Genomic DNA, 57,671 nt, shown 5'->3' with positions numbered 1-57,671 from the left:
ATGAACCAGCTGGCCCGCCGCTTCGAGCAGCGCCCGGACGTCCGTTACGGCCTCACCACGATGTGCATCGGCTTCGGCATGGGCGGCACCATCATCTGGGAGAACCCGCACTTCGAGGGTGGTAAGTGACCATGAGCACCACGACTGAGCTGCTGCAGCAGGGCGCCGAGCTGTTCCCCGGCGAGGTCGTCACGACCGCGCACGTCCGCCACCTGGACCTGCCGCTGCAGGCCGGCCGGCTGGCCCTGATCACCCTGGACAACGGCTTCGACCACACCAAGCCGACCACCTTCGGCCCGGGCTCGCTGCTGAAGCTGTCCACCGCGCTGGACCAGGTCGAGGCCGAGGCCGCCGCGGGCACGATCGTCGGTGTCGCGATCACCGGCAAGCCGTTCATCTTCGCGGTCGGCGCCGACCTCAAGGGCGTCGAGATCCTCAAGGAGCACGCGGACGCGCTGGCCATCGGCAAGGGCGGCCACGAGGTCTTCAAGCGGATCGCCGCGCTGCCCGTCCCCTCCTTCGCCTTCTACAACGGCGCGGCGATGGGCGGCGGCGTCGAGGTCGGCCTGCACGCCACCTACCGCACCGTCAGCGCGGGCGTTCCGGCGTTCTCGCTGCCGGAGGTCTTCCTGGGCCTCGTCCCCGGCTGGGGCGGCTGCACCATCCTGCCGAACCTGATCGGCCCCTCGAAGGCGATCAAGGTCATCATCGAGAACTCGATGAGCCAGAACAAGCAGCTCAAGGGCAAGGACGTGTTCGAGCTGGGGATCGCCGACGCGATCTTCGAGCCGGCCGACTTCCTGGAGCAGTCGCTGCTCTGGGCCGCCAAGGTGCTCACGGGCGACGTCGTGGTCGAGCGCGAGGCGATCGACCGCGGCAAGGCCTGGGACGACGCCGTCGCCTGGGGCCGACTGGTCGCCGACTCCAAGGTGCACGGCGCGGCCCCGGCCGCCTACAAGGCGCTGGACATCATCCAGCAGGTCAAGGACGCCGACCTGCAGGCCGGCTTCGACGCCGAGGACGCGGCGCTGGCCGACCTCATCATGAGCGGCGAGCTGCGCAGCGGCATCTACGCCTTCAACCTGGTGCAGCGCCGGGCGAAGCGTCCGTTCGGTGCGCCGGACAAGTCGCTGGCCCGCCCGGTCACCAAGGTCGGCGTCGTGGGCGCCGGTCTGATGGCCTCGCAGCTGGCGCTGCTGTTCGCCCGCCGGATGGAGGTGCCGGTGGTCCTCACCGACATCGACCAGGAGCGCATCGACAAGGGCGTCGGCTACGTCCACGCCGAGATCGACAAGCTGCTCGGCAAGGGCCGGATCGGCCAGGACAAGGCCAACCGGCTCAAGGGCCTGGTCACCGGCTCGCTCGACAAGGCCGCCGGCTTCGCCGACGCGGACTTCGTGATCGAGGCCGTGTTCGAGGAGATGGGCGTCAAGCAGAACGTCTTCGCGGACCTGGAGAACGTGGTCTCGCCGACCTGCGTGCTGGCGACCAACACCTCCTCCCTCTCGGTCACCGAGATGGCCTCGAAGCTGAAGCACCCCGAGCGGGTCGTCGGCTTCCACTTCTTCAACCCCGTCGCGATCCTGCCGCTGCTGGAGATCGTCCGCGGCGAGCAGACCGACGACGCCGCGCTGGCCACCGCCTTCGGCGTCTCGAAGAAGCTGAAGAAGACCTCGGTGCTGGTCAAGGACGCCCCGGCGTTCGTGGTGAACCGGATCCTGACCCGCTTCATGGGCGAGATCCAGGACATCATCGACGAGGGCACCCCGATCGCCACGGTCGAGAAGGGCGTCGAGCCGCTCGGCCTGCCGATGTCCCCGATCGTGCTGCTGGAGCTGGTCGGCCCGGCCATCGCGCTGCACGTCTCGGAGACGCTGCGCGGCGCCTTCCCGGAGCGGTTCACCGTCTCCGAGAACCTCGGCCGGGTGGTCAAGGCCGGCAAGCGCGGCTTCTACACCTGGGTCGACGGCAAGCAGGTGCTCGACCCCGAGGTGCTGGAGCTGCTCACCTTCGGCGACACCGTGCTGACCGAGGAGCAGGTGCTGAACCGCGCTCTGGAGGCCGTCGCGCAGGAGATCGGCCTGATGCTGGAGGAGGGTGTCGTCGCCGAGGCGCAGGACATCGACCTCTGCATGATCACCGGCGCCGGCTGGCCCTTCCACCTGGGCGGGATCACCCCGTACCTGGACCGTGAGGGCGTCTCGGAGCGGGTAAACGGCAAGCGGTTCCTCGCCCCCGGCGTGGCCTCGGTGCCCGCCTAAGGCGTAGGCCCCGTACGACGCGGGAGCCCCGGTGACCTCAGGGTCACCGGGGCTCCCGCGCGTCGTGGCGGGGGCGGTGGGGCGCGGCGGGCACTCTCGGCGGGGCGGGGCCCGGGGAGCCCGGGGCGCGGACGCGAGGGCCCTGTCGCGCGCCGGGCGCGGTCAGCGCTTGAGGCGGTAGACCACGGTGTCGGCGAAGACGCCGACCATCTCGTAGTGGGTGTCCAGCAGGTTCTCGATCTTCGGGATCATGCCGGGCTGGTAGGGCGCCAGGCCGGAGTCGTCCACGACGATCTCGGGCAGGCCCTTGGCGATCTCCCGGTCGAAGGTCTGCCAGGCGTTGCTGACGCTGAACTGCTCGCCGACGTTGGCGTTGCCGTCCTTGCCGCCGCTGAAGTTGGTCAGGAAGCCCGCGGTCAGGTAGCGGGTGGCCGGCTTGCGGTCGGCCAGCCAGTACAGCTCCGGGTGCATGCCCCAGACCAGCACGGTGTCCTGCGGCTTGCTCTGCGCGGCGACCGCGGTGGCCACCTCGGTGGTCCGGGTGAGCCGCTCCCCCGGCCAGGCCAGCGCGAGGCCCCAGAACACCGTGGCGGCGGCCGTGGTGTACACCAGGACCGGTTTCCAGCGGATCGCCGAGGTGGCGACCGCGCCGGTGCCCAGCAGCACCAGCGGGGGCATCAGCTGCAGGTAGTAGTGGCCGAAGAAGTGGAACCCGACGCTGACCGCGACCACCGAGGAGAGCAGCCAGACCCAGAGGTCGGTGGTGGAGCCGTGCTCCTCCCCGGCGACCGGCAGCGGGCGGTGGCGGTGCTTCAGCCAGAGCCGGCGGCCGACCGGCAGCAGGAAGCCCAGGCCGGCGCCGACCAGGATCGCCGAGTTGCCCAGCGCGCGGCCGGCCATCTGCAGCCAGGCGCCGCCCACCGAGGCGTAGTCCCCGCTGCCGGTGACCACCCAGAACAGGAAGCCCTTGGGTTTGGTGAGGATCACCGCGACCAGCGCTATCGGCAGGGTGAAGCCGAATCCGATCTTGAACAGGGCGGGCGGCCAGCGGACCCCGCGCCGGCGGGCGTCCTGGAACAGCATCCAGAGCACCGGCAGCAGGACGGCGCCGCCGGTCTGCTTGGTCAGCGAGCAGAGTGCCACCGCGATGCCGGCGGCCAGCCAGCGGCGGCGCTCGGCGTACCGGAAGGCGGCCACCATGGCGGGCAGCATGAAGACCTCGAAGGTCGCCGCCTGGGTGTCCTCCGGGGAGAGCCCGATGGAGACCAGCAGGTAGAGCAGACCCGCCCCGGCGCCCGCCCGGTTGCCCCAGCGGCCGCGGGCGATCGAGGCCAGCAGGATCGCGGTGACCAGGTGGGCGACCACCGCCAGGGTGCGCAGCGGCCAGAGCGAGGCGGAGCCGAAGACGGCGAAGCAGGCCTGGTAGAGCCAGGGCAGCAGCGGCGGCTTGCGGTCGACCACGGTGTCGTAGAGGACGCCGCCGTCCGCCAGCATCCGGGCCTGGGTGGCCAGGAACCCCTCGTCGGGGCTCCAGACCGGCCGGACGAAGGAGGGGATGTGGGTGGCGAGCGCGACCAGGGCCAGCACCGGCACCAGCCTCGTCCAGTAACCCTGGCGGACGCGGTCGGGCAGGCGCTCGGCAAGCCCGACGAGGCGGGGGCGGGTGGGGGTCGGCACGGATGACAACCTACCGGGCGGGATCGGCGCGGGCAGCGCCGGTCCCGCCTTTCGGTGCGATTATCAGCCTGTCTTGCGACGAACTGTTGCCCAGTTGTGGCAAACGGCCGCGGACCGGGCGGCTCAGGCCCGGACGGCCGCCACGTCCAGCCGGGAGACCAGGGCCGTCACCTTGCGGGCGATGTCCGGGGCGGTGAGACCGATCTCGGCGAGGATCTCGGGCCGCGAGGCGTGGTCCAGGAACTCCTGCGGGATGCCGAAGTCGCGCACCGGGACGTCCACCTCGGCGTCGCGCAGCGCCTGCGCCACGGCGGCGCCCACACCGCCGACGCGGCCGTTGTCCTCGATCGTGACGACCGCGCGGTGCTCGGCGGCCAGGCCCGGCAAGGCGCGGTCCACCGGCTTGACCCAGCGCGGGTCCACCACGGTGGCGGTGACGCCCTCGGCCGCCAGCAGGTCGGCGACCTCCAGGCTCGTCGCGGCCATCGCGCCGACCGAGACGATCAGCACGTCGGCGCGGCGCTCCTCGGCCGGGGCCTCGGGGGCGCGCAGCACGTCCATGCCGCCGATCCGGCCGACCGCGGGGACGGCCGGGCCGACCGTGCCCTTGGAGTAGCGGACCACGGTCGGGGCGTCCTCCACCTCCACGGCCTCGCGCAGCTGGGCGCGCAGCTGGTCGGCGTCGCGCGGGGCGGCGAGCCGCAGACCGGGGACGACCTGGAGGATCGACATGTCCCACATGCCGTTGTGCGAGGCGCCGTCGGTGCCGGTGACACCGGCCCGGTCCAGCACGAAGGTGACGCCCAGCCGGTGCAGCGCCACATCCATCAGGACCTGGTCGAAGGCCCGGTTGAGGAAGGTCGCGTAGACCGCGAACACCGGGTGCAGGCCGTTGGTGGCCATGCCGGCCGCGCTGGTCACGGCGTGCTGCTCGGCGATGCCGACGTCGAAGATCCGGTCCGGGAAGGCCTTGGCGAACGGGGCCAGGCCGACCGGGTGGAGCATCGCGGCGGTGATGCCGACGATGTCCTCGCGCTCGCGGCCGAGCGCGACCATCTCCTCGCCGAAGACGGACGTCCAGTCCTTGCCGGCGCTCTTGATCGGCAGGCCGGTCTCCGGGTGGATCACGCCGACCGCGTGGAAGCGGTCCTCCTCGTTGTTCTCGGCGGCGTGGTAGCCGCGGCCCTTCTCGGTGAGGCAGTGCACGATCACCGGGCCGCCGAAGCCGCGCGCCTTGGTGAGCGCGGACTCCAGGGCGGTGAGGTCGTGGCCGTCGATCGGGCCGATGTACTTGAGGCCGAGGTCCTCGAACATGCCCTGCGGGGCGATGAAGTCCTTGAGGCCCTTCTTGGCGCCGTGCAGCGTCTCGAAGAGCTGCTGGCCGACCACCGGGGTGCGCTGCAGGGCGTCCTTGCCCCAGGAGAGGAAGCGCTCGTAGCCCTGGGTGGTGCGCAGCGTGGCCAGGTGGTTCGCCATCCCGCCGATGGTCGGGGAGTAGGACCGCTCGTTGTCGTTGACGACGATGACCAGCGGACGGTCCTTGGAGTCGGCGATGTTGTTGAGCGCCTCCCAGGCCATGCCGCCGGTGAGGGCGCCGTCGCCGATCACGGCGACGACCGGGTCCTTCTTCCCCTGGAGCTGGTTGGCCTTGGCCAGGCCGTCGGCGTAGGAGAGCACGGTCGAGGCGTGCGAGTTCTCGATGACGTCGTGCTCGGACTCGGCGCGGGACGGGTAGCCGGAGAGGCCGTCCTTCATCCGCAGCCGGGAGAAGTCCTGGCGGCCGGTGAGCAGCTTGTGGACGTAGCTCTGGTGGCCGGTGTCGAAGAGGATGCGGTCGCGCGGCGAGTCGAAGACCCGGTGCAGCGCGACGGTCAGCTCCACGACGCCGAGGTTGGGCCCGAGGTGGCCGCCCGTCTTGGAGACCTCCGTCACCAGGAAGGTCCGGATCTCCTGGGCCAGCGCGGCCAGCTGTCCGGGCGTGAGCCGGTCGAGATCGCGCGGTCCCCGAATGCGGGTCAGCAGGGCCACCCGTTCCTCCTCGTTCAAAGTCGCGGACCGCGGGCGGTCCGACGGGCCTCGCTGCCCGTGTGCCGTCGCGCCGATCGGTCTCGGCGGTGCGCCGACCGGTCGAGTCTAATGTCCGCCTACCGGACACCGAGCGGGGTGCCCGGTGCCGGCGGCCCGTACTCGCCGTTCACGGCGCGCCGCGGCCACGGAGGGTCCGGGGGCGGGCACGGACGGTCGAAGGGCGGCAGACCCGGTCGGCGCCGGACACGGACGGTCGGACCGCCGCGGACCGGCCGGCACTCACGGCCGGGCGACGGACGCCTGTACGGACCGCCCGATCGGGCTGGAGTCGTCCATCTCGCTCATCACCAGGGCGAGCGCGCCGAGCACCTCGGCCCGGCCGCCCAGGGTGCCCGGGACGACCGAGAGCTGGCGGGCCGCGCTGGGGATGGCGTAGCGGGCCACCGAGTCGCGGATCGGGCCGAGCACCAGCTCACCGGCGTCGGCGAGGTCCCCGCCGAGGATCACCCGGCGCGGGTTGAGCAGGTTGCAGAGGGTGGCGACACCGGTGCCGATCTGCCGGCCGGCGTCGGCGATCACCCGGCGGCAGCCGAGGTCGCCCTGGTGGGCCAGCTCGACCACCCGGGGCACGCTCAGGTCCTGGCCGAGCGTGGAGGAGAGCAGGCCGAGCAGGTAGCGGGAGCCGACGAAGGTCTCCAGGCAGCCGCGGTTGCCGCAGCGGCAGACCGGACCGGCCTCGTCCAGCGTGATGTGCCCTATCTCACCGGCGGTGCCGCCCGGGCCGCGGTAGATCTGCCCGTTGACCACCAGTCCCGCGCCGACGCCGCTGGCCACCTTGATGTAGGCGAGGTCGCTCAGACCGCGGCCGGCGCCCCAGACGAGTTCGCCGAGCGCGCCCAGGTTGGCGTCGTTGTCCACGTGCACCGGCATGCCGAGCCGCTCGGCCAGCTCCCGGCCGGGGGCGATGCCCGTCCAGCCGGGCAGGATCGCGGTGGAGCCCAGCGCGCCGGTCTCCACGTCGATCGGGCCGGGGACGCCGAGGCCGACGCCGATCACCTTGTCCGGGCGGAAGCCGGCCTCCTGGAGCAGCCGGTCCACCAGCGCCTCGGCGCGGTCGAAGCCCTGGGCCGCGGAGACGTCGACGTCGATCGGCTCGCTCTCCTCGGCGAGCACCCGGTGCGCGAGGTTGCCGACGGCGACCCGGAGGTGGGTGTGGCCGAAATCGATCCCCACCACGATGCCGGCGTCGCCGCTGAGCGAGACGCTGCGGGCGCGGCGGCCGCCGGAGGAGGTGTCGGCGACCACGACGGTGCCGCTCTCCTTGAGCTCCCGGACGATGTTGGACACGGTCGCCGCCGAGAGGCCGGTGGCGCGGGCGATCTCGGCCTGGGTCAGCGAGCCGGCCATCCGTACCGCGCGCAGCACCCGCTCCAGGTTGGCCCGGTGCAGTGAGGACTGCGAACCCGGTGTGTCCGTCGCCATGATCCACCCTTCCAAGGGCGAGGGAACCCCTCCGCCGGGCGATCCCTTCAACTCCTGAAGCCTAGGGCCTGACGGCGTCGGGTGGCGCGGCTACCGCGGTGGCGGAGTGGGGAAGGGGTGGGGAAGGTGGTCCCGGTGGACTGCTTCGGGGGCCTCGCACGGCGCCGGGCGGTGTGCCACCGGGCGCCGTGCGGGGTACCGCCGGGGGGCCGGGCGCCGGGGACGGGGCCCCAGCTCAGAGCCGCGACGCGCGGCCTGCCGGGCTCCTGCGACCGGCCGAAAACCGCCCACCCGTACCATGGTGCCCATTCTCACCCGTCCCACCGGCCACGGACGTGACCGGCCGGGGGGCGCTTCCAGACATGACGGGGCATCAGATGGCAGGGGATCACCCTACGCCGGGGGCAGGCGACACACCCGGTACCGGACCGCAGGACAATCGGGGCGTCTCGCTCGGCCGCACGCCGGGAGGCGTGGACCCGGCCGCCGTGGCGAACCAGATGACACAGCTCGACGGGGCTCCGGTCCCCGGGCAGGGCGGACCGGCCGCGCCGGGCGCCGCACCCGGGCAGCCGCCGGCCCCGGGCAGCGAGTACGCCTACGCGCCCACCGCCGCCGCCTTCCCCGCCCAGGGCGCCCCGCCGCCGCCCGGCGCCGCGCCGGCCGGCCCGTACAACCCGGCCCAGCCCCCGTTCCCGGCCCCCAACGCCGGCCAGCAGTACGGCTACACCGCCCCGCCGCCGGCCGACGGCGGAGCCGGGTACGGCTACCCGCAGCAGCAGCCCGGGTACGCCTTCCCCGGCGCGCCGGTGCCGGCGCCGCCCAAGCGGCGCAACCCGGTGATGGTCTGGGGCGGCATCATCGGCGGTGTGCTGGCGATCGCCATCGTCGCCGGTCTGGTCGTGCTGTTCACCGAGAACAAGAAGGACCCGGACACCCCGTCCGCGGACGGCGGCACCAGCAGCACGGGCGGCACCACCGACAGCTCGACCACCGACCCCTCCGCGGGCACCGGCGGCGGCAGCGGCGGCAAGGCGGGCTCCTACAGCCTCGCCTGGACCGCCGCCAAGCCGGCCAACGCGGCCAGCGGCTCGCAGCTGCTCGGCATCTGGGGCGCCGACAAGGCCGTGGTGCGCGCCGACAGCTACGGCATCCGCGCGCTCAACTCGGCCGACGGCAAGGAGCTGTGGACGCTCGCGCCGCCGGCCGGCAGCAAGGAGTTCTGCGCCGTCTCGTACGGGGTGAACTCGAAGCACATCGCCGCCGTCGCGCTCAACACCGGTGACAGCGACTGCTCCACCGTCGGCGCGGTCGACATCAGCACCGGCAAGCTGCTCTGGTCGGCCAAGGTCAGCACCGAGCGGATGTCCTCGCCCACCCTGACCGTCACCGAGAAGGTCATCGGCATCGGCGGCAACGTGGCCGGCGCGGTGAACATCGCCGACGGCTCGCCGGTCTGGCAGTTCCAGCCCCGTGACAAGGACTGCAACGTCTACGGCAAGGTCGCCGGCACCCAGATCGCGGTGAGCGACCGCTGCTACGGCTCCAATGCCAACCCCAAGTCGCAGCTGGTGCTGGTCGACACCGACACCGGCAAGACCACCAGCCCCGCGCCGGTCCCGTTCACCGGCAGCATCGAGCGCATCGACAAGGTCGTCTCGGACCAGCCGCTGGTGCTGCTGGTGACCAGCGGTCCGAACGGCGACTACATCCTGCCGTTCGACAAGAGCAACAAGCCGATGACCCCGATGTCGGTCAAGGAGCCCGGGGCGGACAGCCTGCGGCTCTCCGGCCAGGCGGACGCGTTCACCCAGAACGTCGTCAGCGGCACCACGCTGTACGTCCAGACCAACCCGAGCAAGCCCGCCGTCAACGCCTACGACCTGACGACCGGCAAGCGGCTCTGGTCGTCCACCGGCGGCACCAACGACGGCATCCGGCTGGTCTCCGGTACCGACAAGGACGGCAAGGTCCGGGCCGTGCTGGACATGGGCTACGGCAAGGGTGCCAAGATCGTCACGCTCGCGCCGACCGACGGCGCGGTGACCGAACTCGGCACCATCACCAGCCAGAAGAACTCCGACTTCATCGGCTCCAGCACCACCGAGTACGTGCTGCAGTCGGACGGTTCGCTGTACGGCTTCGCCCGCAGCGCGGGCTCGGACGCGCCCGTGGTCAAGTACGCGAAGAAGTGACGCCGGGGGCGTAGCGCCCCGGTGCCCGACCCGGTCGAGGGCGGGGCGGAACAGGCCAACCCGCCTGTTCCGCCCCGCCCTCGAACATTTCCCCGGGCGCCGCGCGCCGGGCATGGGAGGATGCGAAGCATCAGCCTGACGAAGGAGTCCTGCGAGTGCCCGGCACCAACCTCACCCGTGAGGAGGCCCGTACCCGGGCCGACCTCCTGCACGTGGACGCGTACGACATCGAGCTCGACCTGAGCTCGGCCCGGGAGGGAGGCACCTTCCGGTCCACCACCGTGGTCCGGTTCAGCGCCAACACCCCCGGCGCGTCCTCCTTCATCGACCTCGTGGCGCCGAGCGTCGAGGAGATCACCCTCAACGGCGAGCGGCTCGACAACGCCAACTTCTCCGACAGCCGGATCACGCTGCCGAACCTGGCCGCCGAGAACGAGCTGCGGATCGTCGCCGACTGCGCCTACACCAACACCGGTGAGGGCCTGCACCGGTTCGTCGACCCGGTCGACGACGAGACCTACCTGTACACCCAGTTCGAGGTGCCGGACGCCCGCCGCGTCTTCGCCACCTTCGAGCAGCCCGACCTCAAGGCCACGTTCGCCTTCACGGTGACCGCGCCCACCGGCTGGGTCGTGGTCTCCAACTCGCCCACCCCGACCCCGGTCGGCGAGGGCGACAGCCAGGTCTGGACGTTCGAGCCCACCGGCCGGATCTCCTCCTACATCACGGCACTGGTCGCCGGCCCGTACGTCGGGGTCTTCGACAGCTACGAGAACGGCGACCAGAAGGTCCCGCTGGGCGTGTACTGCCGCCCGTCGCTGCGTGAGTTCCTGGACGCCGAGGCGATCTTCGAGGTCACCAAGCAGGGCTTCGACTACTTCCAGGAGAAGTTCGACTTCCCCTACCCGTTCGCCAAGTACGACCAGCTGTTCGTCCCGGAGTTCAACGCCGGCGCGATGGAGAACGCGGGCGCCGTCACCCTGCGGGACCAGTACGTGTTCCGCTCCAAGGTGACCGACGCCGCGTACGAGGCGCGGGCCGCGACCATCCTGCACGAGCTCGCCCACATGTGGTTCGGCGACCTCGTCACCATGGAGTGGTGGAACGACCTCTGGCTGAACGAGTCGTTCGCGACCTTCGCCGAGGCCGTCTGCCAGGCCGAGGCCCCCGGTTCGAAGTGGCCGCACTCCTGGACCACCTTCGCCAACCAGATGAAGACCTGGGCGTACCGGCAGGACCAGCTGCCGTCCACCCACCCGATCATGGCCGACATCAACGACCTGGAGGACGTCCAGGTCAACTTCGACGGCATCACCTACGCCAAGGGCGCCTCGGTCCTCAAGCAGCTGGTGGCGTACGTCGGCCAGGACGCCTTCTTCCAGGGCGTGCAGGCCTACTTCAAGCGGCACGCCTGGGGCAACACCCGCCTGGCCGACCTGCTCGGCGCACTGGAGGAGGCCAGCGGGCGCGACCTCAAGGCCTGGTCCAAGGCGTGGCTGGAGACGGCAGGCATCAACGTGCTGCGCCCGGCCCTCACCCTCAACACCGACGGCGAGATCGAGTCCTTCGCCGTGCTGCAGGAGGCCCCCGCGCTGCCGGCCGGTGCCAAGGGCGAGGCCGTCCTGCGCCCGCACCGGATCGCCATCGGCCTCTACGAGCTGGCCGACGGCGCGCTGGTGCGCACCGACCGGATCGAGCTGGACGTCGACGGTCCGCGCACCGAGGTCCCCGAGCTGGTCGGCCGGCACCGCCCGGCCGTGATCCTGCTCAACGACGACGACCTCTCCTACGCCAAGGTCCGCCTGGACGAGGACTCGCTGGCCGTCGTCACCGAGCACCTCGGCGGCTTCACCGACTCGCTGCCGCGCGCCCTGTGCTGGGCCTCCGCCTGGGACATGACCCGCGACGGCGAGATGGCCGCCCGCGACTACCTGGAGCTGGCCGTCTCGGGCCTGCGCCGGGAGTCCGACATCGGCGTCGTCCAGTCGGTGCACCGCCAGGTCAAGCTCGCCCTCGACGCCTACACCGACCCGGCGTGGAGCGAGCAGGGTCTCGCCCGCTGGGCCGAGGCCGCCGAGGAGCAGCTGCGCGCCGCCCAGCCCGGCAGCGACCACCAGCTGGCCTGGGCCCGCGCGCTGGCCGCCGTCGCCCGCAGCGAGGGGCAGCTGGACCTGCTCGCCGCGCTGCTGGACGGCTCGGTCGAGATCAAGGGCCTGGCCGTGGACACCGAGCTGCGCTGGACGCTGCTCGGCCGGCTGGCCGCCACCGGCCGCGCCGACGAGGCCGCCATCGCGGCCGAGCTGGCCCGCGACAACACCGCGGCCGGCCAGGAGCACGCCGCCAGCTGCCGCGCCGCCGTGCCGACCGCCGAGGCCAAGGCCGCGGCCTGGGCCTCGGTGATGGAGTCGGACAAGCTCACCAACTACGTCCAGGACGCGGTGATCGCCGGCTTCCAGCAGGCCGACCAGCGCGAGCTGCTGGCGCCCTACGGCGCGAAGTACTTCGCGGCGCTCAAGGGCATCTGGGAGAGCCGCAGCCACGAGATCGCGATGCTGATCATCGTGGGGCTGTACCCGTCGCTGCAGGTCGAGCAGGCCACGCTGGACGCCACCGACGCCTGGCTGAGCACGGCCGAGCCGGCGCCGGCGCTGCGTCGCCGGGTGATCGAGCAGCGCGCCGGGGTCGAGCGCGCCATCAAGGCGCAGGCCGCCGACCGGGCGGCGGGCGCCCGGGTACCGGGGCACTGAGCCGGTCGGGGTCCCGGGGCCGAGCCCCGGGACCCCACTGACGCCCGAGGGGGCGCCGGACGATGTCCGGCGCCCCCTCGGGCGTTGTACCAGGCTCGGGTGGAAGCCCTCGGTTACTTCTTCTTGTCCTTGCTGCCGTACGGCAGCCCGGCGAGGCCGGCGATGACCACGAAGGCCACGATCGGCAGCAGCACGTACAGGCCGAGGGTCTGGGCGACGCTCAGGCCGCTACCCGGGTCGTCGCCGTCGTCCCGGGAGAGGGCCATGGCGGGCGACGACAGCAGCATCATCAGCGTGACCGTTGCGGTGACCGCGCCGGCTCGCAAAGCGTTCCTCTTGTCCACGCTGCTCAACTTACCCGCCGCTTACGTCGCCGCGCTCGGCGGGGTCGGCCTTTCGGGCCTGCCCGCCGGCGGCCCGCAGAACGCCGGTCAGGGCCCGTGCGGCCGGGGCGGCGGCCAGCTCGTCCAGCGTCACCGGGCGGCCGGAGCCGTCCGCGACCGGCAGCCGCCAATTGGGGTACTGGTCCCAGGTGCCGGGCAGGTTCTGCGGGCGCGGGTCCCCCACCAGGTCGGGCAGCCAGAGGCCGACCAGCTCGGCCGGGGTGGCCCGCAGGAAGCGGTACAGCGCCGCCGCCGAGAGCTCCTCGCCCTCGGCCAGCAGGCCCAGCCGGGTCAGCTCGGCCCGCCACTCGGCCAGCTCGGCCGCCGCCTGCGCCTGCTCCTCGTCGAGCGACCTGGCGAGCAGGCCGAGCCGGTGGCGCAGCTCCACGTGCTCGCCGGTCAGCCGGGCGGCGGTGCTCGGGAGGTCGTGGGTGGTCAGGGTGGCCAGACTGCCCGGCCGCCAGCGCTCCGGGGGCAGGATCTCGCCCCCGGCCTGCCAGTCCCGCTCGAACCAGAGCACCGAGGTGCCCAGGACGCCGCGCGCCGCCAGCTCCTCGCGGACGCCCGGCTCCACGGTGCCGAGGTCCTCGCCGATCACCGCCGTGCCGGCCCGGTGCGCCTCCAGGGCCAGCACGCCCAGCATCGCCTCGGCGTCGTAGTGGACGTAGGCGCCCTCGGTCGGCGGGTGGCCGGCCGGCACCCACCAGAGCCGGAACAGGCCCATCACGTGGTCGATCCGGATCGCCCCCGCGTGCCGGGCCGCCGAGCGCAGCAGCTCCGCGTACGGGGCGTAGCCGGAGGCGGCCAGGGCGTCCGGACGCCAGGGCGGCAGGCCCCAGTCCTGGCCGTGGGCGTTGAAGGCGTCCGGCGGGGCGCCGACCGAGATGCCGCCGCCCAGCGCGTCCTGGAGCGCCCAGGCGTCGGCGCCGTCGGGGTGGACGCCGACGGCGAGGTCGTGGATCAGTCCGACGGCCATGCCGGCGGTGCGCGCGGCCTGCTGGGCCGCGGCGAGCTGCCGGTCGACCTGCCAGGCGAGCCAGCGGTGGAACTCCACGCGGTCCGCCAGCTCCTCGGCGGCGAGGACGACGTGCGGGCTGTCCGGATGGCGCAGCCCCTTCGGCCAGGCGTGCCAGTCGGCGCCGTGCACCTCGGCGAGGGCATTCCAGAGCGCGTACCGCTCCAGCCACTCGCCCTCCCGCCGCCGGAAGGCCTCGTAGGCGGCCCGGGCGCCCGCGCCGCGCTCCACCTCGTGCAGCAGCTCCAGGGCGCGGCGCTTGAGCGCCCAGACGGCGTCCCGGTCGATCAGGCCGTCGTGGCCCAGCACCTCGGCGCGCAGCCGGGCGGCGCGCCGGCCCAGCTCCTCGGCCTCGGCCCGCTGCTCGCCCGTCAGGTACGCGTACTCGGGCACCGCCTCGACCCGCAGGTGGACGGGGTCGGCGAAGCGGCGCGAGGAGGGCCGGTAGGGGGACGGGTCGGAGGGGGTGCCCGGCAGCCCCGCGTGCAGCGGGTTGATCTGCACGAAGCCCGCGCCGAGGCTCCCGGCCCACTGGGTGAGTTCGGCGAGGTCGGCGAGGTCGCCCATGCCCCAGGAGCGGTCGGAGAGCACGGAGTAGAGCTGCGCGAGGAAGCCCCAGCCGCGGCCGGGGAGTTGCGGCAGCCGCTCCGGGGCGACGATCAGATGGGCGTCCTGGCGCGTGCCGTCGGTCACCGCGCTGAGCCGGTGCCGCCCGAGCGGCAGGTCGGCGGGCAGCCAGTGGGAGTGCCCGCGCGGCAGCTCCCAGACGCCGCCGTCCTCCAGCTCGACGCTGAGCCGGGCGTCCGCCGGTGCGTCCAGCGCCGTCCGCCGCCCGGCCCGCACCACCACGCAGGGCGGCAGCGACCGCGCCCGCTGCCCGGCCCGGTGGCGCTCCAGTGCCGCCCGGGCCGCCTCCGGCGTGCCCGCCTCCACGCCCAGCGCGGCCAGCACCGCCACCAGTGTCCGCGCCGACGGCTGGAGGGCCGTGTCCACCCCGTACGCCTGCGCCAGCGCGACCAGCTCGGCGGGAGGCGGCGGCGCGTCCTGCGCGGGCACCTCCAGGCCGTCGGCTCCGTCACGGTCGAGATAAGCGGCCACTCGCGGCTCCTGCGATGTCTCGGCAACGCCCGGTCAGAACAGCCACAGTCCTACCCGCGTGACACCCCGGTCACCCGGTGCGACACGAGTGTGACGAAGGGCAACTCCGATCGCTTCCGATCGGGGTACGCGCGGCTCAGCCTCCGGCGCCGTCGTCCGGGCTGGTCCACCGCAACGACCTGCCACTCTGCACGGCGCCCGTCCGCTGACGTTGCCGTCAACCGCCGCTTTCGAGGCCACTGAAACCTCTGCCGGATTGATATCCGACAGAGGTTTCAGTGCGCCAAATCGAGAGCATCCAAGAAGCCGACCACGAATAGACACGGTGGGCGGACGATGCCGTCAACTACTGCCGTCAAACACCCAGAAGGCTTCGCCGGAAAACCCCAGTGGGGCCTTCTCCAGTCCGGACCCCGTCGCATTAGCTGTGGTCAATTGAATTTCCGACGAAAGAAATTCAAGAGCCCCGCAAAGGTCGCCCGTCGCATCCCACCTTCGCAAATGCGCCAGCCTCTCCTATTGGGAAGAGGAGGCTGGCGCAGAATCAGGCAGCCGGAATTTCAGACGGGCGAAGTGTCAGAGTGGGCTGCCGACCCGGGTCCGCCGCCAACACGACGGCCCTCCTCACTTCGCCGATATGCTTTGCCGCTTCCTCGATCGTGAAACGGTCATCCGTAACGCGAGGAGGATTGACGTGGCCATAGGCGCCCTGCGCAGTCAGCTCTACGCCTACGCCGAAGGCATGGACGCACAGGATCCGAACCTCGACTAAACGTCCGACAAGGTCAGTGCTCATCTGCGCCCACTGCGACAGGGGGAGATCATGGATGTCTCGACCTTCTACCACGGCGCCCGCAGCTTCTCCTTGTTCAGCGTCAGACGATTGAAGAGGTCAATCTCTTCATGTGGAATCTCCTATTCCAAGCCGGGGCCGCCTTCATATGGAAGCCCAGGGCCGAAATGCTCCTCGCCCGCCGGGCAGCCTCTCAGGTGCCCGGCCAGTCTGCTGCTGAGCCGTCGGACCGGGGCTTCCGATTGGTGGTCCGGCTTACGCTCCCGGGCTCTGCGCGCCGAGTGGTCGGCGACCGTCGCCAGCGGGGCGGCAGACAGGAGCGGGCGGCGGTCACCGACCGCCGGCGCACGGCGACCCGCGTCAGCGGGACGCCCTTGATCAAGTAAAGAAACTCCGAACAGCTCACCCTGCGCTGCGTCTCCTGCTGCTCCGTCTGGTGCGGCTGGTTCAGCGTCGGCGCCTGCCTTCGTTCAGCCGGTCGTGCAGGCGCTGGACGCTGGCGGCCTGTTCTTCAGGCGTGTAGTTGCCACTGAGGCGCTTGCGCACAGCCGCTGGGAAGCCGCCGGGTACGTGCCGGCTCCCCGCAACACCCGCAAGCGCATCCGCGTCTACTGCACCACCCGCAAGGAAGCCTTGGCCAAGCTCACCGAGAAGATCGCCGCAAGCAACCGCGGCCTCCCCGCCTCCTCGGCGCTGGGCAGTCTATGCGCGTACCTGACGTACCGGCTCGATGCCGTCGCCGTTCACCACCTCCGCGAGACCACCCACACCCGCTACACCGCCTGCGTCCACCGCTACCTCATCCCCGGCCTCGGCAAGAAGAAGCTGGCCAAGCTCACGGCCAGGGACGTCCGCACCTGGCTCAACCAGCTCCGCACCACCTGCCAGTGCTGCGCGCGCGGCATCGATACGGCCCGTGATGAGCCCCGTTGCTGTGCCGCCGGGCAGTGCTGCCGCAGGCTGCTCTCTCCGCTGACCCTCACCTACATCCATTCCGTACTCAAGTCCGCCCTGGAGCACGCCGTCCGCGAGGAGGAGATCCCTCGCAACGTGGCCCGCAACGTCCGCACCGGCTCCCCACGGCCGCGACGCTTCGAACCCCTCACCGCCGACGAAGCCCGCCAGCTCCTCACCACCGCACACGGTCACCGGTTGCACGCGCTGTTCGAACTCGCCCTCCACACCGGACTCCGCAAGGGCGAACTCCTCGGCCTCCGCTGGGGAGACCTCAACCTCGACATCCGCCGAACCTTGCAGCGCACCACCGCAGGTGGGCTCACCACGCTGCCGACCAAGACACGGCTTCCGAGCGCCGCATCGCCCTACCCCCCCCGCTGTGTCCACTTGTTGAAGCTCCACCGCGCGCAGCAGCAGTGCGAACGGGAGTCCGCAGGCACCACGTGGCAGGACAGCGGGCACGTGTTCACCACCCCGCAGGGCAAAGCGATCGACCCGACCAACCTCACCCGCGCCTTCAACACGCTCCTCCGCAAGGCCGGCCTCCGCCGCATCCGCTTCCACGACCTCCGCCACTCGACCGCCACCCTGCTCCTGGAACAGGGCGTCGAACTCGTCGTGATCAAAGAACTCCTCGGCCACGCCCACATCGGCGTCACCACCACCGTCTACGCCCACGTCCGACTCCGCCTCCAGCGCGACGCCATCGACACCCTCGGCACCGCGCTCGGCAGCCGGGAAACCACCGAGACGGCCCGCTCCGGCGGCGACGAACCACCACCACCCCGCGCCACTGGCGTCCGCTGACGTTGCCGTCAACTACTGCCGTTAAACGCCAGATCAGCCCCGCCAAGCACAGCTCGGCGGGGCTGATCTTTGCCACTGCATGGTCCTTCTCATCGCGCGGCTGGGTCGAATCGGGTAACGAATCTCATGCGGTCCATGAGATCCAACGTTACGGAACCCGACACTTGAGACCCATCAGAAAGAACCGAAGAACCGGTCCCACCAACTCGGCTCCCCAGAACCGTGGAAACGCAAGAGAGTGGGCCCGCCATAGCTTCTTTCAAGAAGTTCTTCCGGAATCGTGATGTACCCCGATTCAGCGAGAACTTGCTCTACCTTCTCAAGGTCATTCGCATCGAGCTCGCCTTTAGCCTGCGCTTCATCCGTACCCAAGAAGGCGCCAGGGTTATCGGCCGCCACCATTGCCAATGGCTTGAACTTGCTCACCAGGGCAACAATCCTCGTCCCACAGACTGTGGCTTCCCCCGGCACTTCGATTCGTCCGTACTGCGCGGAGTCCTGGATGTCTCGATCGATTTCACAAGGCGTCGAGAAGCGAGAACCAACCTGCACAGCCAGACGGCTGAACGAAGCTGCAGCATCGGCCGCATTGTAGTCAGCTGGCGTTTCTGGACATTCGGGATCGTCCAAACGATGCAACAGTTCCATCAGATTCGCATCTCTCTCCATCAATCCTCCAATCATCGAATTCGCTAGACCTGGATCGGGTGAACCATTTCCTCAGTGCGGGAACGCTGTGAGAACCTTCCCAGTGAGAGGTTCGTAACGCACCAGCATTCTCACCCCTCCCACTGACCCGATCACATTCTGAACCGCAGGTTCGCCCTTCCTGGTCTTCAGGGTTCTCTCGGCATGCACAGCAGATCCCTTGTACCAGGTCCTTTGACTATTTGGACTCGTCACCACGTTAGCAACAGCATCCAAAATCTGGTCATCAGACCAACCCTGCGGGAAAGCGTCCTTACCGGGCGCCCCCGGGTACCTGTGATTATCAAGGATGTGATCCGCCCTCTCGTCACCAATCAGCTCCCGACCAATTCCGCAGTTGCTGTTGTGAACGAGTACCGGCGTTTCCCCCGCCAGCACATAGTACGTGTGGAGCAGGTTGACGGTGAGGTTGTGGGTAGTGACGGCGTAGGGGTAGTTGCGGACGGACTGGATGGTGAGGGTGGTGCCGTCGGGGCGGCGGAGGTGTTCGCCGGGGGTGAGTTCGCCGGCGTCGACCCACTGGCGGCGGGTCTCGCTCCAGTAGGGGTGGTGGTAGGTGGAGGTGATCTTCGGCTCGTCGGCGGCGGGCGGGCCGCGGGGGGTGGCGTCGTCGGTGAGGGTGAGGTCGGTGAAGTCCTTGTCGTCCGGGGTGGTGATGGTGGCGGTGACGGTCTCGGGGTGGGTCTCGCCGGTCTGGGGGTCGGTCGCCATGACGACGTCGCCCTCGTGGATGTCCTCGATGGACCTGAGCGTGCCGTCGCCCATCAGCACCTTGGTGCCGGTGGGGAAGCTGTTGCGCACCAGGGAGCAGCTGGAGGCGGCGTCATCGGCTTCCGACGCGACGGCTTTGCTTTCCGTTCCTGCCGCGTCCGTCGCCGTTTCCTTCACCGCCTTCTCTTCTGCGGCCTTGGCTGCGGCTCTTTCCGCCGCCTTCGCTTCTGCGGCCGCCGTCCTGGCTACGGCGACGGCTTGACTGGCCTCCGCTGCGGCGCGTTCGCCGGAGCGGATCATGTCGTAGGCCTTGTCGATCTCCTTGTAGATCTTGAAGGCCTTGATGCCGACCTTGATGGCCTTGAAGAGCTTGCCCCAGGGCACCGCGTTGAGCGCGGTGTTGACGCAGGCCATCACGTCGCCCTTGGTGAAGCAGTCCCGGGCGTCGTTGAAGCCGATCAGTTCGCCGATCAGGTCGACGACCTTGTGCACGATCTCGTCGCGCTTGCGCTTGCCCTCCTTGACAACCTGGTCGGCGGCGTCCTGCTTCGCCAGAGCCTTCTGCACCCCTGCGTCAGGCGGCTCGACCGGGCCGGGAGGGCTGTAGATGAATACCGCATCGACCGCCTGGCCATTCGCACGAGGCTCGTGGTTGTTCCTGCACTCGTCGGGGTTGTCACAACCGACCTTCAGGCCGTTGGCGTCCGATTTGTTGATGGGGCTGTTGTTGGCGTACGCGTACGCGTTCCATTGCTGGGGGTCGCCGGCGTCCGTGATCGGGTCGGGGCTGATGAAGCGGCCCGTCTTCGAGTCGTACTCGCGGGCGCCGAGGAGGGTGAAGCCGGTGGCCTTCTCCTTGGTGCCGCCGACGAAGCCCTTGTCACCGGCCCAGATCCCCGCGCCCGGCTGGGCGCCGCGCTCGTTGCCGAACGGGTCGGTGGGCCGGCGGACCTGCGAGAGGTCGTAGGCGTCGAACTGGACACCGTTGGTGCCGTGCGGGTCCGAGCTCTGGTAGGCGAGCGTGGACGTGCCGTCGGTGGTGGTCCGCGTGATGGAGAGGCCGTTGGGTGCCCCGTACGAGCGGACGTTGGTGACCACCCCGGTCGTGGTGTCCAGCGTGAGCTGGTCGGCGCCGAGGTTGAGGGTCGTCTTCCCCGGGTCTCGGCGGATCAGCTGGTTGCCGGAGACGTCGTACAGGTAGCTGGTGCCGGCGCTCTGCCCGGTCCCGGTGATCTGATCGAGCTTGCCCTGGGCGTTCCACGTCAGGGTCTTGGTGCCCGGGGTGTCGGTGACGGACGTCGTATTGCCCGCGGCGTCATAGGTGTAGGAGGTCACCGCGGTCCCGTCCGGGCCGGCTTCCGTGGACTTCATCAGCGCGTGCGGACCGCCGGTGCCGCCGCCCGTACGTGGATCGGAGGACGGGGTGTTCGGACCGCTGCCGAACGTCTGGGTGGTGACGACATCCTTGCCGGTGTCGCCGTCGACGTCCTTCTTGACGAGCTTGGTGCGGTTGCCGATCAGGTCGTACTCGTACTGCTGCCAGTACGGAGCCGGGCCGCCCACACTCGGCCTGCCGGCATTCAGGTCCGGGCCGTTGGCGTTGGCGCAGGAGCCGACCGCCGGGACGTTCGGCTGCGACAGCGTCGTCTGCGTGCCGGTGTCCGTCCAGGCCTGGGTCAGCCTACCGAGGTAGTCGTGGTTGAAGCACTGCAGGTCGGCGGCCTCACCGTCCTGGGCGTTGCGGGCCGAAGTGACCTGGCCGAGCGCGTTGTAGGTGTAGTCGACGACGTCGACGCTCGCGGTCGGAGCGTTCTCCTTGTCCAGGATCGAGCGGGTGACCCGGCCCGTGGCTTCGTCGATCATGGTTGTGGCGACGAGATTGGCCCCGCCAGGACCGAGTGTCGTGCGGAACGCCCGTCCGTAGGGGTCGTACCGGACTCCGGCGATGAAGGTGGTCGACGGATCGCCACCGACCGTGCTCGACATCGCGGTCAGCTGACCGACGGTGTCGGTCGCGAACTTGAGCCGCTCTCTGGGCAGGCCCGCCACGGCGGGCATCAGGGTGTTCGCCAGCCGACCGGCCTTGTCGTACGTGTTGTCGGTGAGATAGGTACCGGCCAGCTTGCCTTCGACCGCCGGAACCGTGGTCTTGGCCCCCGACTCGCGATAGCCGATGTCGTAGCCGGTGATCTCCGACTTGTACGCTGCTCCGCTCGCACCGCCGACATACCGGGTGCTGGAGGTGGGCTTGCCGAGGGCGAGACTGTCGTAGGTCCACCCCGCGACCTGCTTGGCCGGGTCGACGGCCGGACCTTCGTAGGCCGCGACGGTGCGACCGAGCAGGTCGGTGACGCTGGTGGCGCTCTTGCCCCGGGAGTCCGTGACCGTGACGAGGTTCCGGCTGTCGTCGTAGGTCGTGGTGCCCGTTCCCGAGTCGGGGTCGGTGCCCTTCACCGGGCGGCCGAGCAGGTCGTACTCATACGTCCAGAGGTTCCCGGCCGCATCCCTGCGCCAGGCCTCCTTGCCCTCAGGCGTGTAGCCGTACGTCGTCTCGTCGTACGCACCGGTCGGGGTGTTCGCCTTGTACTGGCGAAGGGCGACGGTGTTCCCGCGCCCGTCCATGACGGTCGCGGTCGCGTACCCCCCGGTCGGCGGGATGGTGCGGATCTCGTCCGCCCCCGCGTACTCGGTGCGGCTGCGCCACTGCTCGATGCCGTGGGACTGGAAGATCGAGTCCGTGACGCGGCCCATGCCGTCGTACTTCTGCACGGTCTGCGACGGGATCTTGCTGTCCGGGGTCACCCCGCCGTTGGGCAGGAAGAGCTGGCCGCTCGGGGCCGCCTGGTCGTTGTAGTACGCGGCGCTGGTCTTGGTCTGCCAGCTGTGGGAGTCGAACAGAGCATCGGTGATCATGCGCCCGGCGACACCCGATGGAGCGCTGGCCTGGGTCTGACGGATCCGGCCGAGGCCGTCATAGATGGTGTAGCTAGACGTGTAGGTCTCCAGGTCGCCCATCAGTGCCTGGGTGAGCACCTGCGAGGGTGCGTTGGCTCCGTTGACCGCATAGGAGAACTTCCGGTTCGGGCGGTTCTGGTGCGTACTCCGGTCGTTGCCAGGGCTCCAGCCCGCGACCGAACGGCCGAGTCCGTCGAACTCCTGCTCCGAGACGCGCCCGTTCTCGTCCCGGATCCTGAGCGCTGAGCCGCGGCCGACGTCCAGGGTGGCAACGGTCTGCCATCCCATCGGGTTGGTGTGGGTGATCTGGGTCGGTAGCTGGCCGGAGGCCGGCGAGTAGGCCGTCCTGGTCTCGGCGCCGGTGGCATGGGTGGCGTCGGTGCGACTCGGGTCGACGGTGCTGACGACTCGGCCGTAGGCGTCGAAGCTCGCTCGGGCCGTGGGCTTGTAGACCGGCTTTCCGGAGGTGTCGTAGCGCTCCAGTACCTCGGTCGCGGTCTGCTCGGCCTTGGCTCCCGCCTGACCGAACGGCAGCCCGTCGAAGTAGGCCCGGGTATCGGCGACCGTGTTGTCCTTGGTGGCCGTCGGACCGCAAGTGCCCTTGAGTACGACGGTCCGCGACGCGAGTTGGCTCGCCGCACCACCCGGACCGGTGGCGTAGCTGAACGAGGTGCAGAGCAACTGCTCGGGGTGGGCCAGATCGCCGTTGTCCCTCACGACGGTCGGCCGGGAGAGCAGGGTGTCGTCGTAGTCGGTGGACTTCTCGCTCGTGCGCCAGCCGTTCACCAGCTTCTCGCGGCTGGTTACCTTCGAGGTATTGACCGCCCTCGCGGTGAGGGCCGGCATGCCTCCGGACTGGGTGCGGGTCGCTGTCACGGCGCCGAGCCAAGGGTCCGAGACCACCGTGGAGACGATGCTTCCGTTCTCCGCTTCGTAGTTGGCGGTGTCGCGGATGTACCCGGCGAGAGCGTCCTGGTCCTTGATCGTGCCACCATGCACGTCAGCGACGTCGACCGTCCGCGTGGTTCCACTGGCCAGGATGTCGCCGTCCATGCCGCGCATGAAGGTCGAGACGGTCTTGGTCCTGGGCGCCTCGAGGTCACTGCCGTTGCCGGAGAGGGTGGTCACCGTGGCGTAGCCGCGGAACTGGTCCCAGGTACGCGCCTTCGGATCGGCGAGCTCGGAGTCGTTGCGGTGCCAGGCCGCTCCGCCGCCGTACACGTAGTTGGTGACCACGGAGACGGCGCCCGCGACCGTGTCCTGCGAGGAGACGGACTGGACGACGATCTTGTTGAACCAGTCGTTCACCGGATCCGGCGCGGACTGCCCCGGCAAGTACCACTTCACCGGCATGCAGGCCATCGTGTTGCCGTCCTCGGACGACGGCATCCGGCCGGCCGCACGCGAGCATTCGGCAGGTCCGTAGACGACGTTGATCAGACCGCCGGTCTCGGTAGTGATCTTCTGGATGCGCGGACGCTTGAAGGGCTCGACGGATGCCGAGGTGCCGTCCGGACGGACGATCCTGCCGTCCACTCGGTTGGCGATCTGCAGCGGCTCGAAGAAGACCTCGGGCAGCGTGATCGGAGCCCTCCCGTTGCTCCCGGTGCGCTGGACGGAGTCCAACCAGAGCGCCGGCGAGGTGCCGTCGCCCGGGTCCTGGAACGACTGGTTGAGGGCGAAGGAGTCGACCGGCCGGAACGCGGAGCCGTCCCAGACCTCGGTGTCGATCTTCGTCAGGCGCTTGGTTGACCAGAAGGTGGGCGAGTAGACGGTGCACTCACCGCTCGCGTCGCAGTTCTGGTCGATCGGAGTGTCCGGCCAGAACTTCGCGTTGGACTTGGTCCGCTGGGACGGTTCGCAGGTGATGTCACCGCCCGGCAGGCAGCGCTCGGCCGTGCGGAACCACACCTGGGCGGCCGGCTTGGCCGTGCCCTTCGCCGCGATCTGGTCGGGCAGTCGCTGACCGTAGCCGACCCAGACCGGGTAACTGGCGCGCTGGTACTGGACCCGGGGGCCGTTGCCGTCGTTCTGGCCCCCGCCCTGGACGTAGTGATTCTGCTCCTGCTCGTAGCGGTAGCTGATCAGGTTCTGGTGCGGGTCCACGACGTAGTCCAGCGACCACTGCCAGCCCATCTGTGACCAGGAGCCGGTGGCCGGCGAGCCCGACTTCAGGCACGGGTCCTGACCACCGGGCCAGTAGACCGGCACCGCGGAGACCGAGTTGCTCGCCTGGTCCGAACCGTCGCCGCCGGGCAGGTGGTTGGCGCCGAAGTAGAACTGGGTGCCGTCGACGGTCGTGACCCGCCAAGCCTCGCCGTTCCAGGCGCCGTTGTTCCGATCGGTCAGCCGCTCGACCTTGGTGCCGTCCTCGCCCTTGAGGTGCCACTCGCAGGATGTGTCGTCCCGGACCAGCAGTCCGGCATGGCCCGCGAGGGAGAGCTGGAGCAGATCACCGCCCCAGCACTGGTCGCCCGACTTGTCGATGCCGGCGTCCTTGCACCCCTTGTAGCCGCGGGTGATGGAACCCGGGTGCCACTCCCAGCCCTCACCGACCCAGGACGGCTGGGCATTGGTGGATGCCGTCTTGCCGTCCGATGCGGAGGAGTCGTAACCGAGCGAGACGCTGGGCGCGGCGCCCGCGAGCGCGGAGGGCAGCTCGACGGTGTAGCCGTAGGTGAAGTTACCCGCGTTGACTCCGGCCTGCCAGGAGGCCGATGGCGTGATCGGCGAGGCGGCGAAGTCGCCGGCGCTGCCGGCAGAGGCGGCCTCGACCGCGAGCGCGATCGCCGGGCCGCCTCCCGACTGCGGCGCGGCGAAGGCGCTGGAGGAGAGCGACTTACCCGAGGCGGCCGAGGTCTGCGGCACGTCGACCTCGACGAGCAGGCGGCCGGACTCGCCGTCACGCTGGGAGGGTACGGGCGTGCGCCTGGTGCAACCGGGCAGGCCGGGTGTGGTCAGGGCGCAGCCGGGCAGCTGCACGACGTGGACACGGGAAGCCCAGTCGGCGCCGGCGTTCTTCGCCCAGGAGGTGGTGTCGATCCCGACCTGGACGCGACCGGCCGCACCGCCCTCGCCGGCGTCGGTGAGGGCGACCAGCGCGCCGTTGACCCCTGCCGCGTCGGTTCGGCCGCGGTCGGCCACCTCGACCTGGAGCGCGGCAGGGCCTCCCGGGGCCGGGGCGAGCGGCACACTCTTGGCCGCCTGCTTCGACGTCTGTGTCCGGGCGACCCAGACCGGCAACGATCCGACCTGAACGGGCGAGGAGGCGGTGGACCCGGAGGCGGCGTTCGCCTCGGGCTGCGCCGGAAGCGCCTTCCCGGCGGTGCTTTCCAGCACTGCGACGGCTCTGCCGGACGGCGGGCTCGAGTCGGCAGGCGGTGTCCACTTGGCGCCCGGGTCGGCCCGATGACCCGCCACCTTGGCATCGGTGCCCGTCACCGGCTTGGTCACCGGCACCGGGGTGTTCGGCGGTTCCCAGATCTTCTCGTCCTTGACCGCCTTGGCAACCGCTTCCGCCGAGGGAATCGTCACGATTGACATCAGAACCGCCAAGGCGGCTGCCGCGGCAACGCGCGAGCGATGTGGTCGGGTGAACAAACGTGCACGTCGGGACAACTGATCCCCCCACAGAGTGCCGAGGCCCCGAAAGGCCCATGCATCAGCCCAGGACATCCGGCACCCTATGTGCACTTGTTCGATCACAGGTAGTAGTTTTCTGGGTTCGTCGGATGTGATCAGAGTCACTTCGCGGCCAATGCATCACCAGCCGAGACAACCCGGACACCCTGTCGACAAAACGCTTTGACAGCGAAGCGGACGTGAAGGCAGCGTGCGGACGACCCTGCTCACTTCACTCGGATGACAGGTACTCATGCCAAGGTCAAAACCGTCCGTACTCATGTCTCGCAGGCGAACTACGGCAAGTCGGACGTTCGGGGCAGCATTTCTCCCACTCGCCTGCGCCTCGGCCCTCGCCCTCGGCACCACCGTGCTGGTTGCCCCTCAGACGGCGGCAGCCGCTCCGGTGGCCGATCGCCACCACGGACCCGCCGATCCCTCCTGGCCCGCTCACCCTGCCAAGCCGGCGCAGGGCGAGCAGGCGGCGGCCGTCGCGAAGGCGATGGCTCAGGCGAAGAGCACCGGCAAGCCCGTCGTGGTCGACAGACTCACCAGCGCGGGGAGCCTGACCTCGGCCAACCCCGACGGAACGCTGACCACCGACTCCAGTCCGGTGGCGGAACGCGTCAGGAACAACGACGGAACGTGGCGCGCCATCGATGCGACCCTGCGCACCGCGTCCGACGGCACGTTGACTCCTGCCGCCGTCCCCTCCGCGCTGACGTTCTCCGGAGGCGGCAAGGGTCCGATGGCGACCATGACGACGTCGGACGGGAAGAAGCTCGCGTTCAAGGCTCCCTTCGACCTCCCCAAGCCCCAACTCGACGGCGACAGTGCCCTGTACCGGTCCGTCCTGCCGGACGTCGATCTGCAGCTGAGCGCCACCGCGGCCGGCGGCTGGCGGCAGGTTCTGATCGTCCGTACGGTGACGGCGGCGGCCGACCCTCGGGTCAAGCAGCTCCACCTGGACGTCTCCGGCGACGGTCTGATGGTCAAGGCCGACACACACGGCAACCTGACGGCCGAGGACGCCGAGGGCAAGGTCAGGTTCACCGCCCCGGTCCCGGTGATGTGGGACTCCGCAGCCGCACCGGCCGCCGCGCAGCCGACGACCCTCGGAAAGTCCGCCGAGGCACCGCAGGCGGACAGCACTACTGGCCCGGTGCCCTCGAGCGCGGAGGCACCCGGCGACCATGCGAAGATCGCGCCGGTCGCCACAACCGTGAGCGGCAGCGGGATCGACCTGGTGCCCGACACGACGGTCCTCGGACAGGGCACCGGCCCCTGGTACATCGACCCGGGTTGGAACCCGAGCGTCGACAACGGCGCCCAGGCCTGGGCCCAGGTCCAGGAGGGCTGGCCGGACAACCCGGAGTACAACGGCACCGTCTACGACCAGGACAAGCCGGCCGCCGGGTACTGCGACTACGTCGACAGCGCCAACCCCTGTGAGCGGAAGGGACGCGAGCGGGCCTACTTCCAGCTCGGCCTCGGTTCGCAGTTCTGGAACTCCACGGTGCTGAACGCCACGCTCTACGCCAACGTGGTGCGCTCGTCCAGCCCCAGCACGTCCACGCCGATGAACCTGTACTCGACCGGCTCGGGCAACGACAACCCGATCAACCAGTGGACCCGTTGGAACGCCCAGCCGTGCGGCAAGGGACCGATCGGGGCCGCCTGCTCCAAAATCACCACGACCTGGCTCAAGGGCACCGGCGGGGTCGAGTTCGACGTGACCTCCCTGATGGCCCGGGCGGCCGCCGAGAAGTGGGGAGGTTGGACCTTCGCCTTCTCCCCCGATGACGAGACCAACAAGTACTACCGGCAGCGGTTCGCCAACAACCCGCACGTCGTGGTCACCTACGACATCGCGCCGCTCGTCAGCACGCCGGCGACCAGCCCCACGCCCGGCTTCGCCGAGGATGCCGTCTTCGATGCCTGCAAGACCCGCGGCACCGTCAATCCCTGGGAAAACCCGGGGTGGATCGGAGCCAACACCGACATCAACATCAGCGCCGACACCTGGTCGCCGACCGGCCAGCAGCTCTGGACCACGTTCAAGATCTGGGACGACGACGACGGCGGCTCGTCCAAGACATACGAGACCGGGTGGGGTGCCGGCTCCGGTCGGGTCAACTTCGACGTCGGTTCACTGATCGACGGCCACCAGTACGGCTGGTACGGCGTGACCGACGACGGAACACTGCACAGCGGGAACACCGACATGTGCTTCCTGCGCATCGACCGGACGCCGCCGACCGCCAGGATCACCTCGACGGACTTCCCGGAGTCGGGCACGCTCGGCGGCCATCCGAAGCTCGTCGGCCAGGAGGGCACGTTCACGCTCACCGGTACCGACTCCGCGCCAGCCACCGGCGGTCGGTCGTCGGGTCTGGCGTGCGCCCGTTGGACCGCCGACCCGGTCCAGGCCGCGGCCACCGGATGGAACTGCAACGACGGCGGAAACATCGTCAAGATGAACGGTGCAGGGGCCTACCAGCTGTCGCTGACGCCGTGGCGCTGGGGCACCAACTTCCTCTACCTGCAAACCCAGGACAACGCCGGCAACATGTCCCAGCCCGTCGCGTACACCTACTACGTCCCGCACAACCCCGCCGGCCCCGCACCGGTCTACGGTGACCTCGACTACGACTCCAACCCGGACGTGTTGCTTCCCGATGGCGCTGGGAACCTGCGGCTGACGGGGGCCGGAACGGACCCCCACAGCGCGGCGGGCGCCCTGAACGCCGGTGCACCCGGCGGTGGCGGTTGGGAGGGCGTCGACGTCACCCACCGCGGCTCGTTCACCGACCAGAACTACGACGATCTGATCGCACACGTGCCCGGGGATCCCATCGCCCGCCTGTATGCCAACGACGGAATAGTCGGACGTTTCGACAGTCAGGCCAACGTCGAGCTGCTCAAGCCCACGGAATGCATGCTGGCGGATGCCACACCGATATCCTGCGCCGACTACGGCGCCGGGACCAACTGGTCGACCGTCACGCAGATCGCGGCTTTCGGCTCCCCCGAAGGGGACACGCCGATCAAGCGTGGCACAGGGCTGCTGGGCCTTCCCCGTACCTCCGTGCTTTACATCGACAACGGCAGGTTGTGGCTGGCTCGTGCGGACGGCACTCAGCAATTGGGGTCGGCATTCCTGCTCTCTCAGAACAACCAGGACTGGAGCTCCTACGACCTGATAGCCCCAGGACCCGCCAAGGGTTCGGACACGCCTACCCTTTGGACCCGTTCGAAGGTCGACGGCACCATCCACGCGTATGCGTTCAAGAAGAACGGCTCCACGTTCGACGCCGCCGCGTTCGCCGACCCCGCCCAGGGCTGGATCGGCGGTGGCTTCGATGCGAAGCTGTACCCGAAGGTCGGCAGCGACGGTGACCTCACCGGTGACGGAATCCCCGATCTCTGGGCTGTCGACACCAACAAGCAGTTGGTGGTCTGGAGTGGTGTCGGCTCCACGTCCGCAGGCACCCCGAAGAGCGGCCCGACCGTCACCGGGCTGGCCGCGGAACCGGTCGTGCTCGGCAACCTCAACCGGCCGATCGGCAACTGGCTGGCCGCCCCGAACGGCACCGACTCCGTCACCGACGGCCAAGGCCGGACGAACGCGCACGCCGATCGGGTCGGCTGGGTTCAGGACACCGTTGGCGGCCGCAGCACCACGGTCGCGCGGTTCGGCCCTGCGGACAGCTCGGTGATCACCATGTCCGGCCCGGTGGTCGACACCCGCAAGAGCTTCACCGTCTCCAGCTGGGCCAAGTCCGGCTCCGGCGGGGGTGTGGTCGCGAGCCAGGACACCGCCCACGGCAGCAACTTCATGCTGTACAGCGAGGGCGCGGGGCGGAACTGGGCCTTCGCACTCGCCTACGGCGACGACGACAACTGGCCCTACCACTGGACGAGCGGGACGAACGCCTCAGCGGCGGTCCGGCCCGGTGTCTGGACCAGGCTCACCGCCTCGTACAACGCGGGTACCGGACTGATGTCGCTCTACGTCGACGGTGTGCTCGCCGCAACGGGCTACCACAGGTCCAACGAGAGCCCGCCGTCCTCCGGGCCGTTCATGCTCGGCCGGTACAAGTACCAGTCGGCCGCGAGCACCAGCTTCGACGGGAGCATCAGCGGCACCGCCGTCTACCCGTTCGCGGTCGGACCGGCCGCCTCCGGCGCCAGGAGCACCGTCCAGTCCGCCATCAACCCGTCGATGTGCGCGGACGACGCCGGTTTCGGGACCGCCGACGGCACCCCGATTCAGCTCTGGGACTGTCACGGTGACACCTCCCAGCAGTTCTCGCTCGGCAACGACGGGACGGTCCGGGTGCTGGGCGGATGCTTGACGCCGGTCGGAGCAGGGCGCGACAACGGCGTGAAGATGGAGTACCGCACCTGCAACGGCACCGAATCGCAGAAGTGGATCCCGCTCGCCGACAACACACTGTTCCACCCGGATTCCGGCCGTTGTCTGGACCTGCCGGGCTGGAGTGCCACCAACGGGAACCGGCTGCAGCTCTGGGACTGCCACCCCGGCGCGTCCCAGCAGTGGATCGTTTCCGCACTGAGGACAGCCGTCCTCCCCGCCCCACCGCTGTCGTGATGCCCGGTTCCCGACCGGGAGCATGAGCAGCCCCCGGGTCCGTTCCGCCGAGTGATCGGCCGAACGGACCCGGGGGTTTCCGGCAGCAGGGCGAGGAAAGTACAAAAAGGACAAACTTGGCATACCCGTCGGTGACGTTGACACCGGCATGGCCAACTGGTGGGCTTTGGCGCGTTGTGGTCGATGCCTGGCGAGGAGGCTCCTGTGCAAGCCCGAGTGTCCGTCGCCGCGGGGCGGCGGTTGAGGCAGCAGCTGGAGCAGAGTCCGGCGCTGCGGGACGTGTTGCAGCACCCGGCGGCGCTCGCGGCGCGGCGGGCGACGGCGCGGACGTGCCGTCAGCTGGCGCCCCGGACGGCGGACCGGCTGATCGCGGATCTCAAGGGCACGGAGCCGCTGCTGGCGTCGGTGCGGGCCGAGCGGGCCCGGGCCTGGACGCCGAGCCGGCGCCGGACGCTGCAGGTGGCGGCGACGCTCTCGGCCGCGGCCGTGGTCGGCGGACTGCTGGTGAGCGGCCCGGCCGCGTACGCCTACAGCCCCGGGCCGGACGTGGTGAGCACCGCGGCGCAGACGCCGCTGGGCAGTGTGAGCAACCCTCAGGTCTTCCCCCGGCCGCAGGAGCAGAGCGTGGCCGGCAGGCCGGTCACGGTGCCCGCCGCGGTGACGCTGGTGACCTCGGCGAAGGCGGACCACGGCGCGGTGGACACCGTGCGCGAGGTGCTGGGCGTGGCCGGGGCCACCACGGTGACGCCGCAGGCGGAGGCCGGGACGCCGGCCGCCGGATCGCTGGTGGTCTACGTCGGCGGACCGGCCGAGGAGGCCGGCGGCGAGGTCGACCGGGCGCTGCGCGAACTGACCGCGGCAGCCGGCGGCAAGGACGGCGGTGCGCCCTCCACGGCGGGGATGCCGGCCGGCGGGTACGTGCTCTCGGCCGGCCAGCTGCCGGCCCCGGGCGGCGGGACGTACGGCGTGGTGGTGCTGGCCGGGGCCGACCAGGCGGGCACCTTCTACGCGGCGCAGAGCATGCGCCAGCTGCTGGCCGCCGTACCGGCCGGACAGGGGCAGGCGCCGGGCGCGGCCGGTCTCGGGCTGCCCGGGATCACGCTGCGCGACTGGCCGTCCGGCGCACCGGTGCGCGGTACCGCGGAGGCGTTCTACGGCACCCCGTGGAGCCAGCAGCAGCGCCTCGACCAGCTGGACTTCCTGGGCCGCTCCAAGCAGAACTTCTACCTCTACGCCCCCGGTGACGACCCGTACCGGCTCTCCCGCTGGCGCGACGCCTACCCGGCGGCCCGGGCCGAGGACCTCAAGGCGCTGACCGCCCGGGCCGGGGCGAACCACGTGACGGCCGGTTACGCTATCGACCCGGGGCAGTCGTTCTGCTACAGCTCGGCCAAGGACGCGGACGCGCTGGTCGCCAAGCTGGACGGGCTGCGGGCGCTCGGCTTCACCGCCTTCCAGCTGCAGTTCCTGGACGTCTCCTACGACGAGTGGCACTGCGGCGACGACCGCTCCAAGTACGGCACCGGTCCGGCCGCCGCCGCCAAGGCGCAGGCCGAGCTGGCGGCCAAGGTGCAGGACCGGCTGATCGCGAAGCACCCGGGGCTGGCGCCGCTGTCCGTGGTGCCGACCGAGTACCACCAGCAGGGCTCCACGCCGTACCGCAAGGCGCTGGCGGCGGCGCTGCCGGCGGGCGTGCAGGTGGCCTGGAGCGGTGTCGGGGTGATCCCGGAGAAGATCACGGGCGCTCAGGCCGCCGAGACCGCCGAGCTGTACGGGCACCCGCTGGTCACCATGGACAACTACCCGGTGAACGACGCCAACCCGGACCGGCTCTTCCTCGGCGCCTACACCGGCCGGGACGCCGAGGTCGCCACCCGGTCGGCCGTCATGCTGACCGGTGCGATGGAGCAGCCGGTGGCCTCGCGGATCGCCCTGGCGACCGCCGGGGACTTCGCCTGGAACCCGGGCGGGTACAAGCCGGAGGACTCCTGGCAGGCCGCACTGCGCTCGCTGGCGGGCCCGGCCGGCGCCACCGCCGCCCCGGCCGGGGCGGTCCTGGCCTCCGTCACCGCGCTGGCCGGCAACAGCTCCTCCTCGCCGCTGTCCAAGGAGGAGTCCGGCTACCTCAACCCGCTGCTGGAGCGGTTCTGGGCGACCGCCGAGCCGAACGCCGGCGCGGCGCCCGACCTCGCCCGGCTGATAGAGGCGGCGGCCCCGCTGCGGGAGTCCTTCGCCGCGATGGCGGGCGCCCAGCAGACCCTGAGCGCCACGCCGGCCACCGCCCCGCTGGCCGCCGAGGCCGGCCCCTGGCTGGCCCCGCTGCGCGACTACGGCCTGGCCGGCCAGGCGGCGCTGGACATGCTGCTGGCCCAGCGCGGCGGCGACGGCGCGGCGGCCTGGCGGGCCCGGGTGGAGCTCAACAAGCTGCGCGAGCAGCTCGCCCAGAGCCCGGCGACGGTCGGGGCGGGCGTGCTCGGCCCGTTCCTGGAGCGCGCCGTGCGGGCCGCCGACAACTGGGCCGGCGTGGTCGGCGGCGGGGCCGCCCCGACCACCACCCTGGGCACCGCGCACGACCACCTGCCGGCGCTGATGACCGACGGCGTGGCCGACACCTTCTACTGGAGCTCGGCGCCGCCGCAGCCCGGCGACTCGGTGGGCCTCGACCTCGGCGGCGGCCGCCCGGTCGGCAGCGTCACCGTGCTGATGGGCTCCTGGGGCAGCGGCCCGGACGGCCAGAACGCGCTGGACGACTACATCCACGACGGGGTGCTGGAGTACTCCACCGGCGAGGGCGGCTGGAAGCAGCTCACCCAGGTGAGGAACCAGAAGAGCGTCACCGCCCAGCTGCCCGGCGGGGCGGTCGTGCGCGGGGTGCGGCTGCGGGCCACCGCCGCCCAGAAGACCGCCGTCGCGGTCCGCGAGTTCACCGTGACCGCGCCGGACGAAGCCCCGGCCAGTGTCACCGGCGGCCCGGCCGCGCTGCCCGGCGCCTCGGCCGGCGCCGTGCTGGACGGCAACCCGGACACCGCCTACCGGGCGGCCACCGCGCCGACCGCCGCCGACGAGCCGCTCACCGTCGAGCTGGGCGCGGCCCGGCCGCTGGACCGGCTGACCGTCCTCACCGACCCGACCGTGCGGGCCTCGGCCACCGTCTCGGTGCGGCGCGCCGACGGCAGCTGGGCGGAGATCGGCACCGTGCAGCCCGGCTACAACGAGCTGCCGGCCGGCGGCCAGAGCGCGGACGCCTTCCGGCTGGCCTGGAAGCCCGGCGGGGAGCCGCCGGTCGTCAACCAGGTGATCCCCTGGTACGCGGACGCCCCGGCCGCCCGGCTGAGCCTGGCCGACGCCGCGCTGGACGTGGTGACCGGCGCGGCCGCGCCGGTGCAGGCCCGCGCGATGGTCGAGGCGGGCCGGCCGGAGGGCGCGGTGGGCGAGCTGCGCACCGAGGTGCCGGCCGTGGCCAAGGGCCTGACCGTGGCGCCGGCCTCCGGGGTGAGCGTGCCGCGCGGCGGCCGGGTGGGCGTGCCGCTGCTGGTCAGCGCCGCGCCGGGGACGCCGTCCGGCACCTACCAGGTGCCGGTGCAGTTCGTGACCGGCTCGACCACCGTGCGGCAGGTGCTGCAGGTGCACGTGGTGCCGCCGACCGGCGGCCCGGACCTCGCCGGTACCGCGAAGGCCGCCTCCTCGGCCGACGAGACCTCGGCCTTCCCCGCCTCGGCGGTGGCCGACGGCGACCCGAAGAGCCGCTGGTCCTCCCCCGCCAAGGACGACGCCTGGGTCCAGCTGGAGCTGCCGAAGGCCGCCCACCTGGGCTCGGCGGTGCTGCACTGGCAGGCCGCGTACGCCTCCTCGTACAAGATCCAGGCCTCGGCGGACGGCGTCTCCTGGACGACGGTGGCGACGGTCGACGACGGCAAGGGCGGCAACGAGACGGTGCGGTTCGACGCGCCGGACGCGAAGTTCCTGCGGGTCCAGGGCGTCGCCCGGGCGACCAAGTACGGCTACTCGCTCTGGGGCGTGGAGCTGTACGCCGTCACCGACCCGGCGACGGCCGGGCAGCCGGCCACGACACCGGGCACCCCGGCGGTACCGGCCACGCCCGCGGTGCCGGCCGCCCCGCCCGCGACCACCGCACCGGTGACGCCGTCCGGATCGCCCTCGCAGAAGCCGTAGCCCACGCGGAAGCCATGGCCCTCGCAGAAGCCGTAGCCCACGCGGAAGCCGTAGCCCTCGCAGAAGCCGTAGCCCACGCGGAAGCCGTGGCGGAGCCCGCCGCGCGGGGCCGTGACGGGCCCTCGAACGGCGGGCCGCCGCGCTCCCCGATACGGGGTGCGCGGCGGCCCATGAGGCGTACCGGAGATATGACGGGCAAGCCCTTGGTGGAGCGGGGTCAGGCGGAGAGCGGTTCGGCCTGCTCACCGCGGCGGACGGGGGCGGAGTGGGCGCCGTGCGCCCGGGTGAGCGGCAGCGCGTGCGCGGCCTCGGTATGGTCGTGGTGCTCGTACTCGGCCCACTGCGGGGCGTGCAGCTGGTCGCCGCCGCCGTACGGCTCCAGGTAGGGCCGCCAGCGCGGATCCTTGATCCCGGTGCCGATGATGCGCCAGGCCAGGCCGCTGGGCGGGGCGGGCGGGCGCTTCATCCGCCAGCCGAGTTCGGTGAGGTGGCGGTCGGCCTTGGTGTGGTTGCAGCGGCGGCAGGCTGCCACCACGTTGTCCCACCGGTGCTGGCCGCCCCGGCTGCGCGGGATGACGTGGTCGACGCTGGTGGCGGCGGCCCCGCAGTAGACGCAGCGGCCGTGGTCCCGGGCGAACAGCGCCCGGCGGGTGAGCGGGACCGGCCCGCAGAACGGGACCCGGACGAAGCGGGTCAGACGGACGACGGACGGCGCCGGAAGGGCGCTGGTGGCGCTGTGCAGAGTGACTCCCGAGTCCTCCAGGCTGACCGCCTTGTGGTTGAGGACCAGGATGAGTGCGCGGCGCATCGATACGACGCCGAGCGGCTCGTAGGACGCGTTGAGGACCAGGACATGCGGCACGGATGCCTCCTTGGACGCCTGCGGCGCGTGGCTCGCGCCGGGACGAGCGGTTCGACCGCGCAACGGGTGCGTGATCTCCCCCAGTGTCGCCTTACGCCTTTGTACGGCGCCACCACTCCTGTGTAACGGAGCGGATGTGAACTCCGGGTGTGGGTTCTGTCATACCCGATATGCCCGGGGGAAGGACGGGTTGCACCCGGGTGCCCTCCCGGAGGACCCTTCGCCCGCTCGGAGCAGCGGGCCACCCGGATGCCGCCCGGACGGCGCCCGGGCCGTCCCGGCACCGTTCAGGGGCCGCGCGGGGGTCGCCCGGGGGCCCGACCCGGGGCGTGCCGGGGCGTTGACGGGGCGTCCGGACCGTGGTCACGCGCCCCGGAGCGGCTCCCGCCGGGCGGGTGGCGGCCGCCCGGCGTGTCCGGGGCGCGGCCGGACGGCGGATAGGCTAAGGCGGACGGTCCGCAGGCCCCGGGTGTGCTTCCGCGTCGGCGGGCTGTGCCACGCCCCCTGCAGGAAGGTCCCCGCACGTGTTCAGGTCCGGTGCCGCCGGTCTCCTCGCCGACGCGTCCACGACGCTCTCGTCCACGCCGCCGAGCCCGTCCCCGAGCCCCACGGCCCCGCAGCTGCCGCAGTTCGACCTCAGAATCCCGACCAGCGCGCAGGAGGTCAGCGACACCACCAAGCAGGCGGCCGGCTGGTTCGACTCGCACTGGCAGGACTGGCTGGCCGGCGGGGTGCGGATCGTCTTCATCGTCGTGCTGGCGCTGGTGCTGCGGGCCGTGGTGCGCAAGCTGATCACCCAGTTGATAGCGCGGATGATCAAGCCGAACGAGGCCGACGAGGAGCCCGGCCGGCTCGGCGGGCTGCTGGCCAACACCGGGGTGGTCAACCCCGAGCGCCGGCAGCAGCGCTCCGAGGCGATCGGCTCGGTGCTGCGCAGCGTCGCGTCGTTCAGCATCCTGGGCACGGCCGCGCTGATGGTCCTCTCGGCGCTCGGGGTGAACCTGGCGCCGCTGCTGGCGAGTGCCGGTGTGGCCGGTGTGGCGATCGGTTTCGGCGCCCGCAACCTGGTCACGGACTTCCTCTCGGGGGTCTTCATGATCATGGAGGACCAGTACGGCGTCGGCGACGAGATCGACACCGGGGTGGCCACCGGCACGGTGCTGGAGGTCGGCCTGCGGGTCACCAAGCTGCGCGGCGCGGGCGGCGAGATCTGGTACATCCGCAACGGCGAGGTGAAGCGGATCGCCAACATGAGCCAGGGCTGGTCGACCGCCTCGGTGGACGTCCAGGTCGGCTACAAGGAGGACCTGGCCCGGGTCGAGGCGCTGATCCAGGAGACCGCGGAGACGCTGGCCAAGGAGGCGCCGTTCGACGAGCTGGTCTGGGCGCCGGTCTCGATCCTGGGCGTGGAGTCCGTCGCGGTGGACTCGGTGGTGCTGCGGGTCGAGGCGCGCACCGCCCCGGGCAAGGCGCTGTCGGTCGCCCGGGCGCTGCGGCACCGGCTGAAGACCGCGTTCGACCAGGCCGGGATCAAGGTCAAGGAGGAGCCGCCGGCCGCCGCCGGCGTCGCCGCGGCCACCGGGGCGGCGGCCTCCGGGGTGGTGCTGACGGCCGCCTCGGTGACACCGTCCGCCGACACCGCCCCGCCGTCCGCGCTGGCCGACCCGGCCTCGCCGCGCTACCTCGCGACGGCGCCGATACCGGCTCCCGTCAAGCCCGCCGACGACGCCTCCAAGGCGCCCTGACGGCCCGGGCCGCCCGGACGCCGACGGCCCCGCCGCCCGGCCCGGGCGACCCGCGCACCCGGGCGCCGACGGCGCCGGAGCGCGGCGCGAACCGGAGCAAAGCCCCGCCTCCCGGACATCGGGGAGCGGGGCTTCGCGCTGCCCGGTAACGCTTCGGCATCCACCGCCGGAGGGACCATTGACACCCTCCTGACGAGGACCGTACGGTCCTGTCCAAGCGACTGGAAAGTTTCCTAACAGTTCGCTTCGAGCCCACCCGGTGATCACCGTGACGTGTCAGGAGAGGAGGATCCGCGTCGTGAGCAGACCATCCGCCAAGGCCCCCCTCGCCGGCACCCCCAGCCTGCTGCGCGCCATCAACGACCGCGCGGCCCTCGAACTGCTACTGGAGAACGGCCCGCTCTCGCGGACCCAGATCGGCACCCTGACCGGCCTCTCCAAGCCCACCGCCTCCCAGCTGCTGGCCCGCCTGGAGGCGGCCGGGCTCGTCCTGCCGGTGGGCACCACCGCCGGCGGGCCGGGCCCCAACGCGCAGCTGTACCAGGTGAACCCGGCCGCCGGTCATGTCGCCGGCCTGGACGTCACCAACAGCCACGCCCGGATCGCGGTCGCCGACATCACCGGCGTCACGCTGGCCGAGCACGTCGTACCGACCAAGGGCTGGACCGCCGCCGAGACGGTCACCCGGGTCGCCGCGGCCGTCGCCGGGACGGTCCGGGCCGCCGGGCTCGCCGAGGGCGCCCTGCGTACGGTGGCGATCGGCGTCGGCGGCGCGCCCGACCCCGTCACCGGCAAGCTCCGCTACGCCTCCCACCTGCCCGGCTGGCACTCCCCGCGACTGGTGCAGGACCTCTCCGAGGCGATCGGCGCACCAGTGTCGATCGAGAACGACGTGAACCTGGCCGCCGTCGCCGAGCAGGCCTCCGGCGCGGCGCGCGGGTTCGAGGACTTCGTCCTGCTCTGGGCCGGCGAGGGCATCGGCGCGGCGATCGTGATCGCCGGCCGGCTGCACCGCGGCTTCACCGGGGGCGCCGGGGAGGTCGGCTACATGCCCGTCCCCGGCTCGCCGGTGGTGCGGGACGTCCGCCGCCGCAACTCCGGCGGGTTCCAGGAGCTGGCCGGCGCACCCGCCGTCCGGGCCCTGGCCCGGGAGTACGGGCTCGGCGCGCCCAGCGCGGAGGAGTCGCTCGCCAAGGCCCTGGCGACCCCGGGGGCCGGCGACGAGTTCCTCGCCGCGCTGGCCGGCCGGCTCGCCGTCGGACTGGCCGCGATCGTCGCCGTCGTGGACCCCGAGCTCGTGGTGGTCTCCGGCGGCGTGCCGAACGCGGGCGGCGAGCGGCTGCGCGCCCTCGTCGAGGAGGAGCTGGCCCGGATCTCGATCGCCCGGCCGGAGGTCCGCAGCAGTGCCCTGCCCGGCTCACCCGTCCTGCTCGGCGCACTGCAACGCGCCCTGGCAGCCGCTCGCGAGGCGGTCTTCTCCACGCACTGAAGGCCGCCCCACCGCGGCCCCCGCCGCACCGCCCACCGCCGGTTCCCACCGCACCGAAGCCCTGCACCAAAGCCCCTGCACACCCCCTGCACACCTCTCCCCAACCCCCTTACGCGGGACCAGAGGCAATGACGCCTGCCCGCGCGCCCCCAGGAGGATCTCGAAGTGCACTCCACCACCTCTCGCAGAAGCCGCCGGACGATCGCCGCCGTGACCGGCAGCGCCGTACTGGCCCTGCTCGCCACCGCCTGCACCGGGTCCAGCGACGGCGCCGGCAGCGACGACTCCGCCTCCGGCAAGGACGTCACCATCAGCTTCTGGCACGGCTGGAGCCAGGACTCCGAGGTGAAGGCGATCAACGACAACATCGCCGCCTTCGAGAAGGCCCACCCGAACATCCACGTCAAGACGACCGGCAACATCGCCGACGACAAGGTCAACCAGGCACTGCGGGCCGGCGGCGACGCGGCCCCCGACGTGGTCTCCTCCTTCACCACCAACAACGTCGGCATGTTCTGCTCGACCAAGGCCTTCGCCGACCTCAAGCCCTTCCTCGCCAAGGACAACATCGACGCGGCCAAGACCTTCCCGGCCGCGATGCTCAACTACACGCAGTACCAGGGCAACCAGTGTTCGCTGCCGCTGCTCGGCGACGCCTTCGGCCTGTACTACAACAAGGCCGCCTTCGCCGCCGCCGGCATCACCGCCGCGCCGAAGACCTTCAGCGAGTTCGCCGCCGCCGCGGCCGCGCTGACCGTCCCCGAGGGCGACGGCTACAAGCAGCTCGGCTTCATGCCGCTGTACCACGGCTACGAGTCGACCACCGAGCACTTCCTCGGCCAGTGGGGCCCCAGCTACTTCGACGGCTCCGGCAAGTCGAACCTCGCCACCGACCCCAAGATCGCCTCGATGCTGACCTGGCAGAAGGGCCTGGTCGACAAGCTCGGCGGCTACGACAAGCTGGACAAGTTCCGCGCCACCTTCGGCGAGGAGTTCAGCGCCAAGAACCCCTTCCACACCGGCCAGGTCGCGATGGCCATCGACGGTGAGTGGCGGACCGCCTCGCTGGCCGAGAACAAGCCCGACTTCGAGTGGGCCACCGCGCCGTTCCCGGTGCCGGACGACCAGGTCGACACCTACGGCCGCGGCTACCAGACCGGCACCATCGTCGGCATCGCCAGCACCAGCAAGAAGCAGGCCGCCGCCTGGGAGCTGGTCAAGTTCCTGACCACCGACACCGACGCGGTGGTCAGCTTCGCCAACGCGATCCACAACGTGCCGAGCACCTTCGACGCGCTCAACTCGCCGAAGCTGATCAGCGACGCGAACTTCAAGACCTTCCTGGACATCGCCAAGAACCAGCACTCCGGCACCACGCCGGCGAGCGTCAACGGCGGCGCGTACATCGTGTCGCTGCAGAACCTCGGCTACGCCTACGAGTCCGGTCAGCAGAAGGACCTCCCGGCCGGCCTGACGGCCACCGCCAAGGAGATCGACGCCGCCATCGCCCAGGCCAAGTAGCCAGCGGCCCACGGAGCTCCCATGTCACTCGCGTTCGGCACCCGCAAGGGCCCCGGATCGACCGACCCGGCGGCGCCCTCCACGCAGCACCTGCTGCGCCGGAAGCGCCGCCGGGAGGCGGCCCGCACCCTCGCCTTCCTCTCCCCCTGGCTGATCGGCTTCGGCGTCTTCTTCCTGTACCCGCTGATCTCGACGGTCTACTTCTCCTTCACCAAGTACAACGGCTTCGGCTCGCCGGCCTTCACCGGCCTGCAGAACTGGGACTACGTCTTCAACGACCTCCCGGCGTTCTGGCAGGGCCTGCGCAACACCGTCTGGCTGGTCTTCATCATGGTCGGCCTGCGGGTGGCCTTCGGCCTCGGCATCGGCCTGCTGATCACCAAGGTCAAGACCGGCGCCGGCTTCTTCCGCACCGCGTTCTACCTGCCGTACCTGGCACCGCCGGTGGCCGCGACCGTCGCCTTCGCCTTCCTGCTCAACCCCGGCACCGGCCCGGTCAACCACTTCCTCGGCGAGATCGGACTGCCGCAGCCCGGCTGGTTCTCCGACCCGTCCTGGTCCAAGCCCTCGCTCACCATGCTCGCCATGTGGGGGATCGGCGACCTGATGGTCATCTTCATGGCGTCCCTGCTGGACGTCCCGAAGGAGCAGTACGAGGCCGCCGAACTGGACGGCGCCGGCCCGCTCCAGCGGTTCCGGTTCGTCACCCTGCCGAACATCTCGCCGATCATCATGTTCGCGGTGGTCACCGGCGTCATCCAGACCATGCAGTACTACACGCAGGCGATCGTCGCCGGGAAGGTGGCCGGAGGAAACGCGGGCAACTCCGGGCAGCAGTTCGAACCCGGCTACCCGCAGGGCTCCACCTGGACCCTGCCGCAGATGGTCTACAACCTCGGCTTCCAGCGCTTCAACTACGGCGCGGCGTGCGTCGTCGCCCTGGTGCTGTTCGCCATCTCGATGGCGGTCACCTCGATCCTGCTCCGCCGCAAGTCCGGCTTCATGTCGAACGACGACTAGGGCCCAGTGAGGACACGATCATGACTCTCAGCTCCACCCTCACGGCGCAGGCCCCCGCGAAGGGGCCCGCCCGGCGCGGCGCCCCCACCGCCGCCGCCCGCGCCGCCCGCCGCCGCGCGCTGCTCAACTGGGTGGCCGTGCACTCGCTCGCCATCGCCGCCACGCTGTTCTTCCTGCTGCCGTTCGTCTTCGCCTTCCTCACCTCCGTCATGACGGACAACCAGGCGCTCACCACGGACTACTGGCCGACCTCCTGGGAGTGGGGCAACTACGCCAAGGTCTGGAACACGCCCGGCTTCCTCACCTGGTGGCGCAACACCCTGCTGTACGCCGGCCTCGGCACCGCGCTGACCATCGTCTCCAGCCTGCCGGTGGCCTACGCGCTCGCCAAGTTCCGCTTCCGGGGCCGCAATCTGGCGCTGATGGCCGTCATCTCGATGATGATGCTGCCGCCGCAGGTCACCATCATCCCGATGTACCTGTTCTGGGCGAAGGAGCTCGGGCTGAGCGGCTCGCTCTGGCCGCTGATCATCCCGATGGCCTTCGGGGACGCCTTCTCCATCTTCCTGCTGCGGCAGTTCCTGATGACCATCCCCAAGGAGTACATCGAGGCGGCCCGGATCGACGGCTGCGGCGACCTGCGCACCCTGCTCAAGGTCGTGCTGCCGATGGCCAAGCCGGCCATCGCCGCCGTCGCCCTGTTCCAGTTCTTCTACTGCTGGAACGACTACTTCGGCCCGCAGATCTACGCCAGCAACAAGCCAGGCGCCTGGACCCTCTCCTACGGCCTGGAGTCGTTCAAGGGCGCCCACCACACCAACTGGAACCTCACCATGGCCGCCACCCTGCTGGTGATGGCGCCGGTGATCGTCCTCTTCTTCTTCGCACAGAAGGCCTTCATCGAAGGCGTGACACTGACAGGGGTCAAGGGCTGATGTCCGCACTGAAGTTGGCCATCGTGGGTGGCGGTTCGACGTACACCCCCGAACTCATCGACGGTTTCGCCCGGCTGCGCGACACCTTGCCGATCGCCGAACTCGTCCTGATCGACCCGGCCGCCGACCGGCTGGAGCTGATCGGCGGGCTGGCCCGGCGGATCTTCGCCAAGCAGGGGCACGGCGCCGTGGTCACCACGACGACCGACGTCGAGGCGGGCGTCGCCGACGCCGACGCGGTGCTGCTGCAGCTGCGGGTCGGCGGGCAGGCGGCCCGCAACCAGGACGAGACCTGGCCGCTGGAGTGCGGCTGCGTCGGCCAGGAGACCACCGGGGCGGGCGGCCTGGCCAAGGCCCTGCGCACGGTGCCGGTGGTGCTGGACATCGCCGAGAAGGTCCGCCGGACCAACCCCGACGCGTGGATCATCGACTTCACCAACCCGGTCGGCATCGTCACCCGGGCGCTGCAGCGCGCCGGGCACAAGGCCGTCGGCCTGTGCAACGTCGCGATCGGCTTCCAGCGGCGGTTCGCCGGGCACCTCGGCGTCGACCCCGAACTGATCCGCCTCGACCACGTCGGCCTCAACCACCTCACCTGGGAGCGCGGCGTCACCCTGCTCGACGCCCCGGGCGCGACCACCGGGCGCGAGGTGCTGCCGGAGCTGCTCACCGGCTTCGGCAAGGAGATCGCGGACGACATCCGGCTGCCGCGGCGCGTCGTCGAGCGCCTCGGCGTGGTGCCCTCCTACTACCTGCGGTACTTCTACCAGCACGACCTGGTCGTGGAGGAGCTGAAGGTCAAGGGCTCTCGGGCCGCCGAGGTCGCCGAGATCGAGCGGCAGCTGCTGGAGATGTACGCCGACCCGGCCCTGGACACCAAGCCGGAGCTGCTCGGGCAGCGCGGCGGCGCGTTCTACTCCGAGGCCGCCGTCCAGCTGATCGCCGCCCTGCTGGGCACCGGCGGCAGGACGTCCGTGCAGGTGGTGAACGCCCGCAACGACGGCGTGCTGCCGTTCCTGCCCGACGACGCCGTGATCGAGGTGCCCGCCGAGGTGGACGCCGCCGGCGTGCGCCCGCTGCCGCAGCGCCCCGTCGAGCCGCTGTACGCCGGCCTCATCGCCGCGGTGACCTCGTACGAGCGGCTCGCCCTCGACGCCGCCCTGCACGGCGGCCGCGACCGGGTCTTCGACGCCCTGCTCGCCCACCCGCTGGTCGGCCAGATCGAACTCGCCGACCAGCTGACGGACCGGCTGCTCGCCCACAACCGCGAGCACCTCGCCTGGGCCTAACGTGCCCGTTCCGTCCGGCCCGCGCCCCCGGCCGCCGTCGCCGCCGACCGCGGCGACGGCCCGCCGGGCCGCGAGGAGACCGACCACCCCCGGCCGGGGACAACGGCCGGGCCACGTACGAGCCGCGGGGACCTCATGACCCACCAGCCCGAACCACTACTGCCCGGCGTTCTCGCCATCGACGCGGGCAACTCCAAGACCGACGTCGCCCTGATCGGCGCCGACGGCACCGTGCTCGGCGCCGCCCGGGGCGGCGGCTTCGCACCGCAGAAGATCGGTGGCGCGGCGGCCGTCGCCGGCCTCGCGCCGCTGGTCGAGGAGGCGGCCACCGCTGCCGGGCTGACCTTCCGCAGCGGTGTGCTGACCACCCACGTCAGCGCCTGCCTCGCCAACGCCGACCTCCCGGTGGAGGAGGCCGCCCTGCGCACCGCCCTGGAATCGCACCCCTGGGGCCTCAGCAACACCGTCGTCAACGACACCTTCGGCCTGCTGCGGGCCGGCACCGACGGCCCGCGCGGCGTGGCCGTCGTCTGCGGGGCCGGCATCAACTGCGTCGGCCTGCTGCCCGACGGCCGCACCGCCCGGTTCCCCGCCCTCGGCGAGCTGACCGGCGACTGGGGCGGCGGCAGCGGCCTCGCCGTCAGCAGCATGTGGCACGCCGTCCGCGCCGAGGACGGCCGCGGCGGCCCGACCGGGCTCGCCCGCGCCATCGCCGAGCACTTCGGCCTGCCGGACACCGGCGCCGTCGCCGAGGCGATCCACCTCGGGCACCTGCCCTTCGGGCGGCTGCACGAGATCGTCCGGGTGCTGTTCGCGGTGGCGGAGACCGGCGACCCGGTCGCCCTGGAGCTGATCGACCGGCAGGCCGACGAGATCACCCGGCTCGCCGTCGTCGCGCTGCGCCGCCTGGACCTGCTGGACGAGCCCACCCCGCTGGTGCTCGGCGGCGGGGTGCTCTCCTCCCGGCAGCCGCTGCTGCTCGACAACCTGACGGCGCGCCTGGCCGCGGCGGCGCCGCTGGCCGAGCCGCGGGTCGTCGTGGCGCCGCCGGTGCTCGGCGCCGCGCTGCTCGGCCTCGACCACCTCGCGGCCGGGCCGGCGGCCCAGGCCCGGGTGCGCGAGGCGTACGACCCGGCCCACCCGGTCGCCGCCTGACCCACCGCAGGCCCCCGAGACTCCGCCCCCGACAGGTCCGCACACCCGTCGGGGGCGGTCCCCGTGCGGCGGGCGCCGGGGGCGGTGGCGGCGCGGGTGCCGGGCCTTCCCCCGGCGACCGCGGCCGCGCAGCCGTGTTGTCGCCGCGGCCGTTCTGCCACCGTGACCGCGGCCGCCCGGGAAGTCGGACCGGCCGACTTCTCGCGCCGTACGGCCTTGACCTCAACCGCACTTCATGGTGTGGGATGGGCATCGACGGCGGCGCACGCCGCCGGGGATCGTGGCCGGTCGAACGACGCGGTCGATGCCCCGTCCGTAGGGTGACGACCGGCCTCGGGCCAGTGGGCCGCCTCCGCACCCGATCGTGCCGGAGGCGGCCCCGGGCCCCGTCCGGCCGGGTCGGCTCGCCCGATCCGGTCGACAGGGCGGCCGCCGATGGCGCAGAGTCGCGGCATGCCCCGACTTCCGCTGCCGTCCCTCCCGGCCCACTACCGGAGCCGGGCCGCCACCCCGGCCGACGCACCGGCGATCCACCGGCTGGTCGCCGCCCGCGAACGCGAGCTGCCCGGCGGCGCCGGCGGCGGGGCCGAGAACGCGGTCGACGGCGTGACCGCCGACCTGGCCCTGCCCGGTCTGGACCCGGCCCGCGACACGCTGCTGGTGCTGGACGCGGCGGGCCCCGTGGTCGCCCGGGCCTGGGTGCACGGCGGCCGGCGGAGCAAGGTGGACGTCCACCCGGCGCACCGGGGCCAGGGGTTGGGCGGCGCACTGCTCGACTGGGTCGAGGCGCGGGCCCGGGAGCTGGGCAGCGAGCGGCTCTCGCAGACCGTCCGGGACGGCGACCGCGCCGCCGACGCGCTGCTGCGTTCGCGCGGGTACGGGCCGTTCGTCACGCAGTGGCTGCTGGAGATCGCGCTGCCCGCCGGGCCGGCGGCGCCCGTACCACCGGACGGGATCACCGTCCGGCCGTTCCGCGCCGGCGACGAGCGGGCCGCGTACCGGCTCACCGAGGACGCGTTCGACGAGTGGCAGGTGCGGCGCAAGCCCTACGAGGAGTGGGCGCGGCACACCGTCGAGCGGGACACCTTCGCGCCCGCGCTCTCACCGGTCGCGTTCGCGGCCGGGGAGATGGTCGGCGCGGTGCTGTCGCTGGACCTGCCGGACACCGGCGAGGGCTACATCGAGCGGGTCGCGGTCCGGCGGGACCACCGCGGCCGGGGCGTCGCCCGGGCGCTGTTGCGGGAGGCGTTCGCCGCGTTCCACCGGCGCGGCCGGCGGGCCTGCACGCTGTGGACGCACTCGGAGACCGGCGCGCTCGCGCTGTACCAGCGGGTGGGGATGACCGTCCGGCTCGGCTCGACGGTGTACGGCAAGCCGCTCCACCCGGGCGGGGCCGGCAGGCCGGCCCGATCGGGCGCGTGAGCCGGCCGTTCGGACCCGCCGGGAAGTTACCGTTCGGTAGGCTCCGGGCCGGGGTCGTCGATCGACGCAGGAGCAGGGGGCGCACACGATGGAGCAGCGACGGACCGCGGTGGTGTCGGGCGGCGGGACGGGGATCGGCCGGGCGGTCGCCGCCGAACTCGCCGGACGCGGCTACCGGGTGGCGATCGTCGGACGACGGGCCGAGGTGCTGGCGAAGGCCGCCGCGGAGATCGGGGGCGACGTGGTGCCGGTCGCGGCCGACCTCACGGTGGCCGCCGAGGTCGCGGCGGCGGCCGAGGCGATCGCGGCACTCGGACCGGTGGACGTGCTGGTCAACAACGCGGGCGCGGTGATCACCCCGCCCGCCGACGCCTCCCTCGAAGCCCTGGCCGAGGCCTGGCGGCGGGACCTGGACACCAACCTCCTGTCCGCCGTCCTGCTCACCGGCGCGCTCGCCGACCGACTGCGCCGACCGGGCGGCCGGGTGATCCTGATCAGCTCCGCCGCCGCCCAGCGCGGCGGGGCCGGCCCGCACTCGGCCGGCTCCTACGCCGCCGCCAAGGCCGCCCTGCACGGCTGGGGCTTCGGCCTCGCCCGGCAGTTCGGCCCGGAGGGCATCACCGTCAACATGCTCGCCCCCGGCTACGTCGAGTCCACCGAGATCTTCGGCAGCGGCTGGACGCCGGAGTTCCACGCCGACAAGATCGCCGCCACCCTGGTCGGCCGGGCCGGCACCCCGGAGGACGTGGCGGCGGCCGTCGCCTACCTGGCCTCCCCGGCGGCCGGCTACGTCACCGGCCAGGTCATCGGGGTCAACGGCGGCGCCGTCCTGGGGCGTTGAGGCCGATCAGCGGACGCGCACCGGGCAGGCCGGTCCCGCCCGGTGCGGACCCGTCGGCGGGCCGGCGGCTCCCGGGCCGGGCGCCTCACCACCGGCTTGCTACGCCAACCCGCGCCAGCTGCGGCCGGGACAGCGAACCCGCGCGCGGCCGGGCGCCCTCGCGCGGGACCGGGCGACGACCGGCCGGGGCCCGGGCGGGCGCGGGGGCGGGCCCGGGGGTCAGCGGCGGCCGGCCGCCAGGAGGGCGGGGAGGGTGGCGAACTTGACCCGGGGGCGGCCGGCGGCCTCACCGAGAGCGCGTTCGGCGCGGTCGATGGCCCGCAGCTGCTTCAGCCCGAGGGCGTCCGGCCGCCGGCTGCGGACCAGCCGGGCCAACTCCCGTCGGGTGCCGGACGAATCGGGCAGCGCACCGGCCGCGGCATCGTCCAGCAGGGCGTCCACGGTCTCCTGCGCGCAGGCCCGGTTGGCCCCGATCCCGCCGGACGGGCCGCGCTTGGCCCAGCCCACGACATAGGTGCCGGGCAGCGGCCGGCCGGTCTCCGGGTCGATCACGCGGCCGCCCCGGTGCGGCACGGCCGCGGCGGCGGCGTCGAAGGGCAGACCGGGCACGGGGACGCCCCGGTAGCCGATGGACCGCACCACCAGCCCGGCCCGGAGGGTGCCGTGCTCGCCGGTGGGTTCGGCACGCGGACCGTCGGGGCCGGCCACGAGCGCCGTCCCGCCGAGCCGGACGCCCTCGACGCGCCCCGTGCCCAGGAGTTCGGTGGGCGCGGCGAAGAAGCGCAGCACGATCCGGCGGCCGGGGCGCGGCGGCTCGCCGCCGTCGACGTGCTCCAGCGGCAGCCCGGCGAGCAGCGCGGCCTTGGAGCCCTCCGGCGCGGCGGCGATCGCGGCGCGGACCTCGGGGTGGTCCTCGACGACGAGTTCGACGCCGGGCAGGTGCTGGAGCGCGAGGAACTCGGACCGCGTCCAGGCCGCCTGCTCGGGCCCCCGGCGGGCGAGCAGCACCACTTCCCGCACCCGGCTGTCCCGCAGGGCGGCGAGGGCGTGGTCGGCGATGTCGGTCGCGGCGAGCCGGTCCGGGTCGAGCAGCAGGATCCGGGCGACGTCCACGGCGACGTTGCCGTTGCCGACGACGACCGCCCGCTCGGCGGAGAGGTCGACGGCCTCGGCCGGGACGGTCGGGTCGGCGTTGTACCAGCCGACGAAGGTGGTGGCGGGCAGGCTGCCGGGGAGGTCCTCGCCGGGCAGGCCGAGCCGGCGGTCGGTGGCGGCGCCGACCGCGTACACGACCGCGTGGTGGTGGGCGGCCAGTTCGGCGTGGCTGAGGTCCTTGCCGATCTCGACGTTGAGGTGGACCCGCAGCCGGGGGTGGTGGAACACGCTCGCGAAGCTCTCGGCGATCCGCTTGGTCGACTGGTGGTCGGGGGCGACGCCGTGCCGCAGCAGGCCGCCGGCGACCGGCAGCCGGTCGATCATGGTGATCTCCGCGCCGGTGGTGCGCAGCAGCGACTGGGCGGTGTAGCTCGCGGACGGGCCGGTGCCGACGATCGCTATCCGCAGCGGCCCGAGGTCGTCCGGCAGGCTCCGGGGGAAGGTCGGCGCTCCCCAGCTGTGGTCGGCCGGGTGGTCCCGGTAGTAGTCGCGGTTGAGCTCCCCGAAGACGGTGTCGGGGCCGGCGAGCCGGTCGACGGGGTAGACGGCGTCGACCGGGCAGGCGTCCGCGCAGGCGCCGCAGTCGATGCAGGCGACCGGGTCGATGAAGAGCATGTCGGTACGGCCGAACTCCGGCTCGTCCGGGGTGGGGTGGATGCAGTTGACCGGGCAGACGGACACGCACGAGGCGTCGTTGCAGCAGGTCTGGGTGATCGCGTAGGCCATGGCCGGGTGGGGTCCTCGCTGCGTGGGGGGGCGGTCGGGTCACGCCGGGTCGGGTCGGGCGCAGGCGTCGAGCCGGTCGGCGCGGGCGTCGGCCGGCTCTCGGGGTCGGGACGGATCGAGGTCGGGTCGGGGTCGGGACGGGGTCGGGACGGGGCGGCGTCGCGGTCGCGTCGGCTCGGGTCGGCTCGGGTCAGAGCATGTCGACGCGGCGGTAGACCGCGGCCGCGGAGCTGTTGAGCAGCCCGGCCTCGCCGAGGAAGGCCATCAGGTGGCTGGAGCTGGTGCGCATCATCGCCTTGCGGTGCTGGTTGGCCCGCACCTCGGCCAGCGCCCGCTCGGTGTCCAGCCCGGCGGCCCGGTACACGCCCCGGTGGACCATGCTGCTGACGATGACGTAGGCCGCCACCGCGATGCCGGTCCCGGCGGCCCGCCGACGGGCGCGGCCGGCGCCGCGCAGCCGCTCGCGGATCTCCTGGCGGGCGAACTTCATGTGCCGCGATTCCTCGACGACATGGATCCGGGACGTCCCGCGGACGATGTCCAGGACGTTCTCGCCGCGCATCCAGTCGCGCTGCATGACGTCGAGCACCTCTTCGGCCACCAGGATCCCGCCGTAGGCGAGTTCACCCTTGGCGGTGGCCTTGAAGAGGCGGCCGGCCTGGGCGATCACCGCGGCCGGCCGGTACTGCGGGACGCCCATCTTCTCGCAGGCGCGCGCGAACATGATCGAGTGCCGGCACTCGTCGGCTATCTCGGTGAGGGCGAAGCGGAACTCCGCGCTGGCCGGGTTCTTCAGGTACTGGTCGCGCAGCACCATCTGCTGCAGGATCATCTCGAACCAGATGCCGGTGGTCATGATCGAGCAGACCTCGTGCCGGGTGAGGGTGACCCGCTGCCGCTCGGTCATCTCGTCCCACAGCCGGGTGCCGTAGAGCGTGCTCCACTCGGGGTTGAGCCCGTAGCCGTCCTCGGGGAGCGGCGCGTCCCAGTCGATCTCGGTCGCCGGGTCGTAGGAGAGGGTCGCGGCCGAGTCGAGCAGTCGCTTCGAGACGTCGTCGTCGGCCGAGGTGTGAGCGTGGATCCCTGCTGCCGTGCCGGGGTGAGCCATGGCTGCCTCCAGGTGCGTGCCCTGCGCGGGGTTCCCGCCCGCCTCGCTTATTAGACGGAGAGTACAATAAGAGGCCGGGCGCGAGAAGCCCTCGCGCACCGGCCTCCGGCGGAACCCGGGCGGCGCGTCAGCATGGCGGCCCGTCAGGCGTCGCATCCCCTCGGGCGTTGCGGGCCGTCAGGCGTTGCGGTCCCTCAGGCGTTGCGGTCCCTCAGGCATCGCGGCCCGTCACGCTGCCGGGGGTTTCACGCGTTCGGGCTGAGCGCCAGCCGGAGTGCCCCGGCGGCCTCCGCCGTGGCCTCGCGGAACCGCCGGCCTATCCCCAGGTAGTTGATGTAGCCGTGGATCAGGTCGGGCTGGCGGCTGAGCGCGACCACCACGCCCGCCTCGCGCAGCCGCTCGGCGTACGCCTCCCCCTCGTCGCGCAGCGGGTCGAAGCCCGCGGTGGCGATGTACGCGGGCGGCAGGCCGGTCAGGTCGGGGGTGAGCAGCGGGGAGAGCCGGGGGTCCGAGCGGTCCACGCCCTCGGGTGCGTAGTGGTCGGCGAACCAGTCCATGTGCGCGCTGGTGAGGAGGAACCCGTCGGCGAACAGCTCCCGGGACGGCCGGCGCCGGGAGGCGTCGACGGCCGGGTAGAAGAGCAGCTGGAACGCGGGCGCGGGCCCGCCGCGCCGGACCGCCAGCTGGGCGGTGACGGCCGCCAGGTTGCCGCCGGCGCTGTCGCCGCCGACCGCGATCCGGTCCGGGTCCACGCCGAGGTCGGCGGCCTCGGCGTGGGCGTGGTCGAAGGCGGCCAGCGCGTCGTCCACGGCAGCCGGGAAGACGTGCTCCGGGGCCAGCCGGTACTCGACCGAGAGCACCCGGACACCCGCGTGTCGGGCAAGGAAGCGCGCGGTGTTGTCGTGGCTGGTCCGGGTGCCGAGTACCCAGCCGCCGCCGTGGAAGAAGACCAGCAGCCCGGACGGGGCGGCCAGGCCGTCCGGCGTGTACAGGGTGGCCGGCAGTTCGCCGTACTCGACCGGGATCCGGATCTCGCGGGTGGCCACCGGCTCGATCACCGGGCCGCTCACCAGGTGGCGGCCGTGGTCCAGCCCGACCCGCGACGCGGCCACTCCGGCGGGCCTGACCAGGTGGTTCCCGGAGATCCGCTGGAGGCTCAGCAGCAGTTGGGCGTCGAGGGCCAGCCGCTGGCCGTCCCGTCGGACGGGCGCGCCGGCGATCAGCCGGCGCAGCGGCCGCGGCAGCGCGAAGGCCGCGCGGACGGCGGCGGCCTGGGCACGGACCTGGACCGGGATCGGGGCCGGTGCCGGTGCCGGTGCCGGTGCCGGTGCCGGTGCCCGGGTCGGGATCGTCATGGTGCCTCCTGCGTGGTCGGGGCCCGGGCCGGCCGCTCGCGGTGGCCGGCACGACGGCTCGGGATCGAGGCGGCTCAGCGTAGTGTTACTCGCCGGTTCGGCCCAGCGGGCCCCTTCGTGTGTCCGGTCGGTGACGGCCCGGGCCTCGCGCGATGTCCGCGCGATGTCCGCGCGGCGGATGCCGGGCGCCCGGCGGTCCTCGATCGGACGGGCGCGGGCCGGGACGGGCCCCGGCCCGGCGCACCGACCGCACCCCGAGCCCGTGGGACACCCCGGCAACGCCTGACGGGACACCCCGGCCCGGGCCCCGCACAGGCCCCGGCCCGGCCGCCGCCGGTAGCCCGCCGTGACTGGCGGCGACGCGCGCCGGAGGGATGATGGAGAAGCCCCGGGCCAGGCAGCGGGGAGTACGGACCGGCGCGCTCGCGGCCGGAGGAGAGGAGCGACCGGATGAGCACGGTGGACCTCCTCCCCCTCGGCCCCCGGTCACCGGTGGGCCGCGCCCGGCACCCGGTCCCCCCGGCGGACGCCGGCTCTGCCGCCGCCCCTGCCCGGCGGGCGGTGACCCGGCGGCCCGGCGACGGCGGGGCAGCACATCACCCGGATGGCGGCCTGCGGCGGCATGCGGCCCGACGGCCGGAGGGAGGGTGACCATCGGACGGACGGACGAACCGCAGACGGCCGAGACCGCACGACACATCCGAGGTGCGCACCATGGACAGCCGACGACCCCCCTTCGTCGACAGCGCGGCCGGTGCCCTGCTGGACGCGGACGGCAGGATCGTCCGCTGGACCCGGGAGGCCGAGCGGCTGCTGTCCCTGCCCGCCTCCGAGGTCTGCGGCCGCCCGGTCCGTGAGCTGCTGGCCGACCCGGCCACCTGGACCGCCCTGCTGGCCGAACGCCGGGCCGAGCGCGCGGCGGCAGCGGAGCGGGCGGCAGCGGAGCGGGCGGCCTCCGCCGAGCCGGCGGCGACGCAGTCCCCGGAGCAGTCCTCCGACACCTGGTCCGGCACCGCGCTGGTGCGCTCCGGCCGGGGCGAGGAGCTGGGGATCGTCTTCCAGGTGCTCCCGCTGGAGGACAGCGACGGCCGGAAGCCCTCGGGCGCGGCCCGGTACTTCGTGCTCGGCGCCCCCGCCGAACTCGTCACCCAGTGGCGGCAGGACCAGGCGTTCACCCGGGAGCTGTTCCTCCAGGACCGGGTGGGCCTCGCCGTGTTCGACACCCAGTTGCGACTGGTCAGGACCAACACCCACCTGCTCCCCTACTCCGGCCTCCCGCCGGACCTGACCGGACGGCGCCTCGGGGACTTCCTGGAGCCCGCGGGCGCCGAGGCGGTCGAGACGCAACTGCACGAGGTGCTGCGGACGGGCCGGCCGCTGGTGATCTCCGGGGAGCTGGTGCGGACGATCGAGGAGCCGGGCGGCGGCGCGGCGATGGCGATCTCGGCTTTCCGGCTGCAGGCCGCCGACGGTCAGGTGATCGGGGTGACGGCGCTGTTCACCGACGTCACCGCGCTCCACCGCTCCGGCGAGCGGCTCGCCGTGCTGCACCGCGCGACGGCGGCGGTCGGCGGATCGCTCTCGGTCACCGGCACCGCCGGGGACCTCGCCGCCGTCCTGGCGCCCGGGCTGGCCGACCTGGCTGTGGTCGAGATCGCCGAGGCGGTGTTCACCGGCGAGGAGCCGGCGCCGGGCCGGGACGGCCGGCTGCTGCTCCGCCGGACCGCCGTCACCGGGGACGCGGACCTGCTGGAGGACGCGGGGCTGGACCGGGTGGCGGAGACGACTGCCGTGGAGTTCGACACCGAGGGCTCACCGACCGCCCCCGCCGGCCCTCCTACCCTGACCACCGCGGACGCCTCCCCGAGCACGGCCGGCACGATGACCGCGCCGCTGCGCGCCCGGGGCAGCCTCCTCGGCCGGGTGACCGTCCACCGCGCCGCCGGCCGCCTCGCCTACGAACCGGCCGATCTGGACCTGCTGCGTGAGATCGCCGCCCGCACCGCCCTCGCGCTGGACAACGCCCGCCGCTACACCCGCGAGCACCGCGCCGCCGTCAGCCTCCAGCGCAGCCTGCTGCCGCCCGCGCACTTCGAGACCGCCGCCGTGACCACCGCCAGCGTCTACCTGCCCACGGACACCGCCAGCGGCGTCGGCGGCGACTGGTTCGACGTCATCCCGCTCTCCTCGGCCCGGGTCGCGCTGGTCGCCGGGGACGTGGTCGGTCACGGACTGGAGGCCAGCGCCACCATGGGCCGGCTGCGCACCGCCGTCCGGACCCTCGCCGACCTCGACCTGGAACCCGACGAGCTGCTGGTCCATCTCGACGACCTGGTCTGCCAGTTGCTGATCGAGGGCGAGAGGCCGGAGGAGGACGGCGAGTGGGCCGCCGGTCAGCGGACCGGCCCGTTCGGCGCCACCTGCGTCTACGCCGTCTACGACCCGGTCTCGCGGCGGTGCGCGATGGCCTCCGCCGGACACCCGCCGCCCGCCGTCGCGGCGCCGGACGGCACCGTCGAGTACGTGCCGGTGCGCCCAGGCCCGCCGCTGGGCGTCAGCGGTCTGCCGTTCGAGGTGGCGGAGGTCGAGCTGGCGCCGGGCAGCGTACTGGCGCTCTACACCGACGGGCTGATCGTGGGGTACGGGGGCGACCTCGACGAGGGGCTGGCCGAACTGCGCAGCCGGATGTCCCGCCCCGGCGCCGCCGCCGCACCGCTGCGGGAGCTCGGCCGCGCCATCGTCGACGGTCAGCCGGCGCACCGGCTGGCCGACGACGTCACCCTGCTGCTCGCCCGCACCCGGGCGGTGCCGACCGACGCCACCGCCACCTGGTCGGTGGAGGCCGACCCGGCGGCCGTCGCCCGGGTCCGCGGGAGTGCGACGGCGCGGCTGCGCGACTGGGGCCTGGAGGAGCTCGTCTTCACCACCGAGCTGGTGCTGAGCGAGCTGGTCACCAACGCCATCCGCTACGCCGGCGGCCCGGTCGAGGTGCGGCTGATCCTGGCGGAGCGGCTGACCTGCGAGGTCTCCGACCCCAGCGCCACCCAGCCGCGGATGCGCCGGGCCCGGCTCACCGACGAGGGCGGCCGGGGCCTGTACCTGGTCGCCCAGCTCACCAGCCGCTGGGGCAGCCGCTACACCCGCAACGGCAAGACCATCTGGGCCGAGCAGGAGCTGCCGTAGCCCCCCGGCCCGGGCCCGGGCACGCCCAGGACGGCGAAGGGCCGGGACGGCGAAGGGCCGGTCGACCCGACGAAGTGTCGGGCCGACCGGCCCTCGTACGGCCGCCCGGAAGCGGGCCGGGGGATCAGACCGGGAACCAGCCCGGGGATCAGGCCGAGAAGTAGCCGATCAGATCGGCGACCACGTCGGTCGAGCCCCACTGGTTGGCGAACGACACCCGGCCGTCCACCACCGGGACCATCACCAGGGCCGACACCACCGTGCCCGGCCGGTAGTTGATGTTCGAGGCGTCCGGCCGGTCGATCCCGTGCGGATAGACCGTCAGGAAGCTGGTCTCGGTGGGCCAGACCGTCGTGACGTTCAACAGCGCCGAGGTGACGCCGGTCGCGGGCACGCCCTCGACGCCGGCCACCTTCAGGCTGACCATGTCTTCCGCCCCGCCCAGCACACCGGCGCGGGCGCCCTCGCCGTCCCGGGTGTCCAGCAGCCGCACCAGCCGGGCCGCCGAGTAGCTCGCGCCCGTGCCGCCGTAGTAGCCGACGACGTCGACGCCGAGGTCCACGGAGCCCCACGCGTTGCGGATGTCCACCTTCCCGTTCACCACCGGCACGGTCACCAGGTTCGACACGTTCTGCCCGGCGGTGAAGTTCAGGTTGGACGCGTCGGGCGCCGCCTGACCGTTCGGGTAGACCGTCACATAGCCGACCTGTGAGGGGTTGACGGCCGTCACGCTCATCACGACCGCCGTGACGCCGGTCGCCGGGACCCCGCCCACGCCGGTCACCTGGAGCGGCACCACGCCGCCCCCGCCGACCCGGCCGGCGGGAGCGCCGACGCCCGAGACGGTGTTCAGGATGCGCGCCGGGGTGACCGGGCTCAGCAGGGCGCCGGCCCCGCTGTCGGTGTAGTACCCGGCGATGTCGACGCCGAGGTCGACGGAGCCCCACGCGTTGCGGATGTCCACCTTCCCGTTGGCCGGCGGCACGGTCACCAGGTTGGGCACGTTCTGCCCGGCCGCGAAGCTCACCGTCGGCAGGTCGGGCACCGCCTGGCCGCTCGGGTACACCGAGACGGCGCTGTTCTGCGAGGGGTTGACCGCCGTCACGTTCATCACGACCGCCGTGACGCCGGTGGTGGGGACGCCGCCCACGCCGGTCACCTGGAGCGACACCACGCCGCCCTGGCCGAGCCGGCCGGCGGGAGCGCCGACGCCCGAGACGGTGTTCAGGATGCGCGCCGGGGTGACCGGGACGAACCGGCCCTTCGCCGCCGCCACCGCGGGCGTCACGGTGAACGCCTTGGTGAGGCCGCTGCCCGTGCCGCCCGCGTCCAGCAGCAGGTCGTAACTCCCCGGCTCCAGGCCGTTGGTGTCGACCAGGACGGTGAGCGACGTGCTGTCCGGGCTGACCGAGATGGGCTTGACGAACGGCTGGGTGCTGCTCCAGGAGCCGTTGCGGCTCAGCTTCACCTTGGATCCCAGGGTGAGGTTGCTGCCGCGCAGCACGGCCTGGGTCTGCGTCCCGGCCGCGCCGGTCGCGGGACTGATCGAGCCGAGGACCTCCACCCGGGGCCTGCTGCAGTCGAAGACGCCGCAGGCTCCCTGCATGCTGTACTCGACCGGCGTCGCCGCCTTCGCCGCGCTGACCACCAGGACGGCCTGCCCCGCGGCGGCGCTCTGGGTGGTCTGGCAGCGGGTGCCGAACTGGCCGTAGCTGCCGCTGCACTGGTAGCTGAGGTCGTAGCCGTCCCACATCGCCGGTCCCACGAGGGAGATGGAGGGCTGGTCCCCGCCGACGGCGCTACTGGTGCCGAAGACGCTGAAGGACTGCGACGGCTTCATGTCGATCACCGCGCAGTAGCCGGACGACGACTCGGTGAGCACCCCGCTCCGCACCGGGAAGCCGTCCGCCGGGAGCGGGTGGGCGGTGCACTCCGCGGCCCAGCCGTCCGCCGTACCGACCTTCCAGGTGTCCACGTTGACGTGGATGTCCTTGCCCTGGTAGCCGGCCGCGAGCACCAGCACGGTGTAGGAGGTGGAGCCCGTGACCTTGCAGGAGACACCGCCCTGGACGCAGACGTTCCTGCCGTCCGCGTCGAGGACCTGCGCCTGCACCGAGCCACCGGTCGGCCGCGCGCCCAGCCAGAACTTGTCCGTGGCGGCAGCGGCGACCCGGACGCACCGGGCGTCCAGCGCGGAGTGCAGGTCCATCGGGACGGAGCGGCCACCGGCCGTGGTCGAGACGGGTGCGAGGCAGTCCGCGCTGGGTGAGATGTCCCGGCGGACCAGCTTGTAACTGTCGCCCCACCGCAGGTTGGTCAGCAGCGCCGTGTAGGACACGCCGGCCGTGAGCGGGCAGGTGATGACCGAGCTCGAAGCCGTCGAGCAGGCCACGTTGCCCTGCGGGTCGACCATCTCCAGCGCGGCGTTCAGCTGGTTCTGCGTGTTGGTGTAGTCGGCCATCTCGGCGGTGGAGTGCTGATCGGCGGGCAGGGCCAGGCACGCCTGCGGCAGCTCGTTGGTCAGCGTGACCTCCGCGCCCCAGGAGCCGTCGTACCCGCTCCGCGACCAGGCGGCGCAGCCGGCCGTCTCACCGGTCCGGTGGATCACCAGCTGGTACGCCTGGTTCGCCGTGCCGCTCAGGACGGCGCGGAACGGCGCCGTACCGGTCAGTTTGCAGACGACGTGGTCGCACTGGACCGCACCGGCCGCGTCGTAGACCGTGACACTCGTCCTGCTCCCGCCCGTCGGTGGCCGGTCGAGCAGGTAGAGACCGTTCCCGGAGGCCGTCGGCAGGGTGCGGCAGGCCTGTGCGCCCTGGGCGCCGAAGGTGCCGGTGGCCGGGCCGGAGACCAGGCCGTCGTCCTTGGCCGGGGTGCAGCCCCGGGTCTCCGCGTCCGAGCGGAAGGACATCCCGAACGCGCCGACGCTCGGGCTGCGCCCCTCGACCACCCAGGTGTACGTCCCGGGAGGGAGCTGACAGCCGGCGTGCGTCGCGCAGCCGCCGAACTGCTGGGTGCCGTCGGCGGCGAACAGTCCGCCGTACAGCCCGGACCCGTCGGCCCGGAGCGCGGCGAACGAGTACGGGGCCTGCTCGGTGAACCGCAGCGCACGGCAGCGCGCGACCGGGCTCAGGTCCGGGGCGACGCCGAACGCCTGGGCGTCCACCACCGGGCAGCCCTCCGGGCGGGTGAGCCGCGCCAGGGTGAGGTCGTACGTCTGGGCCGAGCCCCAGACCTGCTGCGTCGTCACCCGGTACGGGGCCGGACCGGCGAGCTTGCAGTCGAGCTCGGTGGACTCGCTCGTGCCGTAGGTGGTGCAGACCCGCTTGCCGGTGGCGTCGTAGACGTCCTCCGCGGTCTGGTACACCGACGAGTGGAGCCGCAGCACGTCCCCGGCGGCCAGCTCGGCCGGCGCGAAGCAGTGCCCCGACGAGCCGACCGGCAGCTCACCGTGGAACGCGGTCGGAGCGCCGAGCGCGAGGTCGATGCCGCTCGCCGCCTTGCAGGAACCGGGCGACAGCAGCGGCAGGTACGAGACCGCGAGGCCGTTCTGCTGACCGCTGCCGTCGCGGGCCGTGAGCTTGTACGTCCCGGCCTGGCCGGTGGCGCAGCGCAGCAGCGAACTCCCCCACGTGGGCC

The 57,671-nt window shown here is 72.3% G+C and carries 29 protein-coding genes (2 of these 29 cut by a window edge); 17 read left to right on the top strand and 12 right to left on the bottom strand.

The genetic code is table 11. From position 1 onward, the window contains the following. Both ACIF6L_RS22155 and ACIF6L_RS22150 read left to right on the top strand, forming a co-directional pair. Positions 1-129 carry the final stretch of an acetyl-CoA C-acyltransferase gene (locus tag ACIF6L_RS22155; RefSeq protein ID WP_329489980.1) on the top strand. It extends 1,089 nt beyond the left edge of the window, so the window shows 129 of its 1,218 coding nt (coding positions 1,090-1,218); the start codon falls outside the window, past its left edge; its stop codon occupies positions 127-129. 2 nt (positions 130-131) lie between these two features. Then, complete coding sequence (locus tag ACIF6L_RS22150) at positions 132-2,261, top strand: 3-hydroxyacyl-CoA dehydrogenase NAD-binding domain-containing protein (protein ID WP_359804445.1); 2,130 nt, start codon at positions 132-134, stop codon at positions 2,259-2,261. 162 nt (positions 2,262-2,423) lie between these two features. On the opposite strand, the gene ACIF6L_RS22145 is transcribed toward ACIF6L_RS22150, so the two are convergent. The 3 genes from ACIF6L_RS22145 to ACIF6L_RS22135 all read right to left on the bottom strand — a co-directional run bounded on the left by ACIF6L_RS22145 (position 2,424) and on the right by ACIF6L_RS22135 (position 7,448). Continuing rightward, on the bottom strand, positions 2,424-3,938 hold the full coding sequence (locus ACIF6L_RS22145; protein ID WP_352288085.1) for a glycosyltransferase family 39 protein: 1,515 nt from the start codon (positions 3,936-3,938) through the stop codon (positions 2,424-2,426). 123 nt (positions 3,939-4,061) lie between these two features. Next, a complete protein-coding gene (gene dxs, locus ACIF6L_RS22140) occupies positions 4,062-5,966 on the bottom strand; it encodes a 1-deoxy-D-xylulose-5-phosphate synthase (RefSeq protein ID WP_352288082.1) in 1,905 nt (634 codons plus the stop codon). Positions 5,967-6,245: 279 nt separating this feature from the next. Next, positions 6,246-7,448, bottom strand: coding sequence for an ROK family transcriptional regulator (locus tag ACIF6L_RS22135; protein WP_329489976.1), 1,203 nt, complete (start codon positions 7,446-7,448; stop codon positions 6,246-6,248). A 500-nt stretch (positions 7,449-7,948) separates the two neighbouring features. On the opposite strand from ACIF6L_RS22135, the gene ACIF6L_RS22130 reads away from it, so the two are divergent. Continuing rightward, positions 7,949-9,643, top strand: a complete 1,695-nt coding sequence (locus ACIF6L_RS22130) for a PQQ-binding-like beta-propeller repeat protein (protein WP_396489936.1) — start codon at positions 7,949-7,951, stop codon at positions 9,641-9,643. Between the two features lie 155 nt (positions 9,644-9,798). Then, positions 9,799-12,390, top strand: a complete 2,592-nt coding sequence (gene pepN / locus ACIF6L_RS22125; RefSeq protein WP_396489934.1) for an aminopeptidase N — start codon at positions 9,799-9,801, stop codon at positions 12,388-12,390. Between the two features lie 113 nt (positions 12,391-12,503). On the opposite strand, the gene ACIF6L_RS22120 is transcribed toward pepN, so the two are convergent. Together ACIF6L_RS22120 and malQ are read right to left on the bottom strand one after the other, a co-directional pair. Further along, on the bottom strand, positions 12,504-12,734 hold the full coding sequence (locus ACIF6L_RS22120; protein ID WP_380391966.1) for a hypothetical protein: 231 nt from the start codon (positions 12,732-12,734) through the stop codon (positions 12,504-12,506). A gap of 10 nt (positions 12,735-12,744) precedes the next feature. Further along, complete coding sequence (gene malQ / locus ACIF6L_RS22115; RefSeq protein ID WP_396490091.1) at positions 12,745-14,844, bottom strand: 4-alpha-glucanotransferase; 2,100 nt, start codon at positions 14,842-14,844, stop codon at positions 12,745-12,747. Positions 14,845-16,249: 1,405 nt separating this feature from the next. Between malQ and ACIF6L_RS22110 the strand changes: the two genes are divergently transcribed. Further along, complete coding sequence (locus ACIF6L_RS22110; RefSeq protein WP_396489932.1) at positions 16,250-17,443, top strand: tyrosine-type recombinase/integrase; 1,194 nt, start codon at positions 16,250-16,252, stop codon at positions 17,441-17,443. Between the two features lie 174 nt (positions 17,444-17,617). Here the strand turns inward: ACIF6L_RS22110 and ACIF6L_RS22105 are convergent, their stop codons facing one another. Both ACIF6L_RS22105 and ACIF6L_RS22100 read right to left on the bottom strand, forming a co-directional pair. Then, the gene (locus ACIF6L_RS22105; RefSeq protein WP_396489930.1) at positions 17,618-18,091 is read right to left on the bottom strand and encodes a hypothetical protein; all 474 of its coding nucleotides are present in this window, start codon (positions 18,089-18,091) and stop codon (positions 17,618-17,620) included. Positions 18,092-18,163: 72 nt separating this feature from the next. Then, entirely contained in the window at positions 18,164-25,351 is a 7,188-nt protein-coding gene (locus ACIF6L_RS22100) for an RHS repeat-associated core domain-containing protein (RefSeq protein WP_396489928.1), read from the bottom strand. A 493-nt stretch (positions 25,352-25,844) separates the two neighbouring features. Here ACIF6L_RS22100 and ACIF6L_RS22095 point away from each other — a divergent pair, with 493 nt between their 5' ends. Beyond that, positions 25,845-30,053: a ricin-type beta-trefoil lectin domain protein gene (locus tag ACIF6L_RS22095; RefSeq protein WP_396489926.1), complete on the top strand. Its 4,209-nt coding sequence runs from the start codon at positions 25,845-25,847 to the stop codon at positions 30,051-30,053. Between the two features lie 204 nt (positions 30,054-30,257). Beyond that, positions 30,258-34,226, top strand: a complete 3,969-nt coding sequence (locus tag ACIF6L_RS22090; RefSeq protein ID WP_396489924.1) for a beta-N-acetylglucosaminidase domain-containing protein — start codon at positions 30,258-30,260, stop codon at positions 34,224-34,226. Positions 34,227-34,443: 217 nt separating this feature from the next. On the opposite strand, the gene ACIF6L_RS22085 is transcribed toward ACIF6L_RS22090, so the two are convergent. Then, positions 34,444-35,088, bottom strand: coding sequence for an HNH endonuclease (locus ACIF6L_RS22085; protein WP_352293908.1), 645 nt, complete (start codon positions 35,086-35,088; stop codon positions 34,444-34,446). A 524-nt stretch (positions 35,089-35,612) separates the two neighbouring features. Here ACIF6L_RS22085 and ACIF6L_RS22080 point away from each other — a divergent pair. The 9 genes from ACIF6L_RS22080 (at position 35,613) to ACIF6L_RS22040 (ending at position 46,505) form a co-directional block, all read left to right on the top strand. Next, a complete protein-coding gene (locus ACIF6L_RS22080; RefSeq protein WP_329489970.1) occupies positions 35,613-36,833 on the top strand; it encodes a mechanosensitive ion channel family protein in 1,221 nt (406 codons plus the stop codon). 298 nt (positions 36,834-37,131) lie between these two features. Further along, positions 37,132-38,322 (top strand): ROK family transcriptional regulator, encoded by a 1,191-nt coding sequence (locus ACIF6L_RS22075; RefSeq protein WP_329489969.1) that lies wholly within the window; start codon positions 37,132-37,134, stop codon positions 38,320-38,322. Positions 38,323-38,532: 210 nt separating this feature from the next. Continuing rightward, entirely contained in the window at positions 38,533-39,843 is a 1,311-nt protein-coding gene (locus tag ACIF6L_RS22070) for an extracellular solute-binding protein (protein ID WP_396489921.1), read from the top strand. Positions 39,844-39,864: 21 nt separating this feature from the next. Next, positions 39,865-40,863, top strand: coding sequence for a carbohydrate ABC transporter permease (locus ACIF6L_RS22065; protein ID WP_396489919.1), 999 nt, complete (start codon positions 39,865-39,867; stop codon positions 40,861-40,863). 20 nt (positions 40,864-40,883) lie between these two features. Next, on the top strand, positions 40,884-41,798 hold the full coding sequence (locus tag ACIF6L_RS22060) for a carbohydrate ABC transporter permease (protein ID WP_329489966.1): 915 nt from the start codon (positions 40,884-40,886) through the stop codon (positions 41,796-41,798). An 8-nt stretch (positions 41,799-41,806) separates the two neighbouring features. Then, positions 41,807-43,087, top strand: coding sequence for a 6-phospho-beta-glucosidase (locus tag ACIF6L_RS22055; RefSeq protein ID WP_359834602.1), 1,281 nt, complete (start codon positions 41,807-41,809; stop codon positions 43,085-43,087). Between the two features lie 135 nt (positions 43,088-43,222). Further along, positions 43,223-44,242 carry a BadF/BadG/BcrA/BcrD ATPase family protein gene (locus ACIF6L_RS22050; RefSeq protein WP_329489965.1) on the top strand — a complete coding sequence of 340 codons (1,020 nt, stop codon included), beginning with the start codon at positions 43,223-43,225 and terminating at the stop codon, positions 44,240-44,242. A 453-nt stretch (positions 44,243-44,695) separates the two neighbouring features. Next, complete coding sequence (locus ACIF6L_RS22045) at positions 44,696-45,664, top strand: GNAT family N-acetyltransferase (protein ID WP_396489917.1); 969 nt, start codon at positions 44,696-44,698, stop codon at positions 45,662-45,664. A gap of 88 nt (positions 45,665-45,752) precedes the next feature. Continuing rightward, positions 45,753-46,505 (top strand): SDR family NAD(P)-dependent oxidoreductase, encoded by a 753-nt coding sequence (locus ACIF6L_RS22040; RefSeq protein WP_396489915.1) that lies wholly within the window; start codon positions 45,753-45,755, stop codon positions 46,503-46,505. A gap of 219 nt (positions 46,506-46,724) precedes the next feature. Here the strand turns inward: ACIF6L_RS22040 and ACIF6L_RS22035 are convergent, their stop codons facing one another. The 3 genes from ACIF6L_RS22035 to ACIF6L_RS22025 form a co-directional block, all read right to left on the bottom strand. Further along, positions 46,725-48,386, bottom strand: coding sequence for an FAD-dependent oxidoreductase (locus ACIF6L_RS22035; protein WP_396489913.1), 1,662 nt, complete (start codon positions 48,384-48,386; stop codon positions 46,725-46,727). Positions 48,387-48,576: 190 nt separating this feature from the next. Beyond that, positions 48,577-49,494 (bottom strand): diiron oxygenase, encoded by a 918-nt coding sequence (locus tag ACIF6L_RS22030; RefSeq protein WP_396489911.1) that lies wholly within the window; start codon positions 49,492-49,494, stop codon positions 48,577-48,579. Between the two features lie 245 nt (positions 49,495-49,739). Then, positions 49,740-50,849, bottom strand: coding sequence for an alpha/beta hydrolase (locus tag ACIF6L_RS22025; RefSeq protein WP_396489909.1), 1,110 nt, complete (start codon positions 50,847-50,849; stop codon positions 49,740-49,742). Between the two features lie 714 nt (positions 50,850-51,563). On the opposite strand from ACIF6L_RS22025, the gene ACIF6L_RS22020 reads away from it, so the two are divergent. Then, positions 51,564-54,032: a SpoIIE family protein phosphatase gene (locus tag ACIF6L_RS22020; RefSeq protein WP_396489907.1), complete on the top strand. Its 2,469-nt coding sequence runs from the start codon at positions 51,564-51,566 to the stop codon at positions 54,030-54,032. Between the two features lie 148 nt (positions 54,033-54,180). Here the strand turns inward: ACIF6L_RS22020 and ACIF6L_RS22015 are convergent, their stop codons facing one another. Beyond that, on the bottom strand, positions 54,181-57,671 hold the 3' portion of the coding sequence (locus ACIF6L_RS22015) for a hypothetical protein (protein ID WP_396489905.1). It continues 484 nt past the right edge of the window; 3,491 of the gene's 3,975 nt are visible here — the last part of the coding sequence; its start codon lies beyond the right edge, outside the window; it ends in the stop codon at positions 54,181-54,183.

The sequence above is a fragment of the Kitasatospora sp. NPDC086009 genome, from assembly GCF_044540385.1.
GTDB lineage: Bacteria > Actinomycetota > Actinomycetes > Streptomycetales > Streptomycetaceae > Kitasatospora.
Note: the sequence above shows the minus strand (reverse complement) of the source record. Positions and strands in the feature narration are given on the sequence as shown.

Excerpts from the sequence above, each read along its gene's own strand:
- ACIF6L_RS22150 (WP_359804445.1), top strand. The coding sequence starts at position 132 with ATGAGCACCACGACTGAGCTGCTGCAGCAGGGCGCCGAGCTGTTCCCC.
- ACIF6L_RS22135 (WP_329489976.1), bottom strand. The coding sequence starts at position 7,448 with ATGGCGACGGACACACCGGGTTCGCAGTCCTCACTGCACCGGGCCAAC.
- ACIF6L_RS22130 (WP_396489936.1), top strand. The coding sequence starts at position 7,949 with ATGACACAGCTCGACGGGGCTCCGGTCCCCGGGCAGGGCGGACCGGCC.
- ACIF6L_RS22105 (WP_396489930.1), bottom strand. The coding sequence starts at position 18,091 with ATGGAACTGTTGCATCGTTTGGACGATCCCGAATGTCCAGAAACGCCA.
- ACIF6L_RS22065 (WP_396489919.1), top strand. The coding sequence starts at position 39,865 with ATGTCACTCGCGTTCGGCACCCGCAAGGGCCCCGGATCGACCGACCCG.
- ACIF6L_RS22060 (WP_329489966.1), top strand. The coding sequence starts at position 40,884 with ATGACTCTCAGCTCCACCCTCACGGCGCAGGCCCCCGCGAAGGGGCCC.
- ACIF6L_RS22050 (WP_329489965.1), top strand. The coding sequence starts at position 43,223 with ATGACCCACCAGCCCGAACCACTACTGCCCGGCGTTCTCGCCATCGAC.
- ACIF6L_RS22045 (WP_396489917.1), top strand. The coding sequence starts at position 44,696 with ATGCCCCGACTTCCGCTGCCGTCCCTCCCGGCCCACTACCGGAGCCGG.
- ACIF6L_RS22040 (WP_396489915.1), top strand. The coding sequence starts at position 45,753 with ATGGAGCAGCGACGGACCGCGGTGGTGTCGGGCGGCGGGACGGGGATC.
- ACIF6L_RS22035 (WP_396489913.1), bottom strand. The coding sequence starts at position 48,386 with ATGGCCTACGCGATCACCCAGACCTGCTGCAACGACGCCTCGTGCGTG.
- ACIF6L_RS22030 (WP_396489911.1), bottom strand. The coding sequence starts at position 49,494 with ATGGCTCACCCCGGCACGGCAGCAGGGATCCACGCTCACACCTCGGCC.
- ACIF6L_RS22025 (WP_396489909.1), bottom strand. The coding sequence starts at position 50,849 with ATGACGATCCCGACCCGGGCACCGGCACCGGCACCGGCACCGGCACCG.
- ACIF6L_RS22020 (WP_396489907.1), top strand. The coding sequence starts at position 51,564 with ATGGACAGCCGACGACCCCCCTTCGTCGACAGCGCGGCCGGTGCCCTG.